At 43.1% G+C, this 57671-nt stretch carries 46 protein-coding genes and 2 pseudogenes (2 of these 48 cut by a window edge); 20 read left to right on the forward strand and 28 right to left on the reverse strand.

Going from position 1 to position 57671, the window contains the following annotated elements:
- A protein-coding gene (locus Xenpb_RS08495) for a YgcG family protein (protein ID WP_187653929.1) crosses the window boundary here: on the reverse strand, positions 1-213 show its start. Its footprint begins 699 nt before the window's first position; only the first 213 of its 912 coding nucleotides appear in the window; it begins with the start codon at positions 211-213; the stop codon falls past the left edge of the window.
- A gap of 231 nt (positions 214-444) precedes the next feature.
- A complete protein-coding gene (locus tag Xenpb_RS08500; RefSeq protein ID WP_187653930.1) occupies positions 445-1857 on the reverse strand; it encodes an MFS transporter in 1413 nt (470 codons plus the stop codon).
- 94 nt (positions 1858-1951) lie between these two features.
- On the opposite strand from Xenpb_RS08500, the gene Xenpb_RS08505 reads away from it, so the two are divergent.
- The gene (locus tag Xenpb_RS08505) at positions 1952-2632 is read left to right on the forward strand and encodes a metalloregulator ArsR/SmtB family transcription factor (protein ID WP_187653931.1); all 681 of its coding nucleotides are present in this window, start codon (positions 1952-1954) and stop codon (positions 2630-2632) included.
- Positions 2633-2671: 39 nt separating this feature from the next.
- Here the strand turns inward: Xenpb_RS08505 and Xenpb_RS08510 are convergent, their stop codons facing one another.
- A complete protein-coding gene (locus Xenpb_RS08510; protein WP_187653932.1) occupies positions 2672-3595 on the reverse strand; it encodes a PfkB family carbohydrate kinase in 924 nt (307 codons plus the stop codon).
- A complete protein-coding gene (locus Xenpb_RS08515; RefSeq protein ID WP_187653933.1) occupies positions 3592-4992 on the reverse strand; it encodes a cytosine permease in 1401 nt (466 codons plus the stop codon). The genes Xenpb_RS08510 and Xenpb_RS08515 overlap by 4 nt, the downstream gene beginning before the upstream one ends.
- 613 nt (positions 4993-5605) lie before the next feature.
- Here Xenpb_RS08515 and Xenpb_RS08520 point away from each other — a divergent pair.
- Positions 5606-6373, forward strand: a complete 768-nt coding sequence (locus Xenpb_RS08520; protein ID WP_099113036.1) for a GntR family transcriptional regulator — start codon at positions 5606-5608, stop codon at positions 6371-6373.
- Positions 6374-6760: 387 nt separating this feature from the next.
- Entirely contained in the window at positions 6761-7519 is a 759-nt protein-coding gene (locus tag Xenpb_RS08525; protein WP_187653934.1) for a hypothetical protein, read from the forward strand.
- Positions 7520-7603: 84 nt separating this feature from the next.
- On the opposite strand, the gene Xenpb_RS08530 is transcribed toward Xenpb_RS08525, so the two are convergent.
- The 4 genes from Xenpb_RS08530 to fdhE form a co-directional block, all read right to left on the reverse strand.
- The gene (locus tag Xenpb_RS08530; protein ID WP_187653935.1) at positions 7604-9253 is read right to left on the reverse strand and encodes an LTA synthase family protein; all 1650 of its coding nucleotides are present in this window, start codon (positions 9251-9253) and stop codon (positions 7604-7606) included.
- A gap of 168 nt (positions 9254-9421) precedes the next feature.
- Positions 9422-11335 carry a selenocysteine-specific translation elongation factor gene (gene selB, locus Xenpb_RS08535; protein ID WP_187653999.1) on the reverse strand — a complete coding sequence of 638 codons (1914 nt, stop codon included), beginning with the start codon at positions 11333-11335 and terminating at the stop codon, positions 9422-9424.
- 42 nt (positions 11336-11377) lie between these two features.
- A complete protein-coding gene (selA, locus tag Xenpb_RS08540; RefSeq protein WP_187653936.1) occupies positions 11378-12769 on the reverse strand; it encodes an L-seryl-tRNA(Sec) selenium transferase in 1392 nt (463 codons plus the stop codon).
- 55 nt (positions 12770-12824) lie between these two features.
- A complete protein-coding gene (gene fdhE, locus Xenpb_RS08545) occupies positions 12825-13757 on the reverse strand; it encodes a formate dehydrogenase accessory protein FdhE (protein ID WP_187653937.1) in 933 nt (310 codons plus the stop codon).
- Positions 13758-13976: 219 nt separating this feature from the next.
- Here fdhE and Xenpb_RS08550 point away from each other — a divergent pair, with 219 nt between their 5' ends.
- On the forward strand, positions 13977-16052 hold the full coding sequence (locus Xenpb_RS08550; RefSeq protein ID WP_255523086.1) for a plasmid pRiA4b ORF-3 family protein: 2076 nt from the start codon (positions 13977-13979) through the stop codon (positions 16050-16052).
- A 193-nt stretch (positions 16053-16245) separates the two neighbouring features.
- On the opposite strand, the gene Xenpb_RS08555 is transcribed toward Xenpb_RS08550, so the two are convergent.
- Entirely contained in the window at positions 16246-16449 is a 204-nt protein-coding gene (locus Xenpb_RS08555) for a type II toxin-antitoxin system RelB/DinJ family antitoxin (protein WP_187653938.1), read from the reverse strand.
- Positions 16450-16733: 284 nt separating this feature from the next.
- Here Xenpb_RS08555 and Xenpb_RS08560 point away from each other — a divergent pair, with 284 nt between their 5' ends.
- Positions 16734-17048 carry a type II toxin-antitoxin system RelE/ParE family toxin gene (locus Xenpb_RS08560; RefSeq protein WP_187653939.1) on the forward strand — a complete coding sequence of 105 codons (315 nt, stop codon included), beginning with the start codon at positions 16734-16736 and terminating at the stop codon, positions 17046-17048.
- Positions 17045-17326, forward strand: a complete 282-nt coding sequence (locus Xenpb_RS08565) for a helix-turn-helix transcriptional regulator (RefSeq protein WP_187653940.1) — start codon at positions 17045-17047, stop codon at positions 17324-17326. The genes Xenpb_RS08560 and Xenpb_RS08565 overlap by 4 nt, the downstream gene beginning before the upstream one ends.
- An 83-nt stretch (positions 17327-17409) precedes the next feature.
- Here Xenpb_RS08565 and fdoI read toward each other — a convergent pair whose 3' ends face one another.
- From fdoI to fdnG, 3 genes are read right to left on the reverse strand one after another with little or no spacing between them, the layout of a single operon-like run.
- The gene (gene fdoI / locus Xenpb_RS08570) at positions 17410-18051 is read right to left on the reverse strand and encodes a formate dehydrogenase cytochrome b556 subunit (RefSeq protein WP_187653941.1); all 642 of its coding nucleotides are present in this window, start codon (positions 18049-18051) and stop codon (positions 17410-17412) included.
- Positions 18048-18965 (reverse strand): formate dehydrogenase subunit beta, encoded by a 918-nt coding sequence (fdxH, locus tag Xenpb_RS08575; protein ID WP_187653942.1) that lies wholly within the window; start codon positions 18963-18965, stop codon positions 18048-18050. The genes fdoI and fdxH overlap by 4 nt, the downstream gene beginning before the upstream one ends.
- 12 nt (positions 18966-18977) lie before the next feature.
- Positions 18978-22025 carry a formate dehydrogenase-N subunit alpha gene (gene fdnG / locus Xenpb_RS08580; protein WP_187653943.1) on the reverse strand — a complete coding sequence of 1016 codons (3048 nt, stop codon included), beginning with the start codon at positions 22023-22025 and terminating at the stop codon, positions 18978-18980.
- A gap of 258 nt (positions 22026-22283) precedes the next feature.
- On the opposite strand from fdnG, the gene fdhD reads away from it, so the two are divergent.
- Positions 22284-23129 (forward strand): formate dehydrogenase accessory sulfurtransferase FdhD, encoded by an 846-nt coding sequence (fdhD, locus tag Xenpb_RS08585; protein WP_187653944.1) that lies wholly within the window; start codon positions 22284-22286, stop codon positions 23127-23129.
- A 136-nt stretch (positions 23130-23265) separates the two neighbouring features.
- Positions 23266-23844 carry a TetR/AcrR family transcriptional regulator gene (locus tag Xenpb_RS08590; RefSeq protein ID WP_187653945.1) on the forward strand — a complete coding sequence of 193 codons (579 nt, stop codon included), beginning with the start codon at positions 23266-23268 and terminating at the stop codon, positions 23842-23844.
- A gap of 134 nt (positions 23845-23978) precedes the next feature.
- Here the strand turns inward: Xenpb_RS08590 and Xenpb_RS08595 are convergent, their stop codons facing one another.
- Positions 23979-25055 carry a saccharopine dehydrogenase family protein gene (locus tag Xenpb_RS08595; protein WP_187653946.1) on the reverse strand — a complete coding sequence of 359 codons (1077 nt, stop codon included), beginning with the start codon at positions 25053-25055 and terminating at the stop codon, positions 23979-23981.
- Between the two features lie 496 nt (positions 25056-25551).
- Here Xenpb_RS08595 and Xenpb_RS08600 point away from each other — a divergent pair, with 496 nt between their 5' ends.
- The 4 genes from Xenpb_RS08600 (at position 25552) to Xenpb_RS08615 (ending at position 32010) form a co-directional block, all read left to right on the forward strand.
- Positions 25552-28371: an aldehyde dehydrogenase family protein gene (locus tag Xenpb_RS08600; RefSeq protein WP_187653947.1), complete on the forward strand. Its 2820-nt coding sequence runs from the start codon at positions 25552-25554 to the stop codon at positions 28369-28371.
- Between the two features lie 93 nt (positions 28372-28464).
- Entirely contained in the window at positions 28465-29559 is a 1095-nt protein-coding gene (locus Xenpb_RS08605) for an MFS transporter (protein ID WP_187653948.1), read from the forward strand.
- 210 nt (positions 29560-29769) lie between these two features.
- Positions 29770-30480 carry a Slam-dependent surface lipoprotein gene (locus tag Xenpb_RS08610; protein WP_187653949.1) on the forward strand — a complete coding sequence of 237 codons (711 nt, stop codon included), beginning with the start codon at positions 29770-29772 and terminating at the stop codon, positions 30478-30480.
- A gap of 138 nt (positions 30481-30618) precedes the next feature.
- Complete coding sequence (locus Xenpb_RS08615) at positions 30619-32010, forward strand: porin family protein (RefSeq protein WP_187653950.1); 1392 nt, start codon at positions 30619-30621, stop codon at positions 32008-32010.
- Here Xenpb_RS08615 and Xenpb_RS08620 read toward each other — a convergent pair.
- A complete protein-coding gene (locus Xenpb_RS08620; protein WP_187653951.1) occupies positions 32007-32771 on the reverse strand; it encodes a GNAT family N-acetyltransferase in 765 nt (254 codons plus the stop codon). The genes Xenpb_RS08615 and Xenpb_RS08620 overlap by 4 nt on opposite strands.
- A gap of 559 nt (positions 32772-33330) precedes the next feature.
- On the opposite strand from Xenpb_RS08620, the gene Xenpb_RS08625 reads away from it, so the two are divergent.
- From Xenpb_RS08625 to Xenpb_RS08640, 4 genes are all read left to right on the forward strand, one after another.
- The gene (locus tag Xenpb_RS08625; protein ID WP_187653952.1) at positions 33331-34071 is read left to right on the forward strand and encodes a Slam-dependent surface lipoprotein; all 741 of its coding nucleotides are present in this window, start codon (positions 33331-33333) and stop codon (positions 34069-34071) included.
- 88 nt (positions 34072-34159) lie between these two features.
- Positions 34160-35632 carry a porin family protein gene (locus Xenpb_RS08630; protein ID WP_187653953.1) on the forward strand — a complete coding sequence of 491 codons (1473 nt, stop codon included), beginning with the start codon at positions 34160-34162 and terminating at the stop codon, positions 35630-35632.
- Positions 35633-35692: 60 nt separating this feature from the next.
- Positions 35693-38653 carry a TonB-dependent receptor gene (locus Xenpb_RS08635; protein WP_187653954.1) on the forward strand — a complete coding sequence of 987 codons (2961 nt, stop codon included), beginning with the start codon at positions 35693-35695 and terminating at the stop codon, positions 38651-38653.
- Between the two features lie 24 nt (positions 38654-38677).
- Positions 38678-39478 (forward strand): energy transducer TonB, encoded by an 801-nt coding sequence (locus Xenpb_RS08640; protein ID WP_187653955.1) that lies wholly within the window; start codon positions 38678-38680, stop codon positions 39476-39478.
- A 51-nt stretch (positions 39479-39529) separates the two neighbouring features.
- Here Xenpb_RS08640 and Xenpb_RS08645 read toward each other — a convergent pair whose 3' ends face one another.
- The 8 genes from Xenpb_RS08645 to Xenpb_RS08680 form a co-directional block, all read right to left on the reverse strand.
- Positions 39530-40273, reverse strand: a complete 744-nt coding sequence (locus tag Xenpb_RS08645) for an SDR family NAD(P)-dependent oxidoreductase (protein ID WP_187653956.1) — start codon at positions 40271-40273, stop codon at positions 39530-39532.
- Positions 40274-40287: 14 nt separating this feature from the next.
- A complete protein-coding gene (locus Xenpb_RS08650) occupies positions 40288-41064 on the reverse strand; it encodes an SDR family NAD(P)-dependent oxidoreductase (RefSeq protein WP_187653957.1) in 777 nt (258 codons plus the stop codon).
- Positions 41061-43901 (reverse strand): aminotransferase class III-fold pyridoxal phosphate-dependent enzyme, encoded by a 2841-nt coding sequence (locus Xenpb_RS08655; RefSeq protein WP_187653958.1) that lies wholly within the window; start codon positions 43899-43901, stop codon positions 41061-41063. Before Xenpb_RS08655 ends, Xenpb_RS08650 begins: the two co-directional genes overlap by 4 nt.
- A 14-nt stretch (positions 43902-43915) precedes the next feature.
- Complete coding sequence (locus tag Xenpb_RS08660; RefSeq protein WP_222942916.1) at positions 43916-44668, reverse strand: hypothetical protein; 753 nt, start codon at positions 44666-44668, stop codon at positions 43916-43918.
- Entirely contained in the window at positions 44658-45932 is a 1275-nt protein-coding gene (locus Xenpb_RS08665) for a beta-ketoacyl synthase (protein ID WP_187653960.1), read from the reverse strand. The genes Xenpb_RS08660 and Xenpb_RS08665 overlap by 11 nt, the downstream gene beginning before the upstream one ends.
- Positions 45932-47032 (reverse strand): hypothetical protein, encoded by a 1101-nt coding sequence (locus tag Xenpb_RS08670; protein ID WP_187653961.1) that lies wholly within the window; start codon positions 47030-47032, stop codon positions 45932-45934. The genes Xenpb_RS08665 and Xenpb_RS08670 overlap by 1 nt, the downstream gene beginning before the upstream one ends.
- A 3-nt stretch (positions 47033-47035) precedes the next feature.
- Entirely contained in the window at positions 47036-48301 is a 1266-nt protein-coding gene (locus tag Xenpb_RS08675; protein WP_187653962.1) for a beta-ketoacyl synthase, read from the reverse strand.
- 96 nt (positions 48302-48397) lie between these two features.
- The gene (locus Xenpb_RS08680; RefSeq protein ID WP_187653963.1) at positions 48398-48862 is read right to left on the reverse strand and encodes an acyl carrier protein; all 465 of its coding nucleotides are present in this window, start codon (positions 48860-48862) and stop codon (positions 48398-48400) included.
- A gap of 893 nt (positions 48863-49755) precedes the next feature.
- Here Xenpb_RS08680 and Xenpb_RS08685 point away from each other — a divergent pair.
- A complete protein-coding gene (locus Xenpb_RS08685; RefSeq protein ID WP_187653964.1) occupies positions 49756-50541 on the forward strand; it encodes an acetoin reductase in 786 nt (261 codons plus the stop codon).
- Positions 50542-50693: 152 nt separating this feature from the next.
- On the opposite strand, the pseudogene Xenpb_RS08690 reads toward Xenpb_RS08685, so the two are convergent.
- From Xenpb_RS08690 to hxpB, 3 genes and pseudogenes are all read right to left on the reverse strand, one after another.
- Positions 50694-51368: pseudogene (locus Xenpb_RS08690) on the reverse strand (IS6 family transposase).
- Between the two features lie 41 nt (positions 51369-51409).
- Positions 51410-51610 carry a plasmid pRiA4b ORF-3 family protein gene (locus tag Xenpb_RS08695; protein WP_255523087.1) on the reverse strand — a complete coding sequence of 67 codons (201 nt, stop codon included), beginning with the start codon at positions 51608-51610 and terminating at the stop codon, positions 51410-51412.
- Positions 51611-51951: 341 nt separating this feature from the next.
- Positions 51952-52590, reverse strand: a complete 639-nt coding sequence (gene hxpB, locus Xenpb_RS08700) for a hexitol phosphatase HxpB (RefSeq protein ID WP_222942917.1) — start codon at positions 52588-52590, stop codon at positions 51952-51954.
- Positions 52591-53160: 570 nt separating this feature from the next.
- Here hxpB and Xenpb_RS08705 point away from each other — a divergent pair.
- The 3 genes from Xenpb_RS08705 to nudI are packed head-to-tail and all read left to right on the forward strand — an operon-like array spanning position 53161 to position 55137.
- On the forward strand, positions 53161-54006 hold the full coding sequence (locus Xenpb_RS08705) for a radical SAM protein (RefSeq protein ID WP_255523092.1): 846 nt from the start codon (positions 53161-53163) through the stop codon (positions 54004-54006).
- Positions 54003-54710 (forward strand): deoxynucleoside kinase, encoded by a 708-nt coding sequence (locus Xenpb_RS08710; RefSeq protein WP_187653966.1) that lies wholly within the window; start codon positions 54003-54005, stop codon positions 54708-54710. The genes Xenpb_RS08705 and Xenpb_RS08710 overlap by 4 nt, the downstream gene beginning before the upstream one ends.
- A gap of 1 nt (position 54711) precedes the next feature.
- Positions 54712-55137 carry a nucleoside triphosphatase NudI gene (gene nudI, locus Xenpb_RS08715; protein WP_187653967.1) on the forward strand — a complete coding sequence of 142 codons (426 nt, stop codon included), beginning with the start codon at positions 54712-54714 and terminating at the stop codon, positions 55135-55137.
- A gap of 169 nt (positions 55138-55306) precedes the next feature.
- Here the strand turns inward: nudI and Xenpb_RS08720 are convergent.
- From Xenpb_RS08720 to yidC, 3 genes and pseudogenes are all read right to left on the reverse strand, one after another.
- Positions 55307-55982: pseudogene (locus Xenpb_RS08720) on the reverse strand (IS6 family transposase).
- Between the two features lie 170 nt (positions 55983-56152).
- Positions 56153-57517 carry a tRNA uridine-5-carboxymethylaminomethyl(34) synthesis GTPase MnmE gene (mnmE, locus tag Xenpb_RS08725; protein ID WP_187653968.1) on the reverse strand — a complete coding sequence of 455 codons (1365 nt, stop codon included), beginning with the start codon at positions 57515-57517 and terminating at the stop codon, positions 56153-56155.
- Between the two features lie 115 nt (positions 57518-57632).
- Positions 57633-57671 carry the 3' portion of a membrane protein insertase YidC gene (gene yidC, locus Xenpb_RS08730; protein WP_187653969.1) on the reverse strand. The gene runs 1593 nt beyond the window's last position, so the window shows 39 of its 1632 coding nt (coding positions 1594-1632); the start codon falls outside the window, past its right edge — the gene reads right to left on this strand; its stop codon occupies positions 57633-57635.

The raw sequence follows: 57671 nt of genomic DNA on the forward strand, positions 1-57671 counted from the left end.
AAATTCCTCAACAGTATCACTGCCCGTCGTCGGGATAATCAGAACGGCCATCTGTACTTTTTCTTCAGATTGCAGCTTTTTCAGTTGTCGGGTCAGGCCCTGACGCTCTTCTTTCGTTAGGACTTCAGATATATCTGTCACGCGCTTGCTTAATGCAGGAATATCAACGGTTATTGTTTCTTGTTTTATTTCTCTGGCTGATGCGTTGCTCATGCCGATGAGCAATAAAAACAGTATAAAAAATTGTTTAATTATCAAAAAAGAACTACGTTTCGGCTCTGTTATTCGGATACAACAACCATTCTTTGGTCTAGGGGAAATAACTAACATCAAATATCCTTAGCTCTTATTTATGGAATCAATCATCACTATTATATGAATATCTCCCACTGCACATCATGAAAAAACGGCATTATTTTTTCGATAATGCCGTTGATAATAAATTTATTCTCCCACTTTAATTTTTGCTGATTTATATGCGGTCAATAATGCCAATACTGGTGCGATAGAGAAGAGTAGAAATAGCCAATGGGAAGAAGAAGCCGCGCCCTCCACGCCACCGGGCTGATAAAATCCAAATATATTGGTGACCATCCCAGCCAGTGCGGAACCGAATGCGGTGGCAAATAGCTGAACGGTAGTAATGGATGAACCCGCAATGTTTTTATCAGCGTCACTGGAAACTTGCAAAATACGGGTTAAAAGATGAGGCCAACCAAAACCGACGCCAAAACCAAACAACCCCAATCCCAAAATGATCGGTAATATTACTTGCCACTCACCTGTTGATTGATAGGGCAACATCACAAGTAACAGAAACATGCCAATCAACATGAAGACAGGGCCACTCACAATCGAAAAACGCATTCTCGCACCATGCCAGCTAGCGCTGAGCATTTCCCCTAGCGTCCAACCCAATGCTGCGGTCGCAACCATATAACCAGACACCAAAGGCGATTGCCCATGCAGTACCTGCAAAAAATAGGGAACGAAAACATCACCCGCCAAACCTATCACCAAGAGTGATAAGGTGGAGAATAAGATCAAGTGAGGAGAGCGCAGACTCAACGCATTTTCGGGCAATAATCTCGCTGAAGTTCTGCGTTCATAGGCAATCAATAAAGATACCAATACCACTGCCGTCACTATGCCGATAATATTGATACGCACATCTTGTGACAAACTTCCTGAGGAAACAGCGAGTACGGAAGCGGATAACAGAATAAGCTGCACAATCGGCAATGCCGTTTTGGTTGTATCCTGTACCCGTTTTTTGGGCAAAATCTGATAAGTGAACAAGGCATACAGTAAGGTAATGGGTAACATAATGCCAAACGCATAACGCCACACGTTCATTTCAGCGAAAATGCCACCCACAGCCGGCCCGATTAAAGTTGCTACGCCCCACACCCCTGAAATCAATGCCATAGCCCGGGGCCAGAGTGATTGTTCAAACACCAGATTAACCATCAAGTAGGAAAGTGCAAATAAAAATCCGCCCCCTAATCCCTGAATGGTTCTGCCAACCAGCATAATTTCCATTGTGGGTGCTAAAGTGCAGAATAAACTGCCGGTGAAAAAAACCAAACTCGCAACCAAATAAGCATTTCTTGCGCCTGATGCACTCAGTAATCTCGCAGAAAGAACAGAACCAATAATTGATGCCACAACAAATAATGTCGTATTCCAGGCATAAAGGTTCAATCCGCCAATATCTTTGACGACAGAAGGCAAAATAGTAATCGCGATTAAAGTATTGGTTGCCATTAACCCTACACCCAGTGAAAGTGCCATGGCACTAGGCGCATTTTTGCTGGAAAACAGATCCCTCCAGCGGCTTTCCTCAGTCATTATCATGATTGTTATCCTGAACACAGGTTGAGTTGTGAAAAATCTTACGTTAAATTAAACAAGATAAATCTTGGAATAAATTAATGTCGGGATCAACAATATGTCAACCTCTGACTTGGAAAATAAAACAATTGAGGGGCAAACTGTGAGTGAAAAGTTATTAATGCTGCTTAAAACTCAAGGTGCCTTACAAGCCTCTGATGCCGGCAAGATATTGGGAACAACTGGAGAAGCCGCCCGGCAACAATTTGTGAAACTGGCTAAAGAAGGACTGGTTGAAGCAAAATCCGAGGCAAGGGGGGTTGGGCGTCCTGTTCAACTTTGGCATCTTACTGAGAAAGGCCATGCCCGATTTCCCGATACCCATGCAGAGCTTACAGCTCATCTGATTACGATTATCCGCAGTCAATTGGGCGAAAAAGCCATTGATTTAGTGATCAGTGCCCGCGAAAAAGAGGCTTTTTCCAACTATAAAAAGGCGATGGAAGAGGTGGCAGGGTTGCAGGAAAAAGTTGAGCGTCTGGTAGCCATACGCTGCCAAGAAGGTTATATGGCTCATTATTCTGTCGAAGAAAATGGCGCTATTCTGTTTTTTGAAAATCATTGCCCCATCTGTGCGGCTGCCAAAACATGTCAGGGGTTTTGTCGGGCTGAGCTGAAGCTATTCCGGGAAATTCTGCAAGCCAATGTGGAAAGAACCGAATATATTCTCAGTGGTGACCGACGCTGCGCTTATCTTATCACCCCCATTAACCTAGTCCAAAAAAACCTACCCAAATGATATTGAGTAGGTTTTTTGTTGCTTAATTTTTCAGATGATTCAGCCGAAGATAAAATCTGCCAGTTCGCTCTTAGCTGGCGCTCCATTGGCACCCGGACGACTGACAACGACGGCAGCAACCCGGTTTCCCAGATCGACCGCATCCCGTAATGGCATTCCCTGAGACAATCCCGCCAGCATACCACCACAATGTGCATCACCGGCGCCAATCCTATCCTCAACTTTGACCTTGTAAGCAGGCACGTATTCAGGATCACGATCTGGCTGGCATATCCATGCCCCCTCTGCACCTATACGCGCAATAATCGTGAAGCCATGTTCATTGGCATAGCGGCTGGCCTGTATCATTGGATCCCCAACACCACACAGCAAAGCAATTTCATCTTTATTCAAACTGAGGATTGTTCTGTCTGCGGGCAGTGCCTGAATAAATTCAGGATCGATATCAATCAGGCGAGGGCCAAAATCCAGTACCAAAGTCAGCTCAGTAGGTGAAGCCAGCAACCATTCACGCAATTCATCCGCTGTTGGGTTTGCCAATTCATAGCCGCTGGTATAGACATATCCCTGTTCCGGGAGCGGGATAGTCTCCAATATTTCTCTATTCCAATTATCGTCACAACCGGGAACAGAGACATAAGTACGTTTACCATCAGGTTTCATCATGGCAAAACACCAACTATTGTCTTTTGTTGGATGGCGTAATGTTACCTTTAGCCCAAGTTTTTCCATTTCTGCGGTAACACATTCCCCCCAGATGCCATTACCAACAAATATGCCATTAATCACCGGGGATTGAAGGCGACACAATGCACGCGCAACATTGAATGCACAACCACCAACTTGCCGATCAATTTCTTCAGCTTCCCAATATTCACTATCATGGGGTAATTCAGGCAATCTGAGAACAATATCCCCTGTCGCTGATCCCACCACCACAACAGGCAGTAAAGACTCCTTCATTTTTTATACCTACTCAGCATTAAATACAGGCCATAACAGATAAAACTGACGAAAAATGACAAGAATAGACCAAGGCTGGAATTCGCGAAAATCCCCACTGCCCACGGGCCACTGATGAAATCATTTTGCGTCACCAGAAAACCAGCTAACGCCCCTAGTAGCCAGCAAAATATGGGGATCCATTTAATGCCGCCATTCGGGCCAATGTAATTAAACAATTTGTCCGTGCAATACCCCTGATTACGACTGATAACAATATAATCAAGCAGGAATATCGCTTCCCATGAGACTAAAAACACGCCGCAGAATATCAGAAATGCGATAAATGGCCCCATAAAGTCACCAGTAACAAAAAGGGTATAAATCGCGACACTCAGCACAATCATGGAATCAATAGCAACCGCATGAACCCGCTTAACTTTTATCCCCAATGTCAACAAATTCAAGCTGGCAGAATAGAGGCTCATCACGGCCATGATGACTATGCCTGCGATTGCCGTCATTAAGTAAGGGATCAGCATCCAATCCGGCAAAATAGAACCAATGTGAGCAATAGGATTCTCGGATTTGGGCAGGTCAGGTAATTGGACGGAAAGCAAAATCCCCGCAAACAATAGCAGTACCAGAGGGATCATTCCGCCCGCAGTTACCGCTGTGAAAATTTTTACTTTGGAGGCGTTTTCATGCTGATAGCGACTATAATCAGCGCTCGTTGCAGCCCATGCAATGCCACTACCGGCAGCAACAACAGAAACGGCTGGCAGGAACCCAGTTAACCAACTGCCCGATGGCATGGTTAATACCGCTTCCCATTTTGTTGTAAACAAAATATAGAACACCACAACCAGTGTCATTACACCAAAAATCTGGATAACCCACCGCTGTAAAGCAATGACCATCTCTTTTCCCAGCAAAGTGACACCAATTGACAGACCAGCAAATAAGACCATGCTGACCACCGTCAAAAATGTACTTTCGGGAAGCCCGCAGGCCTGAAATAAAGCGGAAAGTGTCAAAGTGCCGGTGACGATATTAATGGATTCCCACCCCATGGAGATGAACCAGAAGATCACCGTCGGGGCAATATTTCCCTTAATACCAAAAATAGTGCGGGAAAGGGTGAGGGTTGTGGTTCTTCCCACTTTACCGCTGAAACTGAGGTAACCAACCAGTGCAAAGCTGGAGAGACCAAGCAGCGCCGCGAGTACGGATTGCAGGAAAGAGAGCTTAAAGGAAACAATGATGGCACCGTAAACAATGCCGAGAATGCCAATATTGGCGGCTGACCAGACCCAAAACAGATCCAGAGGTGTACCTGTACGTTCTGAAGGAGGAACAATATTTATACCTGTGCGTTCTACCTTCCAAAACCGATAACTATCTTGCTGTGTACTCATTATGTTTTCCATCACTGAAAAACCCTATCTGAGTTGACGTTACCAACTTATACCATTATCTCAGCAGGGAATATGAAGATACCGGATATCGTCCTGAAAAATGGCTCCGGGCATGGCTTCAATGGTTCTCTTTCCCTAGGTTGGCGCAAACATTTACACGCATGACCGGAGTACCACAAAAAAATGACGCCATGACCAGAGCGCAACGTTTCGATTTGCTTAACCAACAGAAAGCGCTAATCAAATCTCTGTCTCTTCATACACAACATGGCAGCAGGACACCTTCCACCACGCCCCCCTAGGGCCGATGTATGACATCGGCCCTGAGATTGAAGAACACATAACGTTCCTATATACCCATCGGCTTTCGAGCTACAGCTTTGCGGGATGTAACTCAAAACATACTGGATATACATTTCTTGCAAATAGGTCGGGTAGTTTCAGAAAAACTCCCGACTTCTTATATAAGCAAGACTTATACTTTATCGGGCCATGAAGGCCAATGAAAGTCCAATTTTGTCATTATGTGATGCCAATCTAATTCCAATACACTCTATACCTTGCTGTACAGGCTAATGTACACTTACGCCATCAAATAACCGGGGTTAAAAATATGCTGAATCACTTTGTTGACTGGATACACGAACAACTTGAAAAGAAAAGCAATAGCCCTCGTTATATACAATTGCAAAAAGCCATCGAAATGGCGATTGAAAAACAATTATTGGCTGTAGATGAGTTTTTACCCCCCGAGCGCCGATTAGCAGAACGGCTCAATATATCCCGAGTCACTGTCAGTAAGGCGATGCAGCTTCTGGAAGAAAAAGGGGTGATCATACGCCAGCAAGGAATTGGCACTCAGGTTGCAAAACCGGGGAATTCTTCTCTTAATCAGGCGGTTGGCTTTACTTCCCAAATCATTAAAGAGGGAGGAACGGTATCCAATTATTGGTTATCAAGAAAGATTATCCCCGCGCCGGAAGATATAGCGAAAAAATTATCGATTAACACGGGCGAGTACATTGCCAAACTGCGCCGCATCCGCCTTGCTAACGGCACTCCGGTTTCCCTTGAGAATACCTACATTCCCCAAGCCTATCTGCCTCACCCAGAATTATTGGAAGGTTCCCTGTATGCTCATTGGGAACAACAAAATATTCACCTCACCAACGTGCATCATAAAATCAAGGCCATTGCCTGCCATGCAGAGCTTGCCATATTGCTCAATATCGCCGAAAACTCACCATTGCTGCAAATTCACCAAATCAGCCTGAATAGCCAAAATGATGTCATTGAATTCAGTGAAATTTTGTGTCGTGGTGATATTTATGGGTTGGATTTCAATTCTCCTCAGAATATTGACATCAATTATAAACCATAAAAATCATTAATATATATTGTCGTTCATCAAGGTTATTTCCCCTGTTTTTTGGGGATATTCAATCCCTCTGCTATACATCATTTTTTTAACCTAACTTATATTCTTATCATTAAAAATATTACTTTTTTGTTAAAAAATAACCTTTATCGAATAAAAAAGGAACAGCATACTATTAAATCATAAAAATATTACTTTAGTGTTTATAATAGAAAATCCCTAATAGAAATCGGCCAACACAAGAAAAATAACTAATAAAAACAACATATTAAAATCAAAAACATCTCGATAACCCATCGATTTCAAATCATTAGGGAGAAATAAAAATAGCAAACAAAGCAGTGCAAGAAACGATAAGGGCCATATCACCTTTTACTCAAGGGATTATTTATGAACGATATTAGCCAATTATATTCAAAACATCCTGAGTTATACGATGCATTTTCAACCCAAAGAGAATTTCTGGCAGAATGCCGCTCCCTTCTTGATCTCTCATCTCCCTGCGATCCTCATGAAATAACCACATTAGAATTACTCGCCGGACCAGCAAGACATTCACTGACGTTTAATCAATTGGGGTGTAAAGCTTATTCACTTGATGGTTCTGAAGGGATGAAATCCTATTCCGTCGCAAAAGGTCTACAACGCGAAGAAAACTACTTTGTTTCGAGCTTACCTTCTGATGAGACGATTATTCCTCCTGATTTGAAATTTAATATTTTCACTTTGCTCAGATATTCTGTTGGTTACTTTACAAAAGAATCCATTCAATGGTTATTAAAATGGTGCCAACGTCACTCCCATAAAAATGGCATACTTTTCATTCAGATACATAAACCAAGCACATTCATTGACATTATCGAAAAACATGAAGAAACACGTGTTATCAGTGACACTGAGCTGGGCAAGGTGGAAAGCTATTGGCCAATCACTCCGCCTGAATGGAGCGACACTACCTGGGAAGCCATAATGACGGTAAAAGTGATTATTAATGGTGAAACTCATTTATATGAGTCCCGAGAAATAATCCACTCTTATGAGGATATTAAGCATCTTGCTGAGTTAATGGGGTGCAGGGCAGAAATCATTCCGCCACAAAAACTATCTGGATTTACAACCAGCGCCCATATCGTCGCCATATATCTATAAACATATTCCTTCTGCCAGTCTGAATCGCTGACAGAAGGAATAGTATAGCGAGAAAGCAACTACAGGAAGAAAGTAAAAACGTGGTTATTCCTTACCTGCCGCATGCAACTGCTGGTAAATATAGTGCTTATAACTCTCTACCAACGCGTTGTCCTGACAATCATTCAAAGCACCATCACACAAATGACGCATGGTCATATTGGCCTGATAAAATGGCGGCGCAACCAAGCGGGCACGCTCCAGTATGATTCCGCCCAGGAAAGAAATATCCGTCAGTTTACCCGTCGTGATTGAAGTTCCCTGTTTTAAATTATCCCGTAAGGTAAATTGGGTAATATGCGCGGGATCAGGTAGTGAAGAGTGATAATGATCAAAATGGATGTTCGGTTGATGATCGCCAAAATAGAGGAAAACCGTGGGCTTATCGCGCTTGGCAACAAATTCACTGAAATCCTTGATGGCCGGATCGGAGGCGATAATTTTTTCCATGTAATGACTGAATTTGCCTACTGCTGTTGAATGTTCAACACTGCCAGTCAAACCATAGTCATCATGATGGTTCTCATCATAAGGGCCATGTTCAAACATTGTCAGAGAGAAGATAAAAATTGGCTTATCGGTTTCCTTAGCCAAAATAGTTTTCACATAAGACAACATATCCTGTGTCGAAATCGTCCATAGGTTTTCACCCATGCTGGCGGGATAGCCTAACTCTTGTGGCTGGATCACCCGGTCAACGCCTAATGTCTTGTAAGCGTGCCCGGCATGATAAGCAGATTTATTAAATGGCGTCAGCACAACGGTGTAATAACCATTGTCTTTCATCGCACGGAATAAACTGTTTTGCAGATGATCGACAACAAAGTAAAACACGGCATTTTTGCGTGAGCCGAAATCATCCGTATTCAATCCCGTTAAAACAGAGAATTCAGATAACCATGTTCCACCACCAAAAGTTTGTACCCTTAGCGGACCTTGGGCGCTGACACCCGCATCGCGCTGGAACATATACAAATCTGGCAAGCTAACATTAGCGGGTAATTGGTAAAGATGGGGATTAACGGTGGATTCTTGCAGTAAAACAACCACATCGGGTTTCACGGCTGATTGAGGTTCAGGCAGAGTCACTTTTTTCGCCTGTCGCAAGAAATAATCAGCAGATGTGCCAAACTGCGGTGGCTGATATTCTGCATCCATGGCCGACATCACCATATTGGTCATCGTTCCCCGCCCTTTCGGCAATTCATTCTGCCATTGAGCGTAGTAGGCTTTGACCGTTAAATTGATACCCCAAACACTGGCGGCCATCAAAACGATACTGGCGAAGCGCCATTTGATACTTCGTACAGGAGAAACCGTTTTCCAGCTCAGTATCATATTGAATATCAACCAAATAACCATCGCCACTACCGCAATACCGGCCAGCCAATAATGACGCAAAGTTTCCTGATTTGCGGGGTCCAGCATGACATTCAAATCGGAAAACATCAGTTGTTCTTTGTAGTAGTGGACTTTTAGCTGATTGAGGAATTTGAGGATAATAAATAAGGTTCCCGTTAACACCGCCGAAAATAACCAACGCGCTGAAACTAAGAAAACCAGGCCAAAGATGACGCTAAACACGCCGACAGACACCAGTGCAGGATAAATATCTCCGCCCTTTTCAAACACCAATATCAAGGAAGCAATCAGCAGCAATCCAAGATAAATCTTCGAGATTATCTTTTTCTTCATACTCTATTGAATTCCACATATGAGTTCAGTTTGACATCACTCGCTGAAAATAGCATAGGTTTTCAAATATGCCGTAAATAAAATGCAGCAAATTCGCTCAATGAAGACAGCGTGGATTCAAAGGAGTTCAACAGCCATTTTGTAAAATAGATATTTTATGACAAGCAGCTAGAAAACGTCCCCATCCCGTAAAACGTGCAAGTTTGCCTTCCTGCGGGTAAAACCTGTACGGTCAAAGTACTCCAGAATTTGGATCGCTAATTTCCGGCCGATACCTAACTCATTGCGAAAATCTATCGCGGTAATGCCTCCATTAGCCTGATCATATTGACGGATCAAATCAGCAAATTGCTGTATATACCGGCGGTGATAATAACGATCAGGTACGATAGCGATAATAAGCCCCAATTGTGCGGCAGTACGCAAAAGGCGGCGTATGGTTTCTTCATCTTCCCCCATTTCAGTTGCCAAATCGCGTATCCACCACGCTTCCTCCTTGAAATGCGATTCTGCTTTTGACCACAAATTTGCCTGTTCTGTGGTAAACGCCAACCCATGTTCAGGCAAATGCAGCCCGCCATGCGTTTGCTTTAGCGCTTTCTGCTCAAGTAAGCGATTGATCAAGGTATAAACCAGCGTTTCATCCAATGTTGGCAGCGCCATCCGTTTCAGGCGGGCTTTACCCAAGCCCAGTTGATCGGGGTGTTTCTCGTGATATTCCGCCAAAACCTGCAATAACTTTTGCTCCGCTAACGCCGCATTCTGCTGCGATAATGCCCAATCATCCGCAATAACGAGCTTTACTTCTGCCAATAGGCTATTGATCTGGTTTCTTGTCAACTGACGCGCCCAGGCAAAATGGCTGAGAGACAGTGCACCATTCGGTAAATGCAGCATGAGATGCTCTGCATGACTGACAGCCCGTGCCAATTGTGATAGCCAATTCAGGAATGCAGGCTGGCGTTTCCCCCTGCGCGGAGAATTCAGGTTAATGACCCTTGCACCTGCCAACGTTTTTTTGGCACTGATATCACGCAATATCAGGCGATCATTTTCAACTAACCACAAAGGGCGATCCAACACCAATTCAGCCAATATCGGCGTATCAGCCAGCGAGTTCAGCAATGAAATTCGCCCGGTAATATGGCTGGCGGCATGATGGATATGGAGAGATTGCCAATTTTGCAGTGGTACATCCGTTTCAATTTCCACCAGCACTTTTTCAGACGCGGACATTGAATTTTGCGAGGCCCGGATTTTTTGAGAAAACGGCTTTTGCGCTAATAGCCAATCACCACGGGAAATGTGCTCTTTGCTGATATCACCGGCAATATTCAAAGCAATACGCTGGCCTGCCTGCGCAACCTGAGCAGGTTGATTCTGGGCATGTAAGCCACGAACCCGGACAGCTTGGTCACAACCCGTCAGCCACAACGTATCACCGACATGGATACGCCCCGCCAAAGCCGTTCCTGTGACCACCAATCCCGCGCCTTTAACCGTAAAGGCCCGATCGATTGCCAACCGAAAACGTTGATTCAATGTTTCCTGCTGCGGGTTTTGAAGAAGGGAAGAATGGCGATTTTGATGGACAGACAGTAAGTGTTCTCTCAGCGGGGCAATGCCATCACACGTTGTTGCCGCCGTCACAAACAGAGGCGCTGATTGCCAGCCTTGAGATGCCAATAACTGTCTCACCTGCTGCCGGACTTCCTCAATCCTTGCCTGTTCGACACTATCGGCTTTGGTCAGTACAACCGTGATATCAGGCCGCCCGATTAAACGCAGGATCGCCAGATGCTCCTGAGTTTGTGCCATCACTCCATCATCACAGGCGACAACCAACAGAACATGATCAATCCCCCCCATTCCCGCCAGCATGTTAGACAGGAATTTTTCATGCCCCGGTACATCGACAAAACCTACCGAAGAGCCATCTGGCTGCGGCCAATAGGCATAACCGAGATCGATAGTCATGCCCCGTTTTTTCTCTTCCGGTAAATGGGTCGTATCAACTCCTGTGATTGCGTGAATCAGGGTCGTTTTACCGTGATCAACATGTCCCGCTGTGGCAAAAATCATAGTCATCGAGCCTATATCTATAACAACGATTCTGAGGGGTTTTTATGAAAATAACGCCTGAAATAACGTATTCCCATCTTCAAGGCAACGCAAATCCAGCCATAACCGCCCATCATACAGACGCCCAATCACGGGCTTGTTCAAATTACGCCATTGATGAGCCAATTTCTCCAATGTACTGCCACGCCCATCAATCGCAGTAAAAGTCAGCGCCCAACTGGGTAAGCGATCCACAGGTAAGGAACCGCTGCCAATCTGGGAATAGCAAGGTTCATCGCGAACAATGAATTTGTCGCTGTAATATGCCTGAATGTTGGGCAGTAACTGTTGCGCCATGTCATGGATTTCATCTTGCGGACGAGTCAGTAAACGCAGTGTCGGTAACGTTTGACGAAGCTGTTCAGGATGTTGATAAAGACGCAATGTGGCTTCCAATGCAGCCAGTGTCATTTTATCCGCCCGCAATGCACGTTTCAGGGGATGGCGTTGAATGGCTTCAATCCACGGTTTCTTACCGACAATTATTCCGGCTTGCGGGCCACCCAACAATTTATCACCGGAGAAAGTGACAAGATCGATGCCGTGGCTCAGATAATCCTGTGGCATCGGTTCCGCAGGCAAGCCATATTGCGCCATGTCTGTCATGGAACCACTACCGAGATCGATGGCAGTCGGGATTTGAGATGCGATACCCAACTTCGCCAGTTCTTCACCCGATACTTCGGCAGTAAAACCTTCGATGCTGTAATTGCTGGTATGCACTTTCATCAATAAACCCGTTTCGGGGTTGATTGCCTGCTGGTAATCTTTCAAGTGCGTTCGGTTAGTCGTCCCCACTTCGACCAAACGACAACCCGCTTGCACCATCACATCGGGAACACGAAAGGCACCGCCAATTTCCACCAGCTCACCACGGGAAACGACAACCTCTTTTCCCTGCGCCACAGTCGCCAATACCAGCAAAACCGCAGCAGCGTTATTGTTGACGATACAGGCATCTTCTGCTCCCGTCAGGGTACACAGTAGATCAGCCAGCGCGCGATCACGATGCCCACGAGCCGCACCATCAAGGGAATATTCCAACGTAACCGGCAAACGCATCACCTGTGTCACCGCATCAATCGCCGGCTCTGCCAGCAATGCCCGCCCCAAATTAGTGTGAAGCACCGTGCCACTCAAGTTAAGCACGGGTTTCAACGCTGACATCTGATCCTGTCCCAATCTTTGGCGTAATGGTGCGGCCCAATTATCACTCCATTCCGGCAGGGTTTGATGTTCCCGAATATTGAACCGCGCCTGCGCCTGCATTTCCCGCAATATATCTACCACTCGCGTCTGCCCATGATGCGCTGTCAACGAGATAATTTCTGGCTCCCGCAGCAATCGATCAATAGAGGGTAATTGACGGTACAGTGAGTTTATTGCTTGTGTCATCGTTTCATTCCTCACCACTTATTCTCATCTATCACCATTTATTCATTGGGAACATTTATTCATTGGGAAATAGAAAAGGGTTCAGGCTGCTACGGGCGAAACCTTCCTCTTCCATTTTGGCATCCAAAATCAGTGATGCCAGATCATCCGCCACGGCATCCACATTAGGATCTTTTTCCTGATAAAGAATTTTCAGATAACTGCCGCAATCACCACAACTTTCCGCCTTGACTGCCGCTTGCTCACTATCCAATGACCAATAATTCAGATCACGAGTCTGCTCACAATTGCTGCATTTGACTCGCACAACATGCCACTCACTTTCACACAAATGGCAATGCAAGTAGCGCAAGCCTTGGCTGGAGCCGATTTGCACAATACTGACAACGGGCATACTGCCGCAAACCGGACAAAACTGTCGGTGTTCACCATATTCCGCCCGCGCTTTGCCGGGGATCAGACTGGCCATTTGAGCCCAATAAACAGACAATGCCGCCCAGACAAACACGGCCTGATCGGCACCGACTTTGCTGAATTCTCTATTAAGCAGTGCACTTGCCATCTCTTCCAGCTCTTGTTCTGAGTTTTTTGCCAGATTTTCAATGGCAGGTTTTACATGTTCTGGCACGGTGGGCAACAATTCTGCTATCAGGGAATACAGGATATTTTGCCAGTGCTGAGTACGGGGCAGGATTTTACAATCTAACGGGATGCCACTCTCTTGTCGGGAATGATCGATAATTTCACCCAACTCCACATTCAGCGGATTGTCATACAGGGCTTTTTGCTGCGCCTGCACGATTTCAGCAACAAAATTCAGATAGTTTGAAAATGGATTGTTTTCTGTCGCCAACGTTCTCAGACGTTCGGCACGACGTTGATACAGATTTTTCAGATTGGCAAACAGCAAGGGAGGAATAAAACCAGCACCTCTTTCACTTACGCGCTCTTTGCCTAACTGCTCTTTAGGAACAATGCGAATACTCATTACCTTCACCTTCCCATTATGTTTATACGTAAGTATCCAACCATCTTACCTTGTCAAACATCACCTTACCAAACAACGGGTATTACCATGCAAGTTTACTGACATCACCGTAACAATTCAGGTTAGACTATCAGTGCTATAAAAAGGGGGGAAGGGTGGATTTATCTGCATAATCATTAACACTCTTCTGGGTTGGCCTATCGATAATTGAAGAGATTGATGATGAAACTAACACCTAAAAAATTACGGGCGGCAATAGAAAAATATGCCCAATTGCCTGAGAAACAGAGAAATTTAACCCAAAAGCAGATAGATTGGTTTACCAATCCAGAAAACGTATTCCTGCTGATAAGTCTGGTATTAACCCTGCCTAAGGAAACAATGACTGAGATGGGGGACAGCATTAGCAGTTGGGTTGAGGTTGCCATCGCGGAACTTGCGTTAACGACGAATAAGTTACCAGCAGAAGCCAAGCAACAATTTGAAGAGGCTATTGAATACATTCTGGCTTATACCAAAGAAAACGACGAGATCAACAGTGAATGTGTGCTGCTTTGTTTATCAATATTGAAGAGACACCAGTTTCACATCGACACTGACATCACTCATTTGCTGGATGTTCCAAAATATGCAGATGACACCAATATCGCAACTTTTCCCCAGAAACAGCCCAGATTAAGCCAACTATTTGATCAATTTGAGATCCAATCTGGCATTGAATTCATTGAGTTTTTCGAAACCGGCTTTTCTGTAGTCCCTGCTGAAACCTTACCTCATTTACTGTCGGAAGTGGCTCACCATCCATGGGGCATAGATGCTCTACTTTTACTGACTCAGTACTTTGAAGAACCCGTTGCCCTTGCCTGTGCGGAAGCGTTGGATAATTGCCCTTCCTCGGCATGGACAAATTTATCCTACTTGCAACTTTTAAACCTGTGTGCACGATTCAATCGCCATCCCTCTATTAAACACTGTTTTAAGCGCTGGAAAAAACGCGCACTGGCACACAATAAGGCCCGGAAAGCAGCAGAAATACATGAATTATACGCCTCCCATGTTGATGGCAATGATTGCGCCAGTATGATGGCAAAAGTGACACTGGGTAATCAGGTATCTCAGTTAAACATGATGCTGGATTTCAAATCGGGCATTCGGGAGACCTTACTGCATCTTGATCCTGAACAATCCCTCACTGAGCTGATCGCACAATTAGACCCCCATGTAGACTTTACACCGGTTTCTCCAGACTGGCTGCAACAAGTCTTACCGTGGATCCTTTCAGTACAGTCAGACAAAAACACCCCACTCGACCTCTACTCACTTTATTGGTTATCGCAACTCCCTTTCGAGTGGACACAACCAGAAGCGTTTGATTTTGAATACTGGAGCCAAAAACTGGGCTATCAAGCCAATCGGCAGCGTCAGGAACGAAATCGCCTCAACCTTATGACGGGGTATTCACCATTAATTATGAGTTGGCTGGCACCAGAAGAATATATATTGGAAGCGAAAACACCTAAGGATTTATTGAAGCACTATTACTATGCAAACCGGGAGCTGTTTACTGAACGCCTGACTTACTCGGCCGCAGTCGAACAGTATAAACTGCCGCCACAAGCGCAACGTCTGACGAATGATTATTTAGACTTGGCCTATACACTCAGCGATCCCACTTTGAGTCGCAAAAAATTTGCACTATTTGATACCTTATCAGAGTTCAGTTTTGAGTACTTTACCACCGCGATGGACCTTATCGATGCTGAGATGCCACTACAAGGATTAGTCATCAAAGTCAGCTTACTTGATGCAAGCCCTGCGGTATGGCGCCGGATTCAAGTCAGCAACCAACTCACACTAAGTGAATTTCATGATGTGATACAAAATGCCATGGGATGGGAGAATGCCCACCTGTTCCGCTTTGATATTATGGGAATAGAAATCTCAGAAGAGCATTATGACCAAGTACGTATCGGAGTATTTCTGAGTGATATCGGCGATTATCTCAGCTACCAATATGACTTTGGCGATGATTGGTTCCATTTGGCGATAGTCGAGAAAGTACTGCAAAAAGATATTACTCTGCCTGTAGTTACGGCAGGTAAGGGCATGTGTCCGGCTGAAGATTCTGGCGGTATTTTTAGTTGGAACCATTTACTCAAGTTGAGGAAAAAGAAAGTCCTGACTGAAGACGAAGCAGAGCAATTGGATTGGGCGGGATTATCTCCAAGTGAAGAGCCTGAGCCTTTTGATAAGGAGCAGGCTAATCAGAGGCTCAAAAAATTATTCAGTGAATAATTTTTCCTTATTTATGGAGCATCGGCTACTTGAATAAATCAGCTTGGTGCTCTTTATATTTTGGCGGTAATGTCTGACAGGTCTGTAAAAGCGCAAAAGTCTCTAGAATAATCTCTTGCGCTTTCTTATTGTTGGCATATTTCTTAGCACCCTTTCCAAACCGTCTTTAGTAAACGATGATCGTCAACACTATTTACCAGCCCAAGTCGCGTTTTAACTCATCAATTGTGTTTACATGGTGAACATCTTTACCATTTTCCAGCTCACGAATGGCTTGTAATGTTTCGCTATTTGGTTGGAAAAAACTGTCAGATAATTGCCCTTCAACCACTAACCGATTAACAATCATACAAATCACAGTAGACAAATCCAGCCCTAACGCCTTGGCATTTGACATAGCCGCTTCTTTAGAATCGAAGGTATTCTGGCTATTACAACAGAACCATATCAAGCTTCCATAAACGATTCAAATAATAATCAATTAGCCCATTTTGCAGCCACAAAATAAATTTTATCAATTTGATTTTCCTGCACGATAGGGAGACATGTTCAATATTAATTGCCTATTTTCATTACAATTATGCTAATAACCTAAAGTTAATATCTTTCTCTTTTTAGAGAAATTTTCTTATTGAGTTAATTTTTCCTTTTAGGTATATTTTTTCGTCAGGAGGAGCTAAAATGTTCAATGTGATAACTCACCCAGACGCACTGTTAGAATTAAAACAGTTACCGGACGAACTACGAGGTCGGATGTTCAAATTAATAGAGCGTCTACGAACGAACGGTAATCAGCTAAAAATGCCACATAGCAGAGTTATTGGTGGTGGTCTGTTTGAATTGAGAATAGGAGATAAAAACATTACCAGAACGCTATATGCATTTGAAATAGGCCAGAAAATTTACCTACTGCATGCATTTGTGAAAAAAACGCAAAGAACCCCTACTGGTGCGATAGAAATCGCCAGAAAACGGCTGAAGGAGCTTACCGAATGAAAGGTATTGAATTTGACCAATTGAAAGCAGAGATGTTAAATACACCAGAGGCCATCCAAGCATACAACGATGCAGACAAAGAATTAGGTATTATTGAGCTACTATACCAAATGCGTGAACATGCTGGGTTGTCTAAATCAGAATTGGCTAATAGATTGGGAGTTTCTCCATCTGCCATTACGAGGCTTGAAGGTAACCCAATGGGGGCCAGCATGAAAACGCTCTCCCGCTATGCCAGAGCCTGCGGTGCCAATATCGATATTAAAGTGAGTTATTGATAAGAAATGAGTGGGGCCCCGGTCTCACTTCATTTTCAATATGTAAGAAAAAAGCAGGGTACACAAAATACCCTGCCTCAAATTTACTCTTTTTCCTTCTGTTGTTCTTGTTTCACTATCTCACGATACCAGCGGGGATGATGTTTTTTCGCCCAGCCACGTGTGACCCAGCCTTCCACCATTGCCCGTACTGAGCCTTTCACCCAAAACGCCGCATAAGCGTGGACAATAATGGTCAGAATCAGGCCGATCGCTGACAGTGAGTGCACCAGCAAGGCAATTCTGATCAATGGAATCGAGAAATATTCGGCAAAATAAGGACGCCAGATAATAATGCCGCTGACCAACAATAAAAACAGACAAATACTTACCGACCAGTAAATGCCTTTCTGACCGAGGTTATACTGCCCGATATCCCCCGCTTCTTCATTACGCAGCACTTTATGAACATTCTTTGCCCATTCAATGTCATCCCTGTCAATCAGGTTATGTTTGAAGTACCTGAAAAACATAAAGATAAACAGGAAGAACATGATCGAACCCGCAAACGGATGCAGTATCCGTGATAGCTGTGGTGTACCAAAGATATTCATCATCCAGTTCAGGGAAGGGAAGAAAAATCCCAATCCACTGATAGCGGTGAATAAAAAGCAGATTACCACCGCCCAATGATTGACTCGCTCAACCGGAGAATGACGAATAATGATATCGTTACGCTTTTTCATTTCTTCACCTCCTGATCGCTGGAATCAACATCCTTGAGTGCGCTCTCTTCCTCTTCTGTAGAGACACGGTTCGGGCCAATGCCGACGTAATGGAAAATGGAAGCAGCAAAGGTCGCGGCAAAACCGATTGCCGCCAATGGCTTCCAGACACCTTTCCAGAATGTGACCGTCGGGCTGATGGTCGGGTTATCCGGCAGGCCATGGTAAAGCTGAGGTTTATTGGCATGGTGCAGAACATACATCACATGTGTTCCTCCCACACCTTTGGGATCGTACAACCCGGCATTTTCATAACCGCGTCCCTTAAGCTCCTCAACCCTCTCCGCTGCCAGCGCTTTCATATCCTGCTTACTGCCGAAATGAATCGCGCCGGTCGGACAGGTCTTCACACAGGCAGGCTCCTGCCCCACACCAACACGGTCAACACACAGGGTACATTTGTAGGCGCGATTATCCTCTCTGTTGATGCGCGGTACATCGAAAGGACAACCCGCAATGCAATAGCCGCAGCCAATGCAGTGCTCTGACTGAAAATCAACAATACCATTGGCATACTGAATAATCGCCCCTTCTGCCGGACAGGCTTTCAGACAACCCGGATCAGCACAGTGCATACAGCCATCTTTACGGATCAACCACTCCAGTCTGCCATTCTCCTCCACTTCGGAAAATCGCATCACTGTCCATGACTTCGCCGTCAGATCGGCCGGATTATCATAAACACCGACGTTGTGCCCAACTTCATCACGAATGTCGTTCCATTCTGAACACGCCACCTGACACGCTTTACAGCCGATGCAGGTCGTCACGTCGATCAACTTTGCCACTTCCTGCTGGTGCTCCCGCACATGAGGTGCGGGAGTCAGTGAATTGGTGGCAGAGCGGCGAATAATGTCCTGAGATTGCAATGACATGATTTTTCTCCCCTACACCTTTTCCACATAAACCAGAAATGCCTTGAATTCCGGTGTCTGCGTATTGGCATCACCGACAAACGGCGTCAGGGTATTCGCAAGGAAACCTTTCTTCGCCGCGCCTTCAAAACCCCAGTGAATCGGGATACCTATGGTATCTACTTCACGACCATGAACATTCAAGGTACGAATACGCTTTGTCACCACCGCCTTGGCTTTGATATAACCACGTTTGGAGCTGACTCTGACAGTATCACCCTGCTTGATACCTTTCTCTGCCGCCAACCGTTCACCAATTTCCACAAACTGCTCTGGCTGGGCAATAGCGTTTAGCAACGCATGTTTTGTCCAGAAGTGGAAATGTTCGGTCAATCGATAAGTGGTTCCTACATAAGGGAATTTATCGGCCTTACCCATCGCTTCAAAATCACTCTTGAATACGCGGGCAGCCGGATTGGAAACCACATTCGGATGCAGCGGGTTAGTTCCCAACGGCGTTTCGAACGGCTCATAATGTTCAGGGAAGGGGCCTTCAGCCATTTTGTCGATGGCAAACAAACGTCCCATGCCTTCGGGCTGCATGATAAACGGCCCAACATCCGTACCGGGAGCCGCGTTGCTGTAGTCCGGGATATCTGCACCCGCCCATTTATCACCATTCCAGGCAATCAATTGACGTTTCGGGTCCCACGGCTTGCCCTGTGGATCGGCTGATGCACGGTTATACAGGATGCGACGATTCAGAGGCCACGCCCATGCCCACCCCAGTGTATTACCGATGCCGGACGGATCTGCGTTATCACGGCGGGCCATCTGGTTGCCTTCCGGTGTCCAGCTTCCGGCGAATATCCAGCAACCACTGGCGGTTGTACCGTCGTCACGCAATTGCGCGAACGATGACAATTGCTGACCTTTTTTCACCAGCACATTGCCGTTGTCATCCAGCAAATCAACCAGAGCACGGCCGTTATTTTCCTGCGCCACTTCTTCTGGGGTTGGATTGTCAGGATCGAGATAATCCCATGTCATACTTAAGACTTGCTCTGGTGCCGCGCCACCTTCTTCGCGGTACAAATCACGCAGGCGCTTGAAGATACCTGACAGAATTTCACCATCCCCAATAGCTTCACCCGGTGCATCCGCCCCTTTCCAGTGCCATTGCAGCCAGCGGGCTGAATTGACTATTGAGCCATTCTCTTCGGCAAAACAGCAGCATGGCAGGCGGAACACTTCGGTCTGAATGGCAGAAGGATCAACATCGTTAAATTCACCATGATTTTGCCAGAATGAAGACGTTTCAGTACTGAGCGGATCAACCGTGATCAAAAACTTCAGTTTCGACAACGCGGCAACCACTTTGTTCTTGTTCGGGAATGATGCGATGGGGTTGAATCCCTGACAGATATAACCGTTCACTTCCCCTTTCGACATCATTTCGAAATATTGCAGGACATCGTAAGGCTTATCCCACTTCGGCAGCAGATCAAAGCCCCAGTCATTCTCTTTACGGGCATTATCGCCATAAAAACTCTTCATCAGACTGACAAAGAACTTCGGATAATTTCCCCAATAATTGACCTGTCCCGGAACAGTGGATTTTGGGGTACTGGCCTGCAAATAAGTTTGCAGGTCGGCCTGTTTCTCCGACGGCAGGGAGAGATAACCCGGCAGGCTCTGCGACAGCAGCCCCAAATCCGTCAGGCCCTGAATATTGGAGTGACCACGCAGCGCATTAATACCGCCGCCCGCCATTCCCATATTGCCGAGCAACAATTGGATCATAGCCATGGTACGAATGTTCTGTGCGCCAATGGAGTGTTGCGTCCAGCCCAGTGCGTACAGGAAAGAAGTGGTTTTGTCTTTCGCACTGGTTTCTGCCAGATATTCACACACCCTAAGAAAATCTTCCTTCGGCGTGCCACAAATATCAGTCACAACATCCGGCGTATAACGGCTGACGTGAGATTTCAGCAAATTCCAGACACAACGGGGATGGGACAGGGTTTTGTCACGTTTGGCAAAACCATTCTCATCCAGTTCGTAATTCCATGTCGTTTTGTCATACCTGCGATTTTCCGCATCATAGCCGCTGAACAAACCATCATCGAACGAAAAATCCTCTCGCACAATCAGGCTGGCATTGGTGTAAGCCTCGACATATTCACGATTAATCTTTTCATTGGTCATCAGGTATAAAATCACACCTGATAGGAAGGCAATATCCGTACCGGAACGAATAGGCGTGTAAAAATCCGCCACAGATGCTGTACGGGTAAAACGTGGATCGATAACAATCAGTTTCGCATTGTTATGAATTTTGGCTTCCATCGCCCAACGGAAACCCACAGGATGTGCCTCAGCGGCATTCCCGCCCATCACGACGATCAGGTTCGCGTTCTTAATATCCACCCAGTGGTTGGTCATCGCACCGCGACCAAATGTTGGAGCAAGACTTGCTACCGTTGGTCCGTGTCAGACACGCGCCTGGTTGTCTACGGCAAGCATGCCGAGAGCGCGACTAAATTTTTGCGATAAAAAACCCGTTTCGTTACTGGCTGCGGAAGCACACAACATGCCCGTTGTCAGCCAACGGTTAACCGTAACGCCATCTTGGTTGGTTTTGATGAAATTGGCATCGCGATCTTGTTTCATCAATCTCGCAATACGATCGAAGGCTTCATTCCAGCTTATGCGTTGCCATTGATTAGAGCCGGGGGCGCGATATTCCGGATAGTGCAGGCGATTTTTGCTGTGGATAAAATCAACCAATCCAGCCCCTTTAGGACACAAGGCACCACGGTTTACAGGATGATCCGGGTCCCCTTCGATATGAAAAATAGTGGATTTGGCATTTTTGGCGCCATCACCCAGGCTGTACATCAATAATCCACAGCCGACAGAACAGTATGTGCAGGTATTTCGGGTTTCACGCGCACGCAGCAATTTGTAGTTACGTGTTTGTGCCATCGCGGCGGTCGGGGCAAACCCCAACGCGGCTGCCGTCGTACCCGCCATACCGCCAGCGCAGATCTTAAAGAACTGCCTTCTGCTGACTTGCATGGGGATCTCCTCACTCACATTGCTCATTAACACACCTCATCACGGGGATCCCGTGAGGATGCTCGCTTTTTATCAATATATTATTGAGTAACCAGACTGCATTGAATAACAAAACATCACCTGAATAATAACTTGGTGGATGTTTTTTTTGATTTTGGATACCGTCTGTTATAAACATTGTCCATTGTGTGATCGGACTTTTTACCTGATAAATCCACACAAACAGTATCATGAATTAATCTAGCGGGGAATTCACTAATGGATGATGCAAGGTCAGAAAATGAGTTAACCATAGAAGGCACTTGCGGCGCTTTTCGCATTAATGTTCAACAAAGAAACGCGAAACAAAGCAACCACCTGAGTCATCCGAAATTGGATTGGGTCGCTGAGGAAGTCCCCGTCGCATTGGTCTATAACGGTATTTCTCATGTCGTGATGATGGCCAGCCCGAAAGATCTTGACCATTTTGCCATCGGTTTTTCATTATCAGAAGGGATCATTACTTCTCCGCAGGAAATTCGGGATATCGATTCTGTCATCAGTTGTCACGGCGGCATTGAACTGCATATCGAACTCTCCAATCGCCGTTTTGCCGGATTAAAGGAGCGCCGACGCAGTATGGCAGGCAGAACAGGCTGTGGTATCTGCGGCACCGAACAACTGACAGAAATCTTTCGGCCCATTCCTCCCCTGCCTTTCACCCAAACCTTTTCACTCTCTTATCTTGATATGGCACTTGCCCAATTACCCCATGTTCAGGAAATCGGTGCTCTCACCGGCTGTACTCATGCCGCGGGCTGGTTTGATGCTGAGGGGAAATTGCTTGGCGGTTGTGAGGATGTTGGTCGCCATGTTGCACTGGATAAGTTGCTGGGAATGCGGGCAAAAACGGGCTGGCAACAAGGTGTGGTGTTGGTTTCCAGCCGCGCCAGTTATGAAATGGTGCAAAAAGCCGCCAATTGTGGCGTGGAAATTTTGTTTGCCGTTTCTGCTGCAACCTCACTCGCTATTGAAGTCGCGCAAAAATGCAACCTGACATTGATCGGGTTTTGCAAACCGGGACGAGCAACGGTGTATACCCATCCACAGAGAATAATGGGTTAATCAAGGCAGGGAAACATCCGTTCCTGTCGATTTTCCCCTTATTACCACCATGCCATTTGAGAACCATCGGTTATATAATGATTTAATAATATTCTGTAAAATAGGCTCTCTTATCGTAACTACATGATATTGCAGAATGAAAACGCCAAAAGATAAATTTAAAGAAAAACAAGATGCTATTTTGCATAGTGCTGTCAATCTTCTCATTCAAGAAGGCAGCCGTTCTTTTAGTATGAGAGCACTTGCTAACCATTATGGAATAACGCTAGGAAATTTACAGTACTACTTCCCTAATTTAGAATCTTTATTGGAGGCCTTGTTTAATCAAATTATTTTGGATACAACAACAAGATTGCAGCTTGCTGCTCCTGAACTTAACAAGTTTGATGTCCTGATTGATATCATTTTGACTAATTTACAAGATATCTCTTTATGCACATTGGCGTTAGAAGCGTTGCTGGCAAGTCGTCGTTCAAAAAGTTTACATAAAACTTTAGCCAAGTTTTATCAACATTACATTGAGCAGATAATTACTCTTCTAGATAATTACTGTTCAAATACACCGGAGAATATCAAGAAAGAAAAAGCGCTAATGTTAGTCTCTTTATTTGAAGGCTTATCCATCTTATATTCCAGCCAAAATAAATCGACTTTTGATTTTGATATAAGTAAGCGTTTACGCTCTACTATCATTGCCATTATAGAATCAGAATAATCTCACCTTCCCAGATAGCATACCCAGATTATTTTATGATAATAAAATAAATGGTATCAAATTTCTGCATAGCGGAAATCTGATACCTATGGGAAAAATTTAGACTTTTTCTGTCGCTTTGTAACCTTCTGAATCTATGGCTCTTCACTATTTACACTAAAATTAATCCCTTCCGATTTTAACAACACTTTCAGTTTTTCAGCATCCAAGAACATTTCACCGGTTTTTAAAATATCTGGCATATTATTCTGTATATGTTCAGCCAACTGCATCACTAATGCTGCTGCTCCTAGTGAGGTTAAGTGCGTTTGCCCTTTGGGTGCATTGATTTGTAGATATAGATACTTACTATTGCCTTTTTCATCCACACCTCGTATATCAGTACGAATTTGATGTTGGTGGCCTTTACCAGGATTATATAAAACCTTTCTACGAAGGCGTGTCGAGCACAATTTCCAAATACCTTTTCTGACTAAAAATGCGAGAAGCTGATTACTTTTAGGCTCATCAAAACCAATTCTGGTCGCGACCGTTTTCACATTCATAATTAAAGGTAAAATAAATTGCTCAGGCATATCTATCCGAAAAACTTTATGCTGGCTATTATCACTAAATAAAACTGTTCTTTCGTCAGAAAAAGGGAGAATTTTTTGGTATTGTCCATTCTGTTTGACAGTAAATGGTACTGTTAGCCTATCCATATAATCAACTGAATTCGGGCCGGCTTTATCATTCAACGCATATAAAACACTCATATCGATACTATCAATACTCGAAAATGATTTACTGATATCATTAATGAGCGTCGCGACAATACTCGCCATCCACGATGATGAAAAAATCATGGAACTTGGTTTTTTATTCTGCATGATGACCGCTTTACTTAATGCGGTTTGCAAGCGTTCAGTCCAACGAGTTATGTCTATATACGCAATATGATTCTGATGTGCAAAAACTAATAATTTATCTTGTGGATCATTAACGAGTGCTAAGACGATATCTATCTTTAGATCTTCTGGTAAAGCTGGTTTTTCAATATCAAACGCCAAAGCCTGTGAATTCTGCAAAGTTTGCGATAGTTCTTTTGCCTTACTTATGCTCCTGCCAGCAATAATTAATTCTAAATCAGGGCAATATTGATTGAGAATTTGTGCGACTTGCTGACCAACCACACCATAACCACCAACCAGCAATACAGATATGTTCTTCATTTACTAATCCTCAAAAATAGGTCACATGACCTATTTTTGAGGATCTTTAGATAAATTTCAACAATAATCGCAATGTTATGATATTAAAATAAAATAACCCAAATTATTATACTCAGCAGGTTTCAAGTTGCGGCACAGCATCCCAGCCTTCATCGGGCGACTGATCTAATGAACAAGTGTATTAATAGCATCTTCAAGATGCTGTCCTTTCCTCAGCAGACTGAGTAATGATTTTTGCTTCCATGATAAAGTTCCCATTAAATAGCTTTCCCTTCTCACATTACAGTTTTGTAATATAAAATGTAAAGTCTGTAGTTAACGCCACAGAAAACAACAAGTTAACAATATATTATTATTTCAGGTAAATTTACCTAAAATTAAGAAATGAATTACCAATCATAAAAAACAAAATATAAACAATCACCAATTTAAATTTCATTTATTGGCTTTAATGCTATTATGAAAAAATATAACCATACATAGGAGCCAGTTATCCATGAAATGGTACATTGAGGAAACCTCGAAAATAAACAACGCCATACCCTATGGTAAACAAATTAATATCAGTGCCGGGTTCGGGCCAACAGGGTTACCTCACATAGGAACACTTTGTGAAATCATTCGCACTAACCTGATCAAAAATGAACTAAACAGACTGGGTAGAGAGGTAAATTTCTATTTAATTTCAGATGACTTAGACTCCTTAAGAAAGATTCCATCCAATGTTCCCAATCCAGAAAAACTAAAACCATACTTAGGACTGCCTGTAAATAAAGTCCCAGATCCTTTCGGTATTTACTCTTCATTCTCAGCGATGGCCGAAAGCCGATTATCTGTATTAGCTAAAGCGTATAATGTAGATTGTAATATAGTAAGAAATTCTCTGGCCTATAAAAATGGAGATTATAATTCTCTAATAAAATTATTTCTCGAAAACTTTTTCAGTATAAATAAAATATGTAAAGAATCCACAGGTTTTTTAAGACAAAGAACCTATAATATTATAATGCCGATTTCTGAAAAAACAGGAAAAGTCCTTGAGCATATTATTATAACAAATATAGACAGTAATAATGGAGAAATAACTTATTATATACCCTCAGATGAAATAGTTAATAAGCCCGGGCATGAATATGGTGTAGAGCTGCAAGAGCTTTATCAAGAAGAGATTTTAGACAAAGAACAAACGGTTTCAGTATTTAATGGAAAAGCAAAACTTCAGTGGAAAGCGGATTGGAGTATGCGTTTACTCTATAGGAATATTCATTTTGAAATGTATGGTGAGGATCTGACAGATTCAGCGTCTGTTGCCCGACAAATCTTCGCCACATTGCATAAGCCTGCACCACGTCTTTATAGATATGGTCTTTTTCTTGATGCTTCAGGGAAAAAAATATCTAAATCAAAAGGTAATGGCTTCTCTCTGGATGATGCCAAAAATCTTCTTACACACGAAGCCATCCAGACCCACTTATCAAAAGATCCCAAAAAATCCACTAAATTTTATATAGAACAATCACCTAAATTAAACGACCAAGTAAATATCTCCAATAAAAACAAAAAGCGCTTATCTTTTTTCAAAATATCCAGAATATTACAAGCATCAAAACCCACTAATATCGCCTCTGCAAGAAAATTTCTTGATTTATATCGGAGACATGGAGAAACCATATCAGAAAATGAACTTATAATTAGTTACAATTATTATTCAAAGACTAATAAACACAATAACCATGGATTAACAACAACGCGAGAAAGGGATTATTTCTCATTTATTGCCGAATCAATAAAACAAGAAGAAACTTTATCTAAGGAAGATATTTTAAAACTTATATATTCCTCTTTCACAAAAAATTTTCCTGAACGTGATTCATCACAAATATGGATATTACTTTACAGAGGATTATTTGGTGATATCTGCGGCCCCAGAATTGAAACATGGATAAAAATAAATGATACAAAAGATATCATTGAACACTTCATCAATCCACACACAATAACCTCAGAAAACAAAGAAACTCGCAATGAAATAAAAACAACTGGATCTTCCATGAAGATAAATAAAGATAAGGTTAACGAAATAAAAATGGCAAAATTACTCAGCAAGATTGATTTCAATCAAATCAAAGAAAAATGTGACGCTCTGTCTTTACAGTTAAAAGAAAATAGCAATGCCCTGATTGATGCCTTATCAGGATATCAATGTAAAATGGTCACTGAAGATGAAATTTATCGCTCCGTGGATGTCCTGGAACATATTGATAAAAACAAAGAATATTTTAACCAGAATATTTATGGTGTCACCTCATTCCTGCCTCTTAACCAACCCATTTATGCGACTGTATGTTTTGGTTTTATTCCCTCTCTCATGGCTGAAAATGTTTGTATCCGCCCTCCTACAGCGATGCACCTTCATTATAAAAAGTTTGAGAATATTATTGATCTATCAAAAATATCTTCATCACTTTCAATTTCCTATGAAAACAAAGAGATTTTTTTAAGTAAAAGGGTAAATGTAACTGATGCCGTTATATTTACAGGGACGCCAGAAAATGCAATTAAGGTTCGAAAACATTTCAGGAAAAACACCTTGTTTATCTTAAATGGTGCCGGACATAACCCATTAATCATATCAAAGGATGCAGATATCAATACAGCTATTGAAAGCGCCAAACGGGTTGTTCTCTATAATCAGGGACAAGATTGCGCCGGGCCAAATGCTATATTAGTACACAATGATATATATGATTTATTCAGGGATAATTTAATTACCAGCTTGAAAGATATTGAAGACAAAGTAGGATCTTATTCCGATCATAATAATATAGTAGGCCCTAACAGCGATATAGACCATTGTATAAAGATCGCATCAATGTTTAAAATAAACCGGGATTATTGTACTTATGGTGGAGAAATAAATCCGATAACTGGCATGATAAAACCCACTATCTTTGAAAAATCGCTTTCTATGGGTGGGAATTACAAAGAATTTTTTGCTCCTGTTTTCTTTTTGCAGAAATACCAACAAGATCAAAATCTAGATGATTATTTTTCCAATCCAAGTTATCCTGCCAATGCTATGTATATTTCTTTATTTGGCACAAGCAATTATATCAGTAATGAATTAAATAAAAAGTTACACTTACCGGAAAGCATACTCAATAATACGGATCTACATTTGGAAGAACGTGGTTATCTTCCATACGGTGGACAAGGGCCAGCAGCATCCTGCCTTTGGTATGATGGTAATAGAATTAATGGGAGCACGTTACCACAAAGGGATATATATCAATATCTGGTCAAACCACAACTATAAGTAGCTATAAGTAAAGAGATAAAAATGACATCCGGCTTTAATCAATCATATATGGTGTCCATCATATTGGGAGCATCTCTCGTAGGGTTAGCTATGGGATATACATTACCCATGGTCAGTTTAAAGCTAGCCGGACAAAAACACACTTCAACACTACTGGGAATCATATCGGCACTACCTGCTGTAGGAATGCTGATTTCTTCCATGGTGACCCCCATACTAGCCCGTCGGTATAGTTTAAATAAGTTATTGGGCTTTAGCTTAATACTACTTACGGTTTCAACTTTATTTTCTGTTCAGTTAAACCAAATATATTATCTTGCTATTCCCCGATTTCTGATGGGGTTTGCCTGTGGCGTCATAGTGGTTATCGGAGAATCATGGATCAGCAGTAATACCGGTGACAAGCACAGGGGAACACTAATGGGGCTGTACACCTCAGCATTCACCGGATGCCAATTGTCAGGGCCATTACTGATTTCGATATTTGGCATAACTTCACTGATTCCTGCAATATTACTGGCTATGCTTGCCCTCTTTTGCATTGCCCTTATATTGATAAACCCTTCTGCGTCAATATCGTCACAACCAGAAGAAGAAAACAGCAGGTTTCCCGTATTACCATTAATCATGTCAGCCCCCTGCCTTATCATTGGGGTTCTTTGCTTTTCCTCTTTTGATGCAGTGGCATTATCCATGTTTCCATTGTATGGCTTGTCATTAGGTCTCCCCGAGACAACAACCATTGCATTGATAACATTAATCTTTCTTGGGGATGCTATTTTTCAGGTTCCTATCGGTTGGCTTGCCGACAGAACCAATTTGAAACAGATTCATATGATTTGTGGAGTGATTTTCACTCTTTCCTTATTAGCATTACCCTTTACAGTAAATTCCATTTTTTTATGGATTGATGTCATCATAATGGGAGCATTTGGTGGAGGTATTTATACCCTGTCATTGGTAAGAGCAGGAAAAAAATATTCTGGTCAGATGTTAATTGCCATAAACGCTTTATTTGGTGTCATTTGGGGAATTGGCAGCCTTACCGGTCCCTTAGTAACCGGTGTAGCAATGGATTTATTTAACGAAAAAGGATTTATTATTACCCTTATTTCTATTGGGTTATTGTTTATAGTTTCACACTGGTTTCCCGGAAAACCTATACTTGACAGAAAATCAGGATAAATTCTCTCCCTTCCTCACAGTAAAAAACAAGCAACTCTTAATGAGTTGTCTTATCCGTTCTATCACACAACAAAACTTAACAAAATGACAACATGCTGTCACTTATGATTCACATGACTATTTACTGGGTGTAATTTATTTCAAACGGAAAGCTAAAGGTATTTTTATGACGGGATAACAACATATTCTTTATGCTCAGTGAGGTTAATAATGAAAAAGATCAACATATTAATCGCTGTGTTAGGTATTTTGGGATTGATAACACAGACTCAAGCAAAAGTTGGGTATGGTATAAGCCAAACAGAGACTGACCCACACCTTACAATCGGAGAGAAAAATGGCGAACCCGCCATTGGCATTAGCTTATATAACAATGGTGAACTCTTCTCTGCTTCCGATCTGAAAATGTTAGCTACACGTGACAAGAATGGCGTCTATCGTTTCAAGCTGGAGGACGGGACAAGTAAAAACCAGTATGCCGATATCGCTCAAGTTCCCAATTCAGAAGTTTACTTCGGTGAATGGGCGCAAACTACCCCCGATAAATCGGATAAAACTCATACTGTTTTTTATGCCGGTAAAGATGTAACAACAAATATGCCAAAGGGCGGCACTGCAATCTATACGACGACAGGCATTAGCCAATATAACGGTAATAATCCCCTTTCCGGTGAATTAACCGCAGACTTTGATCGTCAAAAATTGAAGGGTTCACTAAGCAACCGTTCACGAAAGATAGACATTGATGCCGACATAAATAGCTCTGATGCCGGATTTTCAGGTAATGCCACTGCCGATGGTCATATTAATGGCCGCACCGAGGGAAAATTCTTTGGTGATTCAGCCTCCTCCCTGGCAGGTTATGCCACATTTGATAGCGACAGGAGCAAGGATACTGCTTTCGGCGGTACTAAAAAGTAATTGTCAATTTTACAGATAACAGTGCCTAAAATGGCGCTGTTATTTTCTCTTCCTCATCTGCTTTTCTTAGCCCTGTTTTTTTTCTGTCTATGTTGCTGTTCCTTTTCAAAAAAATGGGCTTTATGAAGGTATTTTTCTATGGCTGACAAGAGAAAATTTCCTATATTGTTACTGGCTTCATTCCTCGCCTTATCAGCTTATGCCGATGAAAATATTAACCACAAACTTTGGAAAGAAGCACGGTATAGTCAAAAAATTAACACTCAACAACTTAATAATCAAAAACTTAAAGATATTGGTCAGGCACTATACCTTGCCATCAACTATCAACAGTGGCGAGACGTTAGACGTCTTCTGGCAGCCTATCAAAAACTGCCCGGGTACAACCCGCTACTCGTTGATTTCGCTCAAGGTGGGCTGGCGCGCCTTGAGGGGAATTTGACGCTCGCAGCCTCTTATTACCAAAAGATCCTACGCCAAAAACCGAATCTCACGCGCATCAAACTGGAACTGGCTCGTGTGTATTTTGAAGATGACAAAAACCGGGAGGCTGAACAGTTATTTGATGGATTAAGTAAACAGCGACAATTACCAGAAACGGTTTTGAAAAACATCGACCGTTATATAAAAGCAATAACCCTAAGAAATGGCTGGCGCAGTTCATTCTCATTAGGCTATGTCTATAACGATAATATAAATATATCTCCAAATCAGGAACCGATTTGCCTGATCTTCAAGGAAGATAAATGCGTATATAAACGGAAAGTACCAAAAGCTATCAAAGAATGGGGGATCACTTATAACGCTACGTCAAGCCGCCGTTACCAACTTATCGGCCATCACGGTCTTTTTGGTCGCGTACTGATTTATGGTGAAAACTATCACCATTACCACGATGAAAACGAGAATATATTTTCGCTGGTCAGTGGCTACAACTATAAAAGCAGGAACCATGACTTATCCTTTGGTCCCCTATTTGAATATAAACAACAGGCAGGAAGTACCAAATACCATGCCATTGGTGCAAAAATAGAATGGCAGTGGGCTATAACCCCCCAAACCACGCTCAACGTCGAACTTGGACATAAGCAATTGAGTTATCAGCCGCTTTACCGCAGTAAAGATGGCACTCTTTCCTCATCTTATGTCAGCCTATCTCATGCTATCAACAATAGGCTGGTTCTGTTTGGTGGCCCTAGCTGGAGCTATCGGAACAATCAACAACCCGCATTACGCTATCAGCAATGGGGAATCACTGCGGGGATAGCCGGACAGCTTTATTCCGGCATTGATGGTGCGTTGTTTGTCACACTGAAAAAACAACACTTTGGAGCCTACAACGCATTATTGGGTGCCAAACGTCAGGATGATGAACAGATCTATACTGCTTCCATTAAATTCCCTGCCACCAAGATATTAGGTATGACACCATCTTTAATTTTCCGCCACTCACGTAATCACAGCAATGTGGGCTGGATGTACAGCTATGAGAAAAACGAAGTACAGATACAACTAGAGAAATATTTTTAGTCGAGGCGATGAAACACCCACAAATTAGGTTCAATGTAATAGGCCATCTGTTTTTCAGCATCCACCACCAATGGCACTAAACCGCCCGGAATGATGTATTCCCCGCTTTGCGGAAATTTCATCCCTGTCCACTCCTGCCACTGTTCCACTGTGCCATAAATATCCATAGAACGGAGGGCTGGCTTGATGATTTTTGCGCCCAAGCGGCAATGAGTGCGGATCCACGGATCAAACGGTTCGCCTTTGTCATTTTTCCATTCACAATACTGTACAAAATCCTGCAAAGGGTATTTGCTTTTCAAACTTGGCCTGACGGGAACAACCAGCCCATCCAATCCTGCCTCACGAGCGGTTTGTTTTACGCTATTGATGAGTAAAGCAGGCACATTCTGGCCTCTGAATTCTGGATCAACCGTTACGGACAGCGCTGACACCATATTGGCTTTTTTCTTTCCCTTTGCTTCTCCACCCGCATGGAGCACAGCATCCCATCCCTCATCGGGCAACTGATCTAATGAACTATATTCCCAGGGAAAAGGGACTGAATCCAGCAGACCAATCAGACGCTCTTCCTGCCCCTGTTGCAGGATGGCCAATTTTTGGAAGCGGCTGAAATCAGGTTCATATAATTTATGCCGATATTGTTCAGCAACTGCATCATGATGCATAAATTCAGGCCAATTGCTATAAATAAGCGTATCAATAGCATCTTCAAGATCTGTCCTTTCCTCAGCAGACTGAATAATGATTTTTGCTTCCATGATAAAGCTCCTATTAAAAGTTTCTTCACCAGAAAAATAGATAAAACTCATAGAAAAAATATATTTAAATTTCTTATCATCAGAAAACAGAATAACAAGTTAACAATATATCGTTACGTTATTCTTTGATATTTAATTTAATCATAGGCGATTATTTTATACAACCAGGCGCTAATTACCCTTAATAAGAAAAATAAAACCCAATTTAATAAAATTAATTACATGAATACTTATCTCATTAACATTTAGTTGCAATGGTTATTATTTTATTGATAATCAAATTGTTAATAACACAATAATATTAGGTGATTAAATCTAACTGTATCACATTTTTAGCAAAAATTTAGATTATTCCTTTCGCATCAAAAAACAAAATAAATAATTAAAATTCAATTAATTGTACAAAAAAATCATCATTAACCCCCACAAAAACCGACACAAATAGTAATAATTATCATTTACATTATCATTTGAACAGTGTACGTTTTTTTCGCGCAATAAATCAGGCCGTTTTTAAGATTGGGTAACGAGGGATCCCCCATTCCAAACGAGGATAATCATGAAAAAAATAAACGTATTAGTCGCCGCTTTAGGTGCATTGGGATTTATGGCACAAGCTCAGGCAGCGGTTGGATTTGGTCAGAGCCAGATAGATACTACACCACACATTCAGGTTGGTGAAACTAAACCCGGCTCAGGCCCACACGGCGGCAAAGGTGGTGAACCGGGTATTGGTGTCAGTTCCGTTTATGGTGGTCAAATCACGGGCTTTGCGGGTTTGACTCGCATGGCACCTGCTGACAACAATGGTATTCATAATATCTCAATGGCAGGCGCACCCGGCTCTCACGGCGGTATGGGGGTATTCCATTTCAGTAAAGTTGCCAATGCAGATGTTTACTTTGGTGAATGGTCTCAAACGGGTAAAGCATCGGATAGCACCCACACCGTTTACTATGCAGGCAAGGACGTAACCACCAATATTCCAACCGACGGTACAGCAACTTATACGGTGACAGGTATTAACCAATACAGCGGTGACAATGCGCTGTCCGGTACATTTACCGCAGATTTTGGTGAGAAAACACTGGTTGGTTCACTGGCAAATACCGCGATGGCAATAGATATTGATGCCAATATCGATGCTGACGCTAAATTTGAAGGCGTAGCCATGACTGATGATTTAATTGGGAAAACGGAAGGCCACTTCTTTGGCGACAGCGCATCCAGCCTGGCGGGATATGCGAAATTTGCTGATGACAGCACCAAAGATACCGCTTTTGGTGGTTCTAAACAGTAAACATTAATTTTTCAGAGAACAGTGCCATTTCTGGCGCTGTTCTCTGTTTTATTTTTAATAACGTGAGCTTTTTGGTCTGGTTTCCCCGATGTCTGACAATAGAACAACGCCAATATTATCCGTGGCACTGATGGCTCTATGCCTCTCCCTGCCCGTTTATGCCGATGAAGATACTCCACGAAAAATCTGGCAGGAAGCACAACATAACCAACAGGAAAATGAAACCAATCTGATTACACCAGATCCTGTTTTCATTGGAAATGACGCTTCACTGATTGTGATTAATGGGCAAACATTTCAGGTTGAAAATAATATTGATGATATCGGTCAGGCTTTATTCCTTGCCATTAACCACCAGCAGTGGCCGGACGTCAAACGCTTTCTGGCGTCTTACCAAAAACTGCCGGGGCATGATGTTATGTTGGTCAATTTTGCCCAAGGTGGATTGGCACGTCTTGAGGGAGACTTAGATCTCGCTGCCTACCATTACCAACAGATTCTGAATCAACAACCCGATTTTCCCCGTATTAAACTGGAACTGGCCCGTGTCTATTTTGAGGATCATAACAATCGGGAAGCTGAGCAACTATTTACTGGATTGAATGAAGAAAAGCAGTTACCCGAAGCCGTCTTGAAGAACATTAACAGCTATCTGGAAGCGATAGAGCTGAGAAATGGCTGGCGCGGCTCTTTTTCAGCGGGTTACGCCTATAACGATAATGTGAATATGTCTTCCGATAAGGGTTCCGTTTGTCAGCAATACTCAAAAAATCAATGCGTTAATAAGATGGATATCCCCAAAGCCATCAAAGCATGGGGCATGTCTTATGACGCAACATTAAGCCGGCGCTATCAACTTACTGGCCATCATGGCATTTTTGGTCGTGGCCTGATTTATGGTGAAAATTACCGTGATCACCATGATGAAAATGAAAACACATTCCTGCTGGTCAGTGGCTACAACTATAAAAGTAAGAACCATGATTTCTCTTTTGGCCCCCTGTTTGAATATAAACAACGTGCAGGAGATACCTATTACCGTGCCACAGGAGCTAAAACAGAGTGGAGATGGGCATTTACCAATAAAACAGCCCTCAATGTTGAACTTGAGCATAAGCAGCTACGCCATCAGCAGAATCTCCGTCGGAAAGATGGTGATCTTTCCTCAACCTACCTCACCCTATCCCATGCCATCAGCAAAGACTTTGTGCTGTTTGGCGGCGGCGACTGGCTTTATCGGGGTAACGACCGGTATGCCGTCGATCGCTATCAGCAATGGGGCGTTCGGGCAGGCATCGCCGGACAACTCTATCCCGGCATTAATGGCTCACTGTTTGCCACGCTGAAAGAACGCCGTTTTGGCGCTTTCAGTCCAATGCTGAATGCCAAACGTCAGGATACAGAACAGATCTATACCGCCGTCATTAAAGTCCCTGCCGCTGAAATATGGGGGATGACACCTTCTTTCACCTTCCGCCATCGACACAATCACAGCAATGTGGATTGGTTGTACAGCTATAACAAAAACGAAGTGCTGATAAGGCTGGAAAAATATTTTTAATCAAAATCTGATGATTTTTTATTTTTGATGATAATCGACAAATAGAGGCGAGGGATATCAATGGCATACCGAGTTAAAACACAATTCACCCCTATCACAATTGCATTGTCACTGGCATTTTCACTGGCCGCCCCGCCCCTGTTTGCCGAATCCAAACCGACAGTCACAACCTCAAGCGGCAAGACGGATCTGGGCAAGATTCATGTCACAGATAAAAGTGATAAAGATGAAGAGGGGTATAACGCGGTCTATGACAAAGATATCGCCAATATTTATATCGGCAAAAAGGAAATAGAACGCTATAAGGGCACTTCTCCCGCCGATTTAATTAAAGGCGCGGTTGGCGTATACAGTGGCGATGCCCGCAATGGTGGCGCGTTAGATATCAATATCCGTGGCATTCAGGGACAGGGACGCATTCCCGTCACGATTGATGGTACGGAACAGGCGATTACCGTAGGACGGGGTTATCATGGTGCCAATAACCGCAACTACATCGATCCAAACCTGATCAGTAGCATAGAAATCGAAAAAGGCCCCTCTTTGAACCGCAGAGTTAAAGGATCAATCGGTGGTGCAGTATCCATCAAAACATTAACCATTGATGATGTCGTACCGCAAGGGGAAACTTTTGGCATCAACGCCAAACTGGAAACCAGCAGCAACTCCGTGAGAGAACGTACTCCTTCCCTGTCATTGGGGCAGGACTACCGTGACATTCCCGATTTTGTTCACAACGATGCCGAAACCGATCCTGCATTGAAAATTACCCCGCATTCGTCAAAAGACAATAAGCTGTTTGGCTTCAAAGATAATGCGTTCCGTCTCGCAGTGGGCACACGGCAGGAATATTTTGATTTGATGCTGGCCTATGCTTATCGCCGTCAGGGTAACTATTTTGCCGGCAAGGGAGGTGCTCATCGTTATGATGAACCAATCACAGCCGCTGATGAAAAACTCATGACAGGCGCATTAAACAGTTTAGATCCTTATCTGCCATTTGCGGCCCGTATTTATCGCCCCGGCAATGAAGTTCCCAATACTTCCAGTGAAATGCGCTCTGTATTAATAAAAAACACTTGGCATGTTACCGATGATCAAGCCCTGCAACTGGGTTTCCGCAATACGCGAATGGAATTCGGCGATATTATGCCTTCAAGGCTGGCAATGGTACTTGCTGAAGACAATGTGGTTCCCCAATGGCCATTAGCCAATGCCCGTCAACAAGCCGCCTACCTGACCTATAAATGGCATCCCGTCAATAATCCCTATATCGATTTCGACATGAATCTGTGGACAACCCGCACGACGAGTAACACCAACACCGCAGGTGGATATCCCCGTAGCCCGGTTGACAGAGATTATAAATGGGAACACGGCACCGATGGCAGGAACCCCAATATTGATGGCACATTGATAAATACCTCTGTCACCAATGCTCAAAATAATCGTTGGGGGCTGGATATCTCAAATAAATTTGAACTCACCCGTCATTTGGATCTGACTTTGATGGGGAATTTCCAACGTGAGCGCCTTAACTCCAGTGATGGCTACAATCCCTATAATATGTATTTCTTCCAGTCACCTGCCAGAAAAGGGCAACGTCAGGAAATCAATCTTGCCTTTAACTTTGACTGGCGTCCTACTTCATGGCTGGCATTGAGCGCTGGAGCCAAACGCGTTTCCTATTGGTCTAAAGATGATTTTCTCACTGAACGACGCGCCGCAAGAGATGAACGTTACGAAAAACAGAAGGAAATCATTGGGCATCAAATGAGTTATTTCCGAATACCGACCGAAAGAGAGGCTTATATAATCCAAAAAATGCATGGAAAACCACTATCTCAGATGAGCCAAGAAGAAAAAAAAGAGCACCGTAAGATATGGAGAGAGTACTTTAAGATAAAAGCAAAGAAAACCACTTTACGCGATGGGCAATACTGGATGGCTGAAGAAAAATTCACTTGGAATTACGATCCCAACAACGGCCAGCTCAATAAAAGCGATAACCCCTATTTCAATGGTCAACTGGATATGAATGAAAAGGTTATCGACCCAATAAGCGGTAAAGAAGTTTATAAATATAAATACGGCACAACGGTTAATGCAAATGGTATAGCAGGACCTGAAGTTGACGATCCCTGGGAAACACCGTCAAAACGTAAGGATCACGCTTGGGCTCCGACCTTCTCTGCTACCGCTTATGTCACCGACGATTTCCGTATCTATACCCGTTATGCCGAAGCGGTCAGAATGCCCAGTATTTTTGAAGATACCGTCGGTTTTTCAGGTGCCAAAACTAACCGCGTAGGCCAACAGTTCAAACCTGAACGGGCCAAAACCGCAGAAGTCGGCTTAGTCTATGATTTCAGCCAAGTGGTCGAAGCTGAACGCCATGCCGATATTAAACTTTCTTACTACAACACGGTCATTGAGAATGTTTTCGACAGGGATAATACCTATAAATTCTCCCAATTAGATAAACAGAAACTGGCCGGTCTGGAACTACAGGCGCGTTACGATAATGGCAGTTTCTTCACCGATATGGGGTTGGTCTATAACATGAAAAACAAGGTGTGTGACCATAACTCAGTTATGAGAATGGATTCCCAAAATCGCTACGGCATTCCTGAATGTATTGATGGCGGTTTTCCCGGTGGTTATTTACGTACCTCCATCCAGCCTAAATACTCAGCTAACCTGACCGTCGGCGCACGTCTGCTTGATGAAAAACTGGAGTTAGGCAGCCGGATGCTCTACCACAGCAAGGCAGAAAACAAAGATGAAAAGTGGCTGATGAATGTTTTGCCGGATGATTATAAAGGGCAGTCCAACAACCCAATGCGCTGGAACCCGGTATTCACCGTTGACGCCTATATTAGCTATCAAATTACGCCAGCCATATCGGTAGAGCTGACGGGCACAAACCTGACCAACCGCTATTATCTCGATCCGTTGACCCGTTCGATGATACCAGCGCCGGGCAGAACCTTTAAACTCAGTCTAACCAGTCAGTTCTAGCGGCTTGTTTTATTAGAGGATCGTATGACCAACGCAGCCATATTGGATAATTCAGTCGCTAATTCTTCACTGATACTCGGAAAACGCTTTCTGACTGGTATCCTGATTGCCATTTTAGTGCATACCAGTCTGATATGGCTGTTAAACCGACATGCTTCGTATGATGATACTGCCCATCATATCAACAACAACGCTTCTATGACGGAGCTATCCATTACGATGGTGGCCGCCCCATCTCAGGAGAATAAACCGGAACCGGTTTCTCTCCCGTTCCCACTTTTGACGGCACCGGAATCACCGGCCAAACCGGCAATCGTGCTGGATAAGGCGGTTCACCCTGAAAATAAAGTGGAGAAACCGAAGAAACGCCAAAAACAGCAGAAAGAAAAGCCGCAAGAAGTGGCAGAGACGAAGCCTGTTCAATCACCACAAGTACAGAAAAATAGTCATACAGAGCAACAAACCAATGGCAGTGATCAAATTCATTCAGAAGGCAGTATCAGCCGGGCTACAACTTCACAGCCTTTAGTGGGGCAAGGAAACAGTGCCGTAGATAATTACCAAGCAAGACTGCGGCAGGAAATTGAACGCTACAAAGACTACCCCCGTAAGGCAAAAAGGATGAAGCAGGAAGGAGCAGTCATGATCAACTTTACCCTGCTTGATGATGGTACATTAAGCGCTGCCAGCGTGGTGAGTTCTTCCGGTAACAGCACATTAGATAACGCTGCACTCAATGCCGTTAATCGTGCCAGTTCAGTTGGCCCCAGACCTGTCGGCATGGAACCGGATGTTACATTAACACTCGATTTTGCGTTGAGATAAAACAATCCTCGCTCCCAAAGGGAACGAGGATTTCGTCATTGTGGCTAACCTTTATGCGCCACATCCATCCCCGCCATCAATCACCAACCCTTGGGCGGTAATCATGGCTGCGTCTGAAGAAATGAAAAACATTACGGTACTGGCAACATCCTCAGGGCTGACCAATCGCTTCAGCGGGATCCGTTTTTCGATGCGCCTGAGTAAAGCCGATGTTGAACATCCAAGCAGTTTTGCCTGTGGCTCTAATCCTTCCAACAACATTGGTGTATCTACCCAAGAAGGTAATACCGCATTTACGGTAATTTGCCTTTCTGCCAAATCCAAAGCCAACGATTTCGTTAACCCAAGCAAAGCATGTTTTGATGCACAATAAGCACTATTGTGTTTCTTTCCTGCCTTACCAAGAATAGACGAAATAATGACAATTCTGCCTCCAGAAATGATATTGGGCACAACATTCGACAATAGGCGTTGGACTGAATGCAGATTGGTCGCCAATATCGAATCCCAAATATCATTATCACAAATTTCATTGTCATTATCTTTACCATGGCTAATAACTATTCCCTGTAATTTGATCTCCTTAAGCAAAGGCATCAATTGATTAGCTATGGCATTTTCATCAACTAAGTTAATTTGAACTGTCTCAATTAAACCCGGAAATTGTTCCGCCAGTTTATTTAAACCTTCATGATTAATATCAATAGCAATAATTTGATAGCCAGCCGTCAGCAATTTCTGGCAGACCGCATAACCTATTCCACTGGCAGCACCCGTTACAATAAACGTCAACATGACATTTTCCTTTATTAACTCAATGCAAGACCACCGTTGACATTAATTACCTCTCCCGTCATGTAATGATTTTCCATCAGGAAATGAACTGCCGAGGTAATTTCGCTGACAACACCGACGCGTTTAAGCAATACTTTGCTATTAATTAACTCCTTGTGTGTTTTTAATAAGTTTTCTGACATCTCTGTTTGAATAATCCCGGGGGCAATCGCATTGACCCGGATATTCTTGGGTGCTACTTCAACGGCAAGCGCCTTTGTCAATGATTCTATTCCACCTTTAGTCGCAGCATAGATTGATTGTCCCTTATTCGGCCGTTGGGCTGAAATGGATGAGATATTGATAATATGCCCGTGGCGTTGCGGTATCATTGCCTTCAAGACTTCACGGCTACACAGGATATAACTTAATAAGTTGTTGTTTATCAATAACTCAATATCTTTGGTTTCCATCGTTGCCAGTAACCCGTCCCTTGTAACCCCGACGTTATTGACCAGAAGGTCAATGCAGCCAAATGCCTCACTCACGGTTTCAATAAATGCGCTGACGTCCTCTGCCTTGGCAAGATCCGCTCTTACAGGCAGGACATCGGGAAAATCATGCGTGATCTGGGTAATAAAATCGGCGGTTTGGGGGGTATCATGGCGATAACAGAAAGCGACCCGATATCCCCTCTCCAACAAACTCAAAACCACCGCCCGGCCAATGCCTTTGCTGCCGCCAGTGACAATGGCACAAGGTGCAGCAGATCCCGGCGTGGATGTTATTTTATCTCTGATATTCTCACTCATAAGCTGGAATTCCCTTTGATTTCAGAGAGGGTAAATTGGTGTTTCCTGGCAAGTGCCATAATGTCGAGAACTTGTCTGGCGGAAATATTCCCGTATGAAAAGTTGCCTTGATACTGTTCCAGCGCCAGTAAAATGGTTTCTGTCATACAGGCATAAAGCTGCCCTTCACCCAAGTAGGCTCTGACTCTGGGATCAAGGCTGTCATGATAAGGCGTCTGGACAATACCGCCTCGCAGGATCTGGATGTCAGGCCGGTTAATTAAATCGTCATCAGACAGGTTATGCGGCACAGAAATATCACAAACAATGCCCCCTGTTTTTATCTTGTCTACCGGAATAAAGGCTTCTGAAGCATTAGCGGCACAGACAATGACGTCACAATGCTCAATATCAGAAATATTCTGGGAAATACGAACGAAGGATTGATCAGCATGATGCTGGTTCAGGTAGTGATCTATCGCCTCACCCACCGCTTTTCCTGTAAGGAAATTCGCTGGCATTGATGAAAGGCAATCCACTACACGTTTTGCCAAGCCGCCCATAACAGGCTGAGAATTAACTACAAATTGTTCATGGATGTTTTGATAAATCTGGTATTTCACTTCATTCAGTTTTTTCACTGAACCATGATTATTACTGCCAACCAGTACCATTTCCTGAGATTGCGGCCCCAGAATTTCGGCATAAACACGACCGATATTTCCCGCGCCCCCAATCACTGCTATGCGCATTTGGGTAATATCCTGATGCAGCATGCTCTTTTGTAAGGCTTCAATTCCCATCCCCACCGTCAAAGCATTGCCCGTCGTCACGCTTATCTGGTTATTTTTTACTGACTTACCATTGTTGGTAATAATAGAGGTAAACATACCTAATCCAACCACGGTATTACCGGCCTGCGCCGCCTGAGCAACACGAATATCAATTTCATGCCGCAGCCTTTCTAAATCATTTTGTGCCAGCGCTGACTTGATCATTTTTGAGGTTACAGGGATCGGATACAGCGTAAAACTCACCGATTGACCATTAGCTGAGCGAATACGTGCAGGTTTAAACGGTTTGGTCGCAAGATTAAAGCTGGCGTTTTCGACAAATAACGCCATTTCTTCGTCGCTGAACAGAACAAACGAAGGATCAACTTCTTTCAGCCAATCCGCCGAAATCAAATGATTCACAAAAGCGGCCTTATAATCTGCTTCACTGTCATCTTCTTTATCCTCATTTCTGCGGCGATAATCCGCAATAATGGCCGGAAGTGGTTTCCCAAGCAGAGGAGCGACAATAAAGCCAGCGTTGGCATGATGAATAGCCAGACAAACGCGGGAAAGTGCTTCAATAAAACGGATAACCTGTGGAAGATCCAAAAATACTGAAGGCTCTACACGGATTACGTTAGCTGCACTACCGGAAGGTGCCACTCGAATATGGCTGCCACACAGTAAATGCCCGCTGATCACATAACCCAAGCCACTTTGTACTGAGATATTTTGCAAAATGTAGGAATCTGAATTAACCACATCATAAAATTCGATTCCCCAAATCAATCCCTTTCCGCGAACCTCCCGAATAACATCCGGGTATTGTGCTTTTAAATCTTCCAGCCGTGTTTTGAATTCATTTCCCAGTTGGGTGACTTGTGTCAGCAACTTACGCTGATCAGCATGCAGCAGGTTTATATAATCAAGCGCAACCCGACAGGAGAAATCATCTTCGCCAAACGTTGAACTTTGGATTAAATCGAATCCGGGCGTAAAACTTTCCTGACGGATAGCAACCACCCCAATTTTGACATACCCACCCCCCAATGCTTTGGAGAGCACATAATAATCTGCATCAATGCCCGCATCACTCGAAGCAACCAAGAACCCACACCGCCCTGATCCCGCCTGTACTTCATCAGCAACAACCGGGCATCCAAGGATTTGTTTTAATCGGTTGATGCCAGCAACTTGTTCTGCATTGAGGGGATAAACGCCGCCTTCTCCCTGAACGGGTTCTACCAGCAATGCCGCAACGGTTCTGACTCTCTTTTTGCTCAAAACAATTTGACCGTTCACTTCCTGCGGCAACCATATCCAACCATTTAAAATGTCATTGGTTTTTTCCCCCATTTCGGCAAATTCCGCCAATTGGGCAGAAGAGAGGAAATGCGTGTTAATTTTCAGCCGCTTCAAATAATCGCGATACATGCCACCATGTGTACAGTTCGCTGTCACCATCATCTTTCCATGAAAAGCATGTTCAAGAGCGAGGAAGATCGGCTTTGAATCTAACTGGGCTTGATTGAATACAGACAAAGCCAGCTTAATCTCTTGAGCCGTAGGATTTTCTGCCAGCCGCAATTGCTGTTTCTGCTCTTGTGTCAGGACTATTTCAGCCCCGTTTTCCAGTATGTTGGCAGCCTGAGCCGCTTCCTGCCCTAGTGCGAGCAATTGTGCATTACGTGTAAATTCGACACTTTTCAATGCAACTTCCATTGATTCTGCTCCCGTACTGGCAAAGCAGAATACAAAATCGCCACGGGTTGCAGTTTCTTCTTTCAACAACGTATTCAGTCTTTCTGCCAACAACGCAGCGGGCTTTCTGATAGAAAACTGGTTATGAACCGGTATTTCTTCATCAAGATAGCTTTTGATTTTTTCTCTGATGACAGGGGAATTGTGCCCAAGTAATGTCGCACCATATCCTCCCAGAAGATCCAATACTTCAATTTCCTGTCCATCTTCATCTTTGTAATAGAGAAAATTTCCAGAAGCCCGGTGGTAAGTCTTGTTTAAACCAATAGAAGCCAAAGCACGGGTAAGCAGAGGCTTACAAAATGCAGCATAACTTTCCATAGTGAACCCTATTGTTAATTAAAATTTTCAATCAATTCTGTTGAGGACATAACGTCAACTATGTCGTTGATAAAATTCAGTGTTTCGGCGGAATAACTTCCTTCATGATATATGCGGTTCAGAGAGGCGATATCGATAATCGGGTAATCTTCCTGTACTGAACGGGTTAAAATGAAGGTAACGCCAAATTCAACAAACGTTTCAGCAGCATCAGATTGCGGGACACCGCCAACTCTCCCCATACCGGAAGCCACAACTAACGCATAATCAACGACTCCGTTATTCAGTAATAGCTCCGCTTCTTTAAACGCAGAGAGCAATCCCATATTTCCACGGAGAAACGAGGCACAATCCCCTTGAAGGCCCAGTTCCTGAGAAAGCACGCCCAGCAGGTTATTACTGAGCGACAGGGCGATTAAGAAAGGGTTGATCCGCTCTGATGTCCACATAGTCTGATAAATATCATTTTCACTTCTTATCCCATCGGGTTCCCATTCTGGCAGCAGTTCACAAGGCATTGGATGAAGGTAGCCATACTGGGTGGCATACAACCCGAATTTTATTGTGGGATCGTCAATGTCCAGTCCCGCTGACAGTAATAGCTTTCTGGTTGCAATCAGGCACTTCTCCGTCCCGCGGGAATAAAAACGCCTGAGTTTGCTATGTTTAATCAACGTCCTGTCATCCTTGTCAGAACCCGAACGATTAAATTGTGGGTGATCACAGTTAAGGTGATAACCAATGAGTCGGATTTTTTTACTTTCCATCATATTCCCCAATAACCAGGCACGAATTAATGCCACCGAACCCAAACGAATTTGTTATCGCGTTGCGCACAGGCACAGGCCGCCCTTGTTGTGGAACGTAATCCAAATCACAGAGAGGATCAGGGACTTCAAGGTTGATGGTGGGAGGAATGAAATGTTTTTTCACAGTCAAAACCGTTGCAACGGCTTCTACCGCCCCCGCAGCCGCTATCCAATGCCCCAACATGGATTTGATTGATGATACTAATGGCGGTTGAGTGCCAAAAATGCGTTTGATGACTGACGTTTCCAGTTCATCATTCAGGGGAGTGGATGTGCCATGGGCATTGATATAATCAATCTGGTGCAGCCGCAATCCACTATCACTGATAGCCTGCCTGATAGCGCTTTCCGCGCCGATACCATCGGGATGGGGGGCTGTCAGCTTATAGGCATCAAGGGAAGCACCATAACCTTTAATCTCAGCATAGATTCTGGCTCCCCTGCGCAGTGCACTTTCTTCACTCTCAAGCACCAAAAACGCCCCACCTTCACCCGCAACCAGCCCACTGCGATGTTTATCAAAGGGGCGGCAAAGCTTGCTTCCCCATTTTTCTGTTACGGCAGTTGCCCCCAATAAATTCAATCCGACTAATGTGCGCAGGCTAATGACGGAATCGGCCCCACCCGCCAGCATGATAGAAGCCTCCTGCCTTTTGATAGCCTGACATGCCAACCCAATGGCATGCGTTGCGCCAGCACACGCCGCATTCAGATTAGCAACAGGGCCGGTTAACCCAAACCGGCGGGCAATTGCCATGACCATGCCATCATTACTGCATCTTATGCCGGAATAGGGACTCAGATTATGACGTTGCTGAAACATAGCCTGCATGACCGATCCATCATGATGACGCCCCAGATGCCTGTCATTTTCAGTGATATCAGAGATTCCGCTGCATCCATAAATCCCCATGCGTTCCTCTGCCAACAATCGTGGTTCCAACTCTGCATCTTCCAATGCCTTCGCTGCGGCAATCACTCCCATCACACCACGTTTGTCTGTCATGCCTGCCTCCGGCAAGTCGCCGGGGTTCCGGGCAAGCAATGTATCAAAATCAATTTGGGCTGCATATTTAATCGGCAACGCCCCATTATCCGCAAACATTAAGGGCTTAACGGCAGACTCTCCATCACACAGTTTTTTCCAGAAAGCCTCAATATCAGTCCCGAAGGCACTGACGATCCCCATACCTGTTACCACCACACGATGTTCAGAAATCATCACTGTTCTCCTCCGTTAAGCATCCCCATACGAAGTAAAATGGCAGTACATTGATTTTCCAGCCCATGAACCAGTATCCATGTCAGACCAGAAGAGTGCGGGTAGCGGGCATTTCGATTAACGTTATCGATAGCCATGCCTTTTTTATGTATCTCAATCGCCAGATTAATCGCTACAAAGGGAGCCGCTGCTCCGCAGTATCCCAATGCGTTATCAAGGTTAAATTGCGCCGCAGACGGGAACGTGTCATAAACCTGCCCTGTAAACTCATCTGTGATTTTCCCGACATGAATTATTTGAGCGGATGAGCCATTTTCCCCCGACACCTTTTCCTCCGACATCCAAGCCAGAAGGCACCCAATGTGATCACGATGGTGAAGGAGAGTGCGAAACACCTGAGAAATTTCACTGTCCGCATGATGGCTATCTTCGTGCAACGTAATAAATGAAGCTGCTTCTGCGGGTATCCACGGAACACCGTTAATGAGGTGCTCATACGCAAGGTAATACCATGTGGAGATCTTCTGGCTACCTCCCCCACACAACACAAACTGGCTGCGTTTTTCTTTAATACTGTAATAACCTTCCAAAAGGGCATTTCCCCCGGCATCGACATGAGGAGAAAAGAATCCATTATCTCCGGTAATATCGAGATGCTGAGATAGATGGCTGGCTGTTGAAGTATTTAACAGTGTCAATCCCATCAATGGGGGCGTTTCAATTAATGCCCTTGCAACATAATCCTCATCATCTTTTGCATCAAAAGCGATGGGAGTTGAACTATCGTCGGCATCACTGGTTCCCAGTCCAATGAATAACCCGCGTTGTTCAGGAGAAAACCTGTTGCCAATGCTATTTTCCCAAGTCTTAATTCCCGTATAAAGCACCCATCGGCTTTGTGCATTCGCGACCCGCCGGACAATCTTATCCATACGTGGCATGGCAAAAGCGGTTTCATCAATGTACCGTTCGCCTAAGATATTGGGCGAATGTGAGGGACTGGCTGGTAAATGAACGTTTTGTACTCTGCCATGAATAATGTCATCCACACTCAGGCCATCAGGCAGCAAACTCGTTCCACTGGTAATATAAATACCCATGATTTATCCCCCGGCCCGTTTCAGGATCAAACTGCTATTTTCCCCGCCAAAACCAAAGGAATTACTCATGATGTAATTGACGGACATAGCTTTTGCTGAATTGTTGACATTAATCACGCCATCCATTTTTCCTGAATCAGAAAAATTTAAGCTAGGAAGAATGAGTCCATTTTTCAGTGTCTCAATGGAAAGTATGGCCTCCAATAACCCACTCACGGCGAGTGAATGCCCCGTCGCTGATTTGGTGGATATAACCGGAGGATTATGGGAGAAAAGCGCATTAATCGCTTTGCTTTCCGCGAGATCATTACTCACCGTGGAAGTACCGTGAGAATTAATATGGTCTATTTCTTCCGGTAATAACCCCGCCTCTTGTAACGCCGCAGACATACAGGTGAGATAATATTGACCAGATAAGTCCGTGGATGTCATTTTATATCCCTCAGACAGGCGGGATATTCCTGCAATTTCTCCCAATATTGGCGCTCTTCTGGCAATGGCATAAGAATAGCGCTCTACAACTAAAAACGCAGACGCATCGGCCAGAACACAGCCTGCTCTGTCTTTATCAAAAGCCCGTGAAGATTGATGTAAATCCGCAAAGTTACCGTCATAAAGTGCCCTGACTTTTTTAAACAATACCTGCATGATCGGATGAGTGGCTTCTTCTGAGGCACCAACCAATGCGATATCAAGTTTGCCACTTTTGAGATTCTGATATGCGGAATAAAGCGCACTCATACCTGCGATACAGGCATCACTGTAAACCTTTGGCAAAGCCGGAACATGCAAACGCTTCGCCAGCTCCTCAACAATTTCATAAGGGGGCACTAATGCCCCAACATGTTCAATATCAATATATTTTGATGACAGGAGTCTTTCTTCATTGACATAATGAGACAAGGATTTACTGTCAAGAAACATCTTATTATTGGCAAAGAATAATTCACAGTTAGCCTGATTCAGTACTTCACCTGTTAATCCTGCCATGCGCAGACTATTTGATGCTGCATTATAGGCCATCAAAAAAACACGATTATCGGATAATTGTCCTGCAAAATTGAATTGACTACGTAACCTATCTATATCTTCCGACGATAACTTGGCACTAGGAATGTTTGTTATTCCATATTCCTTTAATAACTCATCTTCACAGATAAGTGATTTCCCTTCTGCCAATGAATTAAATAAATCACTTGGGCAATCATGATTACGAACAATCAAACCATAACCGGTTACAACAATTTTATCTGTAGGTACACCAGCCATAGTTATTTTCACCTTAATAACATGCTATTAAAGCCGAATTTTTTCTATTTACGTTCAAAAATAAAACATTATTTTTTTATACATTCAGAGTGAATCTTATGATTTAACCTGAATATCTGAACAATATTTTTCTATTTCACCAATAATGAGCTCATCGGCGGTTTTTCCATTAGATTCACACACTGCCTGACATAATGAAGCCCAGTTTTGTACATTGGTTTCACCAAATACGTCACCCAGCGTATTAATCGTTTCCAACTGCTCGTCTGTATAGCTATAACAGCTATTAATGAGTAATCCCTTACCTTCTGGTGTGAGGGAATCCCCATTCAATAGCCTTGACAATACACTTTCAGAGAGAATTTCCTGAGCATGAGCAAAAACACTTTTAGTCGGCATCGTTATTTTAAACTTTTTACCCAAATTAAATGACAAATCGATAACATCTAAAGAATCAGCCCCCAACTCGTTAATTAATGAAGAATTTTCTTTAATGTTATTTTCTTCCATAAAAAGAATAGAGGAGAGCTCCTCACTTACAGCAGAGACATATTTATTCATACAGCACCTGTTCTAAATTAAATTAATTAGCAATCAACACCAAGGAGAATATTAAATTCTCACAAATCTTTTATTTGTGTCAATTAATAAAAACCACTTGTAACAACAAAAATAATTATGCCAGGAATCAATTTTTAAATAATTAATTTAAAAGTGATAATCTATCTCTTAAAGAAGTTCGCTCAAATAAAACAATTCTATCTAACCATTTGTTTTTAATAAAAAAATACCAATAAAGAATATCACTAAAAGAAAAAATCACTCATTAAAAATATCAATGCCAATTTATTTATAAATGATGATAAACATCCGTAATAGACCTCATTCACCAAACAAAATGAAAATTATTCATATTTAATGCGAAAAACATTAATAACAAAAACCTAAATTACAAAGTCACAATTAAATACAATAAGACAAATCCCATAAAAAATGACTAATTGGCCTTTTATTAACTAGAATCAATATTGGAACGGGAAGTGTTATATTATTTTATTATTATCCAGTTCTGCTAGTGATTTAATCTATAATTATAGCCACTGTCACATACTCTATGTTGGAATAACACCAAATAGGTATGATGCCAACCTGACGATCAACATGACTAACAAGAAATCACTTTTGCAGTATCATCGATGAATTGGCGTTAATCGACTAATTCAAAGAATACTCCGGCTCAGATATAGGAAATTCAGATAAGCTATGAGGCTAAACACCTAAAACAGTAATCTGAAATATAATGTCCATAAATATCCCTTTTAAAATAAAAAATATTAATATTATGTAATAATATTATTTGGTTACTTTCCCTCAAAATAAGATGTATGTCACTGAATGTTACAATTCAGATGGTAAATTTCTTTTTCCGAAGAAAAAACATTCAGGGAGTTATTATGTCTAGTAGCCTGAAAGGTAAAGTTGCTTTAGTCACTGGTGCAGCGCAAGGAATTGGTCGTAGTATTGCGCTCAAGTTAGCCAAAGAAGGGGCTAATCTTTCTCTGGTAGATCTCAAGGTTGATAAACTCGGAGAAGTGAAAAAAGAAGTTAAGAGTTTTGGTGTCAACGCCACCATTGTCGTTGCAGATATCAGTCAAAGAGACGAAGTTTATCGCGCAGTCGAACATACAGTAACTGAGTTAAATGGCTTTGATATTATGATTAACAATGCCGGCATTGTGCAGGTAAAACCTATCTCTGATGTGCAACCAGAAGACTTAAACAAAATCATCGATATCAATATCGGTGGTGTTCTTTGGGGAATTCAGGCTGCCGCTGCACAATTCCTGAAATTAGGTCAAAAAGGAAAAATCATTAATGCCGCTTCCGTTGCCGGTCATGACGGTTTCGCTATGTTCAGTGTATATTCAGCGACCAAATTTGCCGTACGCGCTCTGACTCAATCAGCAGCCAAAGAATATGCCGATGCAGGTATCACTGTGAACGCATACTGTCCAGGTATTGTCGATACGGATATGTGGAGAGAAATAGATGAGCGTTTTACCGAAATTACAGGTTCATCAAAAGGTGAAACCTTTAAAAAATATGCTGATACTATTGCATTAGGAAGAGCAGAAGCCCCGGAGGATGTTGCAAACTTAGTCGCATTTCTCGCAAGCGAAGATTCTGATTATATTACCGGTCAATCAATTATTACTGATGGTGGAATGGTTTATCGGTAGTCTTGAAAATATAAGGGAATGTTATCGTCGCTATGTACAAATCCCCAGAACTGAATCTGGGGGTTTTTATCAAAACAGACTTACTCAAACCGGTTCTGTCGCATTAACAAAGAAAGTACGAGTGAAGATAAGGTGATTGATTTTTACTCAGCTCATTGATAGAAAAATGCCGCGGGTGAAATCGGACACCCTTCTTTTTGTCGGTATTGTCCTTTGCGCAACAGACAGACCAACTCTATCCCTGCCAACACGGTCTGGGCCCGTCTGAAGTTTTTAAATCCCAGTATAGGACGTGTTCGCCGTTTGACGTTGCGGTGATCCTGTTCAATCAGATTATTAAGGGACTTATTCTGCCGGATAATGATGTCGTTATCCTTCGGTTTTCCCTGATTTAACTCGTCCACTGCGGCTTTATTGGAGCCACTTTTATCAATCGTCACCACGTCTGGTTGTCCATGATGACGCATCGCCTTTTTAAAGAAACGCAAGGCTCGATGGGCTGTCAACAAAAAATCAACCGTATCGCCGTCTGAATCCACAGCACGGTAAAGGTAACTCCATTTGCCTTTGATTTTGATATAGGTTTCGTCCATTCGCCACCGACGCCCAACAGCAGGCTTGCTCCGCCGATAGCGTTTGACCATCAACGGAATCAGACGATGAACTCAGCGGGAGAGCGTGGAATGATCGACGGTTATCTCCTGCTCAGCTAGCATTTCCTCCAGGTCACGCAGGCTCAGTGCATAGGCCAGATACCAGCGAACACACTGAGCGATAATATCAACAGGATAGTGCAGGCGTTTGAATGCTTTTCGGATAAGGGACATCGGTGAATCACTCAACAAAAAAACGGCATGATACCCGGACACTACTCCAATCCCATCGGAGTAGGAAATGCCGTAATTTTTGCATAAATACGGAATTGGTGAAGGTGATCATCCTGCCATCCCTGAGCGATCTGAATGATATAGTGAAAAGCGGCTAAAGAAGTCTCGCCTGATAGTCTGAATCGGCGCCAGACCATAGGACTGATACCCCGAAGGGTCACTTTCACAACGTAGGTTTTCATGGTGAGGTGCCGGATAAAAGCGTGCTTAATTGCTCATTTTATCGCCTACTTAACAAAGTGCCCCACAGATTTTTATGGTCTCCAAGATGGGCAGGCCACATCAATCTTTGCCATCTGAATGTTCTCCAAATAGACATACTATACATGACTCAATAAATTGATGTCATGACCCAAAAACAATACATTGGAGACATACTTTGAAAAACTTAATTCTTAAGAGCCTGTATATTCCCCCATGGAAACCAATATCAGTCGCATATTAAATTTATTAAGCGAATACAAGAATAATGAAACTAAGCTCTCTATATATTTGAAATAATAAGAGCTATTTTTAGTTATAATTAAATTATATTCTCCAATTCATGTATTCTTTTTATTTTCCAGTCAGAAATATCCCAATATGAGTGATTGTATTCGATATTATTTGGTATCACTATGCATTTCATTGAGGCAGCTTTAACTGAAATCATACCGGTTTTTGAATCTTCTATTCCTATGCACTCTGTAGGTAGAACATTCAGTTTTTCTGCGGCGTTTAGATAAACCATTGGATGGGGTTTATTATATGGCATATTCTCTGCTGAGGATATATAATCAAAATAATTATCAATACCACATTGTTCAACTATTTTTAACAGGAAGGATAATGGAGAAGCAGAAGCAATTCCAATTTTAATATTTCTCTTCACTAATAGTTCTAAGCACTCTACTACTCCATCCATAAGCGGTTTTTCCGTAAGAATTAATTCAACCCCTTTGTGAAAAAACTCTTTTTCAATTTTAGATTTATTTAAATCATTTTTATTATAAAGTCGACAAGCTCTATCTATCATACCAGATACTGGTATACCTGCCATACTGAGCATTTCATCATAAGTGATAGGAACACCATAATGATTTAAAATTAGCATGCCTGATTTTTTCCATAGTGGTTCAGAGTCTATCAGTACACCATCCATATCGAAAATAACTGCTTTCATAATCACCTCCTTTGCTTAGTTATACAATGCCATACTTATTTTATAGCCATTAAATCATTTTTATGTTTATTTTAAATCATTTTATTTATCAAACTGTAGTGAATTTACCTCTATCATTTTACACCTAGTTAATTATTTTAGTATCGTGATGTTAATCACAATTTAACTAATAACATTAATTATATTGAGAAATTTCAAGATAATCATGGTGTTAATTCTCAGTTAACCTGATATTTACTCTTACAAAGAACGATATTTCCTTCACCATATACAATATAGCACGATATGTATTTTGGCTCGTCCTCGAGATCCCAATCCTGCACGAAAATTCACATTAGGCTTAATGTTCTTAATGAAGAAAAATTTCCTTTTCAAGGTGGCTCTCACAAATATTGATCCAGATCTCTGTACTAAGTAAAACCATCACTTTTTTTGAAGAAAAAGTATGTTATTGCTTGAATTTTATTCCGTACAGAGTATTTTAAGGTCAATAACCATATAAAATGTAGTGTTTATTGGGATTTTTAATTAATCGTATAAGGATGCTTTATGGACATCAGTAGCCTACTTATGGACTTCAGAATAACCTCACATTGTAATCTTGATTGTGATCTATGTTTCCGAAACCCGGGCATAGAAGATTCTCCTCTCACCACCGCATTTACTGTCATTGACCGGATGTATCAAATGGGATTCCGCCGTCTAGGTTTTACAGGAGGGGAGCCTACTTCAAGAGCAGACTTTATTGAACTAATTGAATATGCAAAAAACATTGGATTTATGACCTACTTGTCAACAGTTGGACATCGCTTCATGATGGATCATAAGCGATTAAACCCTGTTTTAGACTGGGTGGGAATGCCAATTGACGGGATTAACCAGCAGGTTAATACGGATATTCGCAGTGGCAAAATGAGCAATCAGCATAGAGTTATCAAAAATATATTAATGTGGCTCCCTAATGCACATAACAATATTAATATCAAACTAACCACAGTTGTTTCCCAGTCAAATGTGAATACCTTAAACGATATTGTTAGCTGGGTTGAGAATCTTCCTTATAAAATTCAGGCATGGCGATTTTATCAGTTCTGCCCATTAGGGGTCGGGAAAGAAAAAAGGGATAAATTGGAAATAGAAACCGATTTGTTTATCTGCAAAATGGAGGCACTGAAAAAAAATTATCCGACCATGCCAATAAGCTGGGCTACCTTTGAAGAGCGTGATAAAGCCAATGTCGTCATGGAACCAAATTTTGATATTATTATCCCTGATGGTGAAAACTATACTCTGCTTGGTAATATGCTGGCAGACCCGCCAGAAAAAATTTTGCCGGCAATTTTCGGGAATAGTGAAGTCATTCATAAATGTGAAAATAATCGATTTTGGTTGGATAACAGGAAATTTACAGCATGAAATATGATTATCTTTATATGGACCCTTGGTCCGCAGACAAAAGAGAAGGAAACCTAGAAAGAAAACCGCTCTATATATGTCTATCCGGAAACTCTGGTGTGGGCAAAAGTACTTTGCTTAAACAACTGTCTTCATCCCTATTTCAACATGATCCGTATACCATCGCCATTGACGAAAAAAGTGTTCACCATTCTTTCCTGCAGTATCTTTTTGACGATACCAATAACTACGGTTATCTAATACAACTCAATTTTATGATCCAACGGGCTCTGCTAATCAAATCTTGGATTGCTAAGGGATTTAACCTGGTGATGGAACGTTCTCACCTTGAAGATTACATATTTATTAATTTCATGCTGAAGACGGGGTATATCAATGAATCACATCACAGAGCATATATGCTATTATGGGAAGAAATAAATCACATTATTCCTGTACCAGACCTTATCGTTTTCCTTGATTATTCTGCAGAACATTCTCTTCAACATTTACACGCTGATGAAATTCACGGGATCCGTCCCAGGGAGTTTCCTGATGAAGTGACAAAAGTTAAATGGATAAAGGGCTGGCATGATGAATATCAATATTTCTTGAATAATCTTCCCGAAAATCTCCGGAGCAGAGTGATGATTTGTCAACGCCCGGATAATATTGACGAATTTTCTGATATAGTCATCAACAAAATAAATATGCTGCGGAGGTGATATGCGTCAAAGAACAATTGTCTGTCCTATCATTCAAAATAATGGAGAATACCTGCTTTGTAAAATGGCATCTGATCGTGGTGTATTTCCGGGTCAGTGGGCACTACCCGGAGGAGGAATGGAGCCCAACGAAACAATGGAAGCGGCACTGAGACGAGAAATCAGGGAAGAACTGGGTGAAGCTCTGGAAATAACGGAAGTGAAACCTTGGGCTTTTCGTGATGATATCCGGGTTAAAACGTATCCGGATGGCACCACCGAAGAAATTTACATGGTTTACCTCATCTTTGACTGTATCAGTGCCAACCGGAACATTACATTCAACGAAGAATTTCAGGAAACTGCGTGGGTGTTACCAGAAGCCATGAAAGCCATGGATCTGAATGAAGCAACGAGGGTTACCTTTACCCAGAAGGGAATAATCTGATAAATTCCGCCGGTTCATCCCTGCCTTCATCATGGATGGCAGGGGGCGATAGGCCAAACAGCTCTAACGCTACAATCACTCCACAATTTTGTGATCAATAAAAATTAGGGTTCTGTCGCATTAACAAAGAAAGTACGAGTGAAGATAAGGTGATTGATTTTTACTCAGCTCATTGATAGAAAAATGCCGCGGGTGAAATCGGACACCCTTCTTTTTGTCGGTATTGTCCTTTGCGCAACAGACAGACCAACTCTATCCCTGCCAACACGGTCTGGGCCCGTCTGAAGTTTTTGAATCCCAGCATAGGACGTGTTCGCCGTTTGACGTTGCGGTGATCCTGTTCAATCAGATTATTAAGGTACTTATTCTGCCGGATAATGATGTCGTTATCCTTCGGTTTTCCCTGATTTAACTCGTCCACTGCGGCTTTATTGGAGCCACTTTTATCAATCGTCACCACGTCTGGTTGTCCATGATGACGCATCGCCTTTTTAAAGAAACGCAAGGCTCGATGGGCTGTCAACAAAAAATCAACCGTATCGCCGTCTGAATCCACAGCACGGTAAAGGTAACTCCATTTTCCTTTGATTTTGATATAGGTTTCGTCCATTCGCCACCGACGCCCAACAGCAGGCTTGCTCCGCCGATAGCGTTTGACCATCAACGGAATCAGACGATGAACTCAGCGGGAGAGCGTGGAATGATCGACGGTTATCCCCCCGCTCAGCTAGCCTTTCCTCCAGGTCACGCAGGCTCAGTGCATAGGCCAGATACCAGCGAACACACTGAGCGATGATATCAACAGGATAGTGCAGGCGTTTGAATGCTTTTCGGATAAGGGGCATCGGTGAATCACTCAACAAAAAAACGGCATGATACCCGGACACTACTTAATACGACAGAACCTTTATAATCGGTATAGGCCTCACTTAGCCCTAAAATATAAAACACCCGATGAAGTCCATCATCAGGCATTATGAGTAAAATAGAGTCAACGTATATCAGGACTAGACAATCACTTCCCAATACAAAAACTGGAAAAAATCCGCCCTAACAAATCATCAGAAGTAAATTCACCGGTAATTTCGTTCAACGCTTGCTGTGCCAAACGCAATTCTTCTGCCAACAATTCTCCTGAGCGAGCGAAAACCAACTGTTGATGGCCTTCCTGCAAATGTTCTGCCGCGGTATTCAATGCCTGCAAGTGACGACGGCGAGCAAGGAAACCACCCTCAGTATTGCTGTTGAAACCCATCGCTTCTTTCAGATGATCGCGCAGTAAATCAACACCTTCTCCGTCACGGGCAGACAGACGGATTAATGAGTAGCCACTGACTTCTGATACGCTCGTTGATTCTCCCGTCATATCCGTCTTGTTACGAATAACGGTCACTGGCAGGGATGTGGGTAGTCTGGCCATAAATTCAGGCCAAATTTGTGCAGGCTCAACGGCATCCGTTGTCGTACTGTCTACCATAAACAGCACTCGATCCGCCTGTTCGATTTCCTGCCAGGCGCGCTCGATACCAATACGTTCCACTTCATCACTCGCCTCGCGCAATCCGGCCGTATCAATCACATGCAGCGGCATACCATCAATATGAATATGTTCACGCAAAACATCGCGCGTTGTGCCCGCAATATCAGTTACAATCGCCGCTTCACGGCCGGCCAGTGCATTGAGCAGGCTGGATTTACCCGCATTCGGGCGACCTGCGATCACGACTTTCATGCCTTCACGCAGCAAACTACCCTGACGCGCCTGTGAACGGACGTTATCCAGTTCAGTGATCACTTCATCCAACTTGGCCTCTATCTTGCCATCGGAAAGAAAATCAATTTCTTCATCAGGAAAATCAATCGCCGCTTCAACGTAAATCCGCAAGTTAGTCAACGCTTCTACCATTTGATGAACCTGGTTGGAAAACGTTCCTTGCAGGGAATTCATCGCAGAACGAGCAGCCTGTTCAGAACTGGCGTCAATCAGATCCGCAATCGCCTCTGCCTGTGCCAAGTCGAGTTTGTCATTCAGGAAAGCGCGTTCCGAAAACTCACCCGGATTAGCAATGCGCACACCAGAAATCGTCAAAATACGCTTTAACAGCAAATCAAGAATAACTGGCCCGCCATGCCCCTGAAGCTCCAGCACGTCTTCCCCCGTAAAAGAGTTCGGGCCGGGAAAGTAAAGGGCAATGCCCTGATCAAGTACAGAACCCTCTGCATCACGGAAAGGCAGGTAATCAGCATAACGAGGTTTTGGGAGTTTCCCCAATACCACTTGAGCGACTTCCGCCGCCTTGCGGCCAGAAATACGCAGGATGCCTACACCGCCTCGTCCCGGAGGAGTGGCCTGAGCGACTATCGTATCAGTGGTATTCATGAAATTCTCTCTTTTGAGTCAGGACTAGGAACGGAAATAATAAAGGCGGCCAATGACCGCCTTCTACTTATTTTTTAACAGCCTAATTTTTTAACAGACTGGTTTTTTAACAGACCTATTTTTTATTAAGGTCTACTTTCTTTTCGCGGGTATG

Source organism: Xenorhabdus sp. PB62.4 (assembly GCF_014467285.1).
GTDB lineage: Bacteria > Pseudomonadota > Gammaproteobacteria > Enterobacterales > Enterobacteriaceae > Xenorhabdus.

Bases quoted from the DNA above. Each gene is read 5' to 3' on its own strand.
- hxpB (WP_222942917.1), bottom strand. From the start codon at position 52,590: ATGAAAGCAGTTATTTTCGATATGGATGGTGTACTGATAGACTCTGAA.
- Xenpb_RS08515 (WP_187653933.1), bottom strand. From the start codon at position 4,992: ATGAGTACACAGCAAGATAGTTATCGGTTTTGGAAGGTAGAACGCACA.
- Xenpb_RS08605 (WP_187653948.1), top strand. From the start codon at position 28,465: ATGGGATATACATTACCCATGGTCAGTTTAAAGCTAGCCGGACAAAAA.
- Xenpb_RS08665 (WP_187653960.1), bottom strand. From the start codon at position 45,932: ATGATTTCTGAACATCGTGTGGTGGTAACAGGTATGGGGATCGTCAGT.
- Xenpb_RS08610 (WP_187653949.1), top strand. From the start codon at position 29,770: ATGAAAAAGATCAACATATTAATCGCTGTGTTAGGTATTTTGGGATTG.
- fdoI (WP_187653941.1), bottom strand. From the start codon at position 18,051: ATGAAAAAGCGTAACGATATCATTATTCGTCATTCTCCGGTTGAGCGA.
- Xenpb_RS08530 (WP_187653935.1), bottom strand. From the start codon at position 9,253: ATGAAGAAAAAGATAATCTCGAAGATTTATCTTGGATTGCTGCTGATT.
- mnmE (WP_187653968.1), bottom strand. From the start codon at position 57,517: ATGAATACCACTGATACGATAGTCGCTCAGGCCACTCCTCCGGGACGA.
- Xenpb_RS08525 (WP_187653934.1), top strand. From the start codon at position 6,761: ATGAACGATATTAGCCAATTATATTCAAAACATCCTGAGTTATACGAT.
- Xenpb_RS08615 (WP_187653950.1), top strand. From the start codon at position 30,619: ATGGCTGACAAGAGAAAATTTCCTATATTGTTACTGGCTTCATTCCTC.
- Xenpb_RS08625 (WP_187653952.1), top strand. From the start codon at position 33,331: ATGAAAAAAATAAACGTATTAGTCGCCGCTTTAGGTGCATTGGGATTT.
- nudI (WP_187653967.1), top strand. From the start codon at position 54,712: ATGCGTCAAAGAACAATTGTCTGTCCTATCATTCAAAATAATGGAGAA.
- fdxH (WP_187653942.1), bottom strand. From the start codon at position 18,965: ATGTCATTGCAATCTCAGGACATTATTCGCCGCTCTGCCACCAATTCA.
- Xenpb_RS08685 (WP_187653964.1), top strand. From the start codon at position 49,756: ATGTCTAGTAGCCTGAAAGGTAAAGTTGCTTTAGTCACTGGTGCAGCG.
- fdhD (WP_187653944.1), top strand. From the start codon at position 22,284: ATGGATGATGCAAGGTCAGAAAATGAGTTAACCATAGAAGGCACTTGC.
- Xenpb_RS08675 (WP_187653962.1), bottom strand. From the start codon at position 48,301: ATGGCTGGTGTACCTACAGATAAAATTGTTGTAACCGGTTATGGTTTG.
- Xenpb_RS08660 (WP_222942916.1), bottom strand. From the start codon at position 44,668: ATGGAAAGTAAAAAAATCCGACTCATTGGTTATCACCTTAACTGTGAT.
- Xenpb_RS08555 (WP_187653938.1), bottom strand. From the start codon at position 16,449: ATGTCAAATGCCAAGGCGTTAGGGCTGGATTTGTCTACTGTGATTTGT.
- Xenpb_RS08505 (WP_187653931.1), top strand. From the start codon at position 1,952: ATGTCAACCTCTGACTTGGAAAATAAAACAATTGAGGGGCAAACTGTG.
- Xenpb_RS08640 (WP_187653955.1), top strand. From the start codon at position 38,678: ATGACCAACGCAGCCATATTGGATAATTCAGTCGCTAATTCTTCACTG.
- Xenpb_RS08595 (WP_187653946.1), bottom strand. From the start codon at position 25,055: ATGAAGAACATATCTGTATTGCTGGTTGGTGGTTATGGTGTGGTTGGT.
- Xenpb_RS08655 (WP_187653958.1), bottom strand. From the start codon at position 43,901: ATGGAAAGTTATGCTGCATTTTGTAAGCCTCTGCTTACCCGTGCTTTG.
- Xenpb_RS08590 (WP_187653945.1), top strand. From the start codon at position 23,266: ATGAAAACGCCAAAAGATAAATTTAAAGAAAAACAAGATGCTATTTTG.
- Xenpb_RS08650 (WP_187653957.1), bottom strand. From the start codon at position 41,064: ATGAGTGAGAATATCAGAGATAAAATAACATCCACGCCGGGATCTGCT.
- Xenpb_RS08500 (WP_187653930.1), bottom strand. From the start codon at position 1,857: ATGATAATGACTGAGGAAAGCCGCTGGAGGGATCTGTTTTCCAGCAAA.
- Xenpb_RS08710 (WP_187653966.1), top strand. From the start codon at position 54,003: ATGAAATATGATTATCTTTATATGGACCCTTGGTCCGCAGACAAAAGA.
- Xenpb_RS08560 (WP_187653939.1), top strand. From the start codon at position 16,734: ATGTTCAATGTGATAACTCACCCAGACGCACTGTTAGAATTAAAACAG.
- Xenpb_RS08510 (WP_187653932.1), bottom strand. From the start codon at position 3,595: ATGAAGGAGTCTTTACTGCCTGTTGTGGTGGTGGGATCAGCGACAGGG.
- selA (WP_187653936.1), bottom strand. From the start codon at position 12,769: ATGACACAAGCAATAAACTCACTGTACCGTCAATTACCCTCTATTGAT.
- Xenpb_RS08565 (WP_187653940.1), top strand. From the start codon at position 17,045: ATGAAAGGTATTGAATTTGACCAATTGAAAGCAGAGATGTTAAATACA.
- Xenpb_RS08695 (WP_255523087.1), bottom strand. From the start codon at position 51,610: ATGAAAACCTACGTTGTGAAAGTGACCCTTCGGGGTATCAGTCCTATG.
- Xenpb_RS08645 (WP_187653956.1), bottom strand. From the start codon at position 40,273: ATGTTGACGTTTATTGTAACGGGTGCTGCCAGTGGAATAGGTTATGCG.
- selB (WP_187653999.1), bottom strand. From the start codon at position 11,335: ATGATTTTTGCCACAGCGGGACATGTTGATCACGGTAAAACGACCCTG.
- Xenpb_RS08550 (WP_255523086.1), top strand. From the start codon at position 13,977: ATGATGAAACTAACACCTAAAAAATTACGGGCGGCAATAGAAAAATAT.
- Xenpb_RS08705 (WP_255523092.1), top strand. From the start codon at position 53,161: ATGGACTTCAGAATAACCTCACATTGTAATCTTGATTGTGATCTATGT.
- fdhE (WP_187653937.1), bottom strand. From the start codon at position 13,757: ATGAGTATTCGCATTGTTCCTAAAGAGCAGTTAGGCAAAGAGCGCGTA.
- Xenpb_RS08620 (WP_187653951.1), bottom strand. From the start codon at position 32,771: ATGGAAGCAAAAATCATTATTCAGTCTGCTGAGGAAAGGACAGATCTT.
- Xenpb_RS08600 (WP_187653947.1), top strand. From the start codon at position 25,552: ATGAAATGGTACATTGAGGAAACCTCGAAAATAAACAACGCCATACCC.
- Xenpb_RS08680 (WP_187653963.1), bottom strand. From the start codon at position 48,862: ATGAATAAATATGTCTCTGCTGTAAGTGAGGAGCTCTCCTCTATTCTT.
- Xenpb_RS08635 (WP_187653954.1), top strand. From the start codon at position 35,693: ATGGCATACCGAGTTAAAACACAATTCACCCCTATCACAATTGCATTG.
- Xenpb_RS08520 (WP_099113036.1), top strand. From the start codon at position 5,606: ATGCTGAATCACTTTGTTGACTGGATACACGAACAACTTGAAAAGAAA.
- Xenpb_RS08670 (WP_187653961.1), bottom strand. From the start codon at position 47,032: ATGGGTATTTATATTACCAGTGGAACGAGTTTGCTGCCTGATGGCCTG.
- Xenpb_RS08630 (WP_187653953.1), top strand. From the start codon at position 34,160: ATGTCTGACAATAGAACAACGCCAATATTATCCGTGGCACTGATGGCT.